At 64.6% G+C, this 55,013-nt stretch carries 56 protein-coding genes (2 of these 56 cut by a window edge); 29 read left to right on the top strand and 27 right to left on the bottom strand.

Features of this window, described 5'->3' with window-relative positions; all coding sequences use genetic code 11:
* On the bottom strand, positions 1-1,040 hold the 5' portion of the coding sequence (locus IVB12_RS12920; protein ID WP_247299356.1) for an ABC transporter ATP-binding protein/permease. It extends 715 nt beyond the left edge of the window; 1,040 of the gene's 1,755 nt are visible here — the first part of the coding sequence; the start codon lies at positions 1,038-1,040; the stop codon falls past the left edge of the window.
* Between the two features lie 313 nt (positions 1,041-1,353).
* Here IVB12_RS12920 and IVB12_RS12925 point away from each other — a divergent pair, with 313 nt between their 5' ends.
* Entirely contained in the window at positions 1,354-3,018 is a 1,665-nt protein-coding gene (locus IVB12_RS12925) for an L-lactate permease (RefSeq protein WP_247299357.1), read from the top strand.
* Between the two features lie 140 nt (positions 3,019-3,158).
* Complete coding sequence (locus IVB12_RS12930; protein WP_247299358.1) at positions 3,159-3,557, top strand: META domain-containing protein; 399 nt, start codon at positions 3,159-3,161, stop codon at positions 3,555-3,557.
* A gap of 111 nt (positions 3,558-3,668) precedes the next feature.
* Here the strand turns inward: IVB12_RS12930 and IVB12_RS12935 are convergent, their stop codons facing one another.
* From IVB12_RS12935 to IVB12_RS12945, 3 genes are all read right to left on the bottom strand, one after another.
* Positions 3,669-4,880, bottom strand: coding sequence for a hypothetical protein (locus IVB12_RS12935; protein WP_247299359.1), 1,212 nt, complete (start codon positions 4,878-4,880; stop codon positions 3,669-3,671).
* A gap of 143 nt (positions 4,881-5,023) precedes the next feature.
* On the bottom strand, positions 5,024-6,655 hold the full coding sequence (gene groL / locus IVB12_RS12940) for a chaperonin GroEL (protein ID WP_247299360.1): 1,632 nt from the start codon (positions 6,653-6,655) through the stop codon (positions 5,024-5,026).
* Positions 6,656-6,814: 159 nt separating this feature from the next.
* A complete protein-coding gene (locus IVB12_RS12945; RefSeq protein WP_247299361.1) occupies positions 6,815-7,111 on the bottom strand; it encodes a co-chaperone GroES in 297 nt (98 codons plus the stop codon).
* Between the two features lie 316 nt (positions 7,112-7,427).
* On the opposite strand from IVB12_RS12945, the gene IVB12_RS12950 reads away from it, so the two are divergent.
* A complete protein-coding gene (locus IVB12_RS12950; protein ID WP_247299362.1) occupies positions 7,428-7,949 on the top strand; it encodes a hypothetical protein in 522 nt (173 codons plus the stop codon).
* Between the two features lie 243 nt (positions 7,950-8,192).
* Here the strand turns inward: IVB12_RS12950 and IVB12_RS12955 are convergent, their stop codons facing one another.
* A complete protein-coding gene (locus tag IVB12_RS12955) occupies positions 8,193-8,972 on the bottom strand; it encodes a protein phosphatase CheZ (RefSeq protein ID WP_247277606.1) in 780 nt (259 codons plus the stop codon).
* A gap of 311 nt (positions 8,973-9,283) precedes the next feature.
* Here IVB12_RS12955 and IVB12_RS12960 point away from each other — a divergent pair, with 311 nt between their 5' ends.
* Complete coding sequence (locus tag IVB12_RS12960) at positions 9,284-10,096, top strand: L,D-transpeptidase (protein WP_247299364.1); 813 nt, start codon at positions 9,284-9,286, stop codon at positions 10,094-10,096.
* A gap of 650 nt (positions 10,097-10,746) precedes the next feature.
* Here the strand turns inward: IVB12_RS12960 and IVB12_RS12965 are convergent.
* From IVB12_RS12965 to IVB12_RS12990, 6 genes are all read right to left on the bottom strand, one after another.
* Positions 10,747-11,559 (bottom strand): DUF2076 domain-containing protein, encoded by an 813-nt coding sequence (locus IVB12_RS12965; protein ID WP_247299366.1) that lies wholly within the window; start codon positions 11,557-11,559, stop codon positions 10,747-10,749.
* Between the two features lie 125 nt (positions 11,560-11,684).
* A complete protein-coding gene (locus tag IVB12_RS12970) occupies positions 11,685-12,530 on the bottom strand; it encodes a ChbG/HpnK family deacetylase (protein ID WP_247299367.1) in 846 nt (281 codons plus the stop codon).
* Positions 12,527-13,573 (bottom strand): glycosyltransferase family 2 protein, encoded by a 1,047-nt coding sequence (locus IVB12_RS12975; RefSeq protein WP_247277602.1) that lies wholly within the window; start codon positions 13,571-13,573, stop codon positions 12,527-12,529. The genes IVB12_RS12970 and IVB12_RS12975 overlap by 4 nt, the downstream gene beginning before the upstream one ends.
* A gap of 85 nt (positions 13,574-13,658) precedes the next feature.
* A complete protein-coding gene (gene hisG, locus IVB12_RS12980) occupies positions 13,659-14,636 on the bottom strand; it encodes an ATP phosphoribosyltransferase (protein WP_247299369.1) in 978 nt (325 codons plus the stop codon).
* Between the two features lie 3 nt (positions 14,637-14,639).
* The gene (locus tag IVB12_RS12985) at positions 14,640-15,791 is read right to left on the bottom strand and encodes an ATP phosphoribosyltransferase regulatory subunit (protein ID WP_247299370.1); all 1,152 of its coding nucleotides are present in this window, start codon (positions 15,789-15,791) and stop codon (positions 14,640-14,642) included.
* A 133-nt stretch (positions 15,792-15,924) separates the two neighbouring features.
* Positions 15,925-16,677: a 16S rRNA (uracil(1498)-N(3))-methyltransferase gene (locus IVB12_RS12990; protein ID WP_247299372.1), complete on the bottom strand. Its 753-nt coding sequence runs from the start codon at positions 16,675-16,677 to the stop codon at positions 15,925-15,927.
* 210 nt (positions 16,678-16,887) lie between these two features.
* On the opposite strand from IVB12_RS12990, the gene IVB12_RS12995 reads away from it, so the two are divergent.
* Complete coding sequence (locus tag IVB12_RS12995) at positions 16,888-17,550, top strand: hypothetical protein (RefSeq protein ID WP_247299374.1); 663 nt, start codon at positions 16,888-16,890, stop codon at positions 17,548-17,550.
* On the top strand, positions 17,547-18,479 hold the full coding sequence (gene ubiA / locus IVB12_RS13000; protein WP_247299376.1) for a 4-hydroxybenzoate octaprenyltransferase: 933 nt from the start codon (positions 17,547-17,549) through the stop codon (positions 18,477-18,479). Before IVB12_RS12995 ends, ubiA begins: the two co-directional genes overlap by 4 nt.
* A 7-nt stretch (positions 18,480-18,486) precedes the next feature.
* Here the strand turns inward: ubiA and IVB12_RS13005 are convergent, their stop codons facing one another.
* Positions 18,487-19,005 (bottom strand): DUF6101 family protein, encoded by a 519-nt coding sequence (locus IVB12_RS13005; RefSeq protein ID WP_247299378.1) that lies wholly within the window; start codon positions 19,003-19,005, stop codon positions 18,487-18,489.
* Between the two features lie 305 nt (positions 19,006-19,310).
* Between IVB12_RS13005 and IVB12_RS13010 the strand changes: the two genes are divergently transcribed.
* Genes IVB12_RS13010 through lpxK form a run of 6 tightly spaced genes read left to right on the top strand, consistent with a single transcriptional unit; the run spans position 19,311 to position 24,801 of the window.
* On the top strand, positions 19,311-20,678 hold the full coding sequence (locus IVB12_RS13010; RefSeq protein WP_247299510.1) for a TldD/PmbA family protein: 1,368 nt from the start codon (positions 19,311-19,313) through the stop codon (positions 20,676-20,678).
* Positions 20,665-21,483 (top strand): 3'(2'),5'-bisphosphate nucleotidase CysQ, encoded by an 819-nt coding sequence (locus tag IVB12_RS13015; RefSeq protein ID WP_247299380.1) that lies wholly within the window; start codon positions 20,665-20,667, stop codon positions 21,481-21,483. The genes IVB12_RS13010 and IVB12_RS13015 overlap by 14 nt, the downstream gene beginning before the upstream one ends.
* A 59-nt stretch (positions 21,484-21,542) precedes the next feature.
* Complete coding sequence (locus IVB12_RS13020; protein ID WP_027575891.1) at positions 21,543-21,785, top strand: DUF4170 domain-containing protein; 243 nt, start codon at positions 21,543-21,545, stop codon at positions 21,783-21,785.
* Complete coding sequence (locus tag IVB12_RS13025) at positions 21,782-22,495, top strand: lysophospholipid acyltransferase family protein (protein ID WP_247277594.1); 714 nt, start codon at positions 21,782-21,784, stop codon at positions 22,493-22,495. The genes IVB12_RS13020 and IVB12_RS13025 overlap by 4 nt, the downstream gene beginning before the upstream one ends.
* Entirely contained in the window at positions 22,488-23,792 is a 1,305-nt protein-coding gene (locus tag IVB12_RS13030; RefSeq protein WP_247299382.1) for a 3-deoxy-D-manno-octulosonic acid transferase, read from the top strand. Before IVB12_RS13025 ends, IVB12_RS13030 begins: the two co-directional genes overlap by 8 nt.
* Positions 23,785-24,801 carry a tetraacyldisaccharide 4'-kinase gene (lpxK, locus tag IVB12_RS13035; protein ID WP_247299384.1) on the top strand — a complete coding sequence of 339 codons (1,017 nt, stop codon included), beginning with the start codon at positions 23,785-23,787 and terminating at the stop codon, positions 24,799-24,801. The genes IVB12_RS13030 and lpxK overlap by 8 nt, the downstream gene beginning before the upstream one ends.
* A gap of 220 nt (positions 24,802-25,021) precedes the next feature.
* On the opposite strand, the gene IVB12_RS13040 is transcribed toward lpxK, so the two are convergent.
* The 4 genes from IVB12_RS13040 to IVB12_RS13055 all read right to left on the bottom strand — a co-directional run bounded on the left by IVB12_RS13040 (position 25,022) and on the right by IVB12_RS13055 (position 27,878).
* Positions 25,022-25,207 carry a hypothetical protein gene (locus IVB12_RS13040; RefSeq protein ID WP_247299386.1) on the bottom strand — a complete coding sequence of 62 codons (186 nt, stop codon included), beginning with the start codon at positions 25,205-25,207 and terminating at the stop codon, positions 25,022-25,024.
* Positions 25,208-25,651: 444 nt separating this feature from the next.
* The gene (locus tag IVB12_RS13045; RefSeq protein WP_247299388.1) at positions 25,652-26,029 is read right to left on the bottom strand and encodes a TadE/TadG family type IV pilus assembly protein; all 378 of its coding nucleotides are present in this window, start codon (positions 26,027-26,029) and stop codon (positions 25,652-25,654) included.
* On the bottom strand, positions 26,026-26,529 hold the full coding sequence (locus IVB12_RS13050; RefSeq protein ID WP_247299390.1) for a TadE/TadG family type IV pilus assembly protein: 504 nt from the start codon (positions 26,527-26,529) through the stop codon (positions 26,026-26,028). The genes IVB12_RS13045 and IVB12_RS13050 overlap by 4 nt, the downstream gene beginning before the upstream one ends.
* 11 nt (positions 26,530-26,540) lie before the next feature.
* Entirely contained in the window at positions 26,541-27,878 is a 1,338-nt protein-coding gene (locus IVB12_RS13055; protein WP_256467111.1) for a TadE/TadG family type IV pilus assembly protein, read from the bottom strand.
* On the opposite strand from IVB12_RS13055, the gene IVB12_RS13060 reads away from it, so the two are divergent.
* A complete protein-coding gene (locus tag IVB12_RS13060) occupies positions 27,877-28,359 on the top strand; it encodes a hypothetical protein (protein ID WP_247299394.1) in 483 nt (160 codons plus the stop codon). The genes IVB12_RS13055 and IVB12_RS13060 overlap by 2 nt on opposite strands.
* A 16-nt stretch (positions 28,360-28,375) precedes the next feature.
* On the opposite strand, the gene IVB12_RS13065 is transcribed toward IVB12_RS13060, so the two are convergent.
* The gene (locus IVB12_RS13065) at positions 28,376-28,603 is read right to left on the bottom strand and encodes a DUF2093 domain-containing protein (RefSeq protein ID WP_247299395.1); all 228 of its coding nucleotides are present in this window, start codon (positions 28,601-28,603) and stop codon (positions 28,376-28,378) included.
* A 176-nt stretch (positions 28,604-28,779) separates the two neighbouring features.
* Between IVB12_RS13065 and IVB12_RS13070 the strand changes: the two genes are divergently transcribed.
* From IVB12_RS13070 to IVB12_RS13080, 3 genes are read left to right on the top strand one after another with little or no spacing between them, the layout of a single operon-like run.
* Entirely contained in the window at positions 28,780-29,604 is an 825-nt protein-coding gene (locus tag IVB12_RS13070) for a dienelactone hydrolase family protein (RefSeq protein ID WP_247299397.1), read from the top strand.
* 44 nt (positions 29,605-29,648) lie between these two features.
* Complete coding sequence (locus IVB12_RS13075) at positions 29,649-29,867, top strand: hypothetical protein (protein WP_247299399.1); 219 nt, start codon at positions 29,649-29,651, stop codon at positions 29,865-29,867.
* 12 nt (positions 29,868-29,879) lie between these two features.
* On the top strand, positions 29,880-30,029 hold the full coding sequence (locus IVB12_RS13080; protein ID WP_247299401.1) for a hypothetical protein: 150 nt from the start codon (positions 29,880-29,882) through the stop codon (positions 30,027-30,029).
* 226 nt (positions 30,030-30,255) lie between these two features.
* Here the strand turns inward: IVB12_RS13080 and xseA are convergent, their stop codons facing one another.
* A complete protein-coding gene (xseA, locus tag IVB12_RS13085) occupies positions 30,256-31,878 on the bottom strand; it encodes an exodeoxyribonuclease VII large subunit (RefSeq protein WP_247299403.1) in 1,623 nt (540 codons plus the stop codon).
* Between the two features lie 138 nt (positions 31,879-32,016).
* On the opposite strand from xseA, the gene IVB12_RS13090 reads away from it, so the two are divergent.
* From IVB12_RS13090 to IVB12_RS13130, 9 genes are all read left to right on the top strand, one after another.
* On the top strand, positions 32,017-33,027 hold the full coding sequence (locus IVB12_RS13090; RefSeq protein ID WP_247299405.1) for an alpha/beta hydrolase: 1,011 nt from the start codon (positions 32,017-32,019) through the stop codon (positions 33,025-33,027).
* The gene (locus IVB12_RS13095; protein WP_247299407.1) at positions 33,024-33,578 is read left to right on the top strand and encodes an alkaline shock response membrane anchor protein AmaP; all 555 of its coding nucleotides are present in this window, start codon (positions 33,024-33,026) and stop codon (positions 33,576-33,578) included. The genes IVB12_RS13090 and IVB12_RS13095 overlap by 4 nt, the downstream gene beginning before the upstream one ends.
* Positions 33,579-33,580: 2 nt before the next feature.
* Positions 33,581-33,880, top strand: a complete 300-nt coding sequence (locus IVB12_RS13100; RefSeq protein WP_247299409.1) for a transcriptional regulator — start codon at positions 33,581-33,583, stop codon at positions 33,878-33,880.
* Positions 33,881-34,004: 124 nt separating this feature from the next.
* Positions 34,005-34,649, top strand: a complete 645-nt coding sequence (locus tag IVB12_RS13105; RefSeq protein WP_247299411.1) for an ATP-binding protein — start codon at positions 34,005-34,007, stop codon at positions 34,647-34,649.
* 221 nt (positions 34,650-34,870) lie between these two features.
* Entirely contained in the window at positions 34,871-36,046 is a 1,176-nt protein-coding gene (locus IVB12_RS13110) for a hypothetical protein (RefSeq protein ID WP_247299413.1), read from the top strand.
* The gene (locus IVB12_RS13115) at positions 36,043-36,549 is read left to right on the top strand and encodes a hypothetical protein (protein ID WP_247299415.1); all 507 of its coding nucleotides are present in this window, start codon (positions 36,043-36,045) and stop codon (positions 36,547-36,549) included. Before IVB12_RS13110 ends, IVB12_RS13115 begins: the two co-directional genes overlap by 4 nt.
* A gap of 3 nt (positions 36,550-36,552) precedes the next feature.
* Entirely contained in the window at positions 36,553-37,065 is a 513-nt protein-coding gene (locus IVB12_RS13120) for a hypothetical protein (RefSeq protein WP_247299417.1), read from the top strand.
* 313 nt (positions 37,066-37,378) lie between these two features.
* On the top strand, positions 37,379-38,662 hold the full coding sequence (purD, locus tag IVB12_RS13125; protein WP_247299419.1) for a phosphoribosylamine--glycine ligase: 1,284 nt from the start codon (positions 37,379-37,381) through the stop codon (positions 38,660-38,662).
* Between the two features lie 224 nt (positions 38,663-38,886).
* Positions 38,887-39,792, top strand: coding sequence for an alpha/beta hydrolase (locus tag IVB12_RS13130; protein ID WP_247299421.1), 906 nt, complete (start codon positions 38,887-38,889; stop codon positions 39,790-39,792).
* Here IVB12_RS13130 and IVB12_RS13135 read toward each other — a convergent pair.
* Positions 39,789-40,247: a nucleoside deaminase gene (locus IVB12_RS13135; RefSeq protein WP_247299423.1), complete on the bottom strand. Its 459-nt coding sequence runs from the start codon at positions 40,245-40,247 to the stop codon at positions 39,789-39,791. The two genes, IVB12_RS13130 and IVB12_RS13135, sit on opposite strands and share 4 nt — an antisense overlap.
* Positions 40,248-40,365: 118 nt before the next feature.
* Here IVB12_RS13135 and IVB12_RS13140 point away from each other — a divergent pair, with 118 nt between their 5' ends.
* Both IVB12_RS13140 and rsmD read left to right on the top strand, forming a co-directional pair.
* The gene (locus IVB12_RS13140) at positions 40,366-42,411 is read left to right on the top strand and encodes a pseudouridine synthase (RefSeq protein WP_247299425.1); all 2,046 of its coding nucleotides are present in this window, start codon (positions 40,366-40,368) and stop codon (positions 42,409-42,411) included.
* Positions 42,412-42,969 carry a 16S rRNA (guanine(966)-N(2))-methyltransferase RsmD gene (gene rsmD, locus IVB12_RS13145; RefSeq protein WP_247299427.1) on the top strand — a complete coding sequence of 186 codons (558 nt, stop codon included), beginning with the start codon at positions 42,412-42,414 and terminating at the stop codon, positions 42,967-42,969.
* Between the two features lies 1 nt (position 42,970).
* Here rsmD and mutL read toward each other — a convergent pair whose 3' ends face one another.
* Positions 42,971-44,782 carry a DNA mismatch repair endonuclease MutL gene (gene mutL / locus IVB12_RS13150; protein WP_247299429.1) on the bottom strand — a complete coding sequence of 604 codons (1,812 nt, stop codon included), beginning with the start codon at positions 44,780-44,782 and terminating at the stop codon, positions 42,971-42,973.
* Positions 44,783-45,098: 316 nt separating this feature from the next.
* Here mutL and IVB12_RS13155 point away from each other — a divergent pair, with 316 nt between their 5' ends.
* Positions 45,099-45,407 carry a hypothetical protein gene (locus IVB12_RS13155; RefSeq protein ID WP_247299431.1) on the top strand — a complete coding sequence of 103 codons (309 nt, stop codon included), beginning with the start codon at positions 45,099-45,101 and terminating at the stop codon, positions 45,405-45,407.
* A 163-nt stretch (positions 45,408-45,570) separates the two neighbouring features.
* Here the strand turns inward: IVB12_RS13155 and arfB are convergent, their stop codons facing one another.
* From arfB to IVB12_RS13190, 7 genes are all read right to left on the bottom strand, one after another.
* Positions 45,571-45,987, bottom strand: coding sequence for an alternative ribosome rescue aminoacyl-tRNA hydrolase ArfB (gene arfB / locus IVB12_RS13160; protein WP_247277573.1), 417 nt, complete (start codon positions 45,985-45,987; stop codon positions 45,571-45,573).
* A gap of 119 nt (positions 45,988-46,106) precedes the next feature.
* Positions 46,107-47,576 (bottom strand): pitrilysin family protein, encoded by a 1,470-nt coding sequence (locus IVB12_RS13165; RefSeq protein ID WP_247299433.1) that lies wholly within the window; start codon positions 47,574-47,576, stop codon positions 46,107-46,109.
* A complete protein-coding gene (locus IVB12_RS13170; RefSeq protein ID WP_247299435.1) occupies positions 47,495-48,889 on the bottom strand; it encodes a pitrilysin family protein in 1,395 nt (464 codons plus the stop codon). The genes IVB12_RS13165 and IVB12_RS13170 overlap by 82 nt, the downstream gene beginning before the upstream one ends.
* Positions 48,890-49,091: 202 nt before the next feature.
* A complete protein-coding gene (locus IVB12_RS13175) occupies positions 49,092-49,814 on the bottom strand; it encodes a hypothetical protein (protein WP_247299512.1) in 723 nt (240 codons plus the stop codon).
* Positions 49,815-49,908: 94 nt separating this feature from the next.
* Entirely contained in the window at positions 49,909-50,403 is a 495-nt protein-coding gene (lspA, locus tag IVB12_RS13180; protein ID WP_247299437.1) for a signal peptidase II, read from the bottom strand.
* Positions 50,404-50,412: 9 nt separating this feature from the next.
* Positions 50,413-53,421 carry an isoleucine--tRNA ligase gene (ileS, locus tag IVB12_RS13185; RefSeq protein ID WP_247299439.1) on the bottom strand — a complete coding sequence of 1,003 codons (3,009 nt, stop codon included), beginning with the start codon at positions 53,419-53,421 and terminating at the stop codon, positions 50,413-50,415.
* Positions 53,422-53,621: 200 nt separating this feature from the next.
* A complete protein-coding gene (locus IVB12_RS13190) occupies positions 53,622-54,593 on the bottom strand; it encodes a bifunctional riboflavin kinase/FAD synthetase (RefSeq protein WP_247299441.1) in 972 nt (323 codons plus the stop codon).
* Between the two features lie 230 nt (positions 54,594-54,823).
* Between IVB12_RS13190 and IVB12_RS13195 the strand changes: the two genes are divergently transcribed.
* Positions 54,824-55,013, top strand: partial view of a response regulator gene (locus tag IVB12_RS13195; RefSeq protein ID WP_008567674.1) — the beginning only. It continues 206 nt past the right edge of the window; 190 of the gene's 396 nt are visible here — the first part of the coding sequence; its start codon is at positions 54,824-54,826; its stop codon lies off the right edge, out of view.

Here is a 55,013-nt window from a genome sequence, read left to right on the forward strand (position 1 = left end):
TTGACCGACATCTCGAAACCGTCGAGACGGGCAATCACCGAGCGCCATTCCGCGAGCGAGCGATAGGCTGTGACGAAAAAAGAGAGCGCATCTTGCACGCTGCTGAACGCCGAGCCAGTTTGCATCATGTCGCCGAGCTGAATTCTCTTGGCGAAGTAAGCCGGAGCAACGACCACATAGGGAAAGATCACTGCAGCCTGGCTGTAGCTTGCCGTGAAGGCGGTCAGGCGCTTGGTCCGGCTCATGATCGCGTACCAGTTGCCGATGACGAAACCAAAGCGCTGCAGCAAATTCCCTCGCTCCGCGCTCTCACCTTTCAAAAGTGCGATCTGCTCGGAATTTTCGCGCACGCGGATCAGGTTGAAGCGGAAGTCGGCCTCAAAGCGCTGCTGCTCGAAATTGAGGTTGATCAGCGGGCCACCGATCCAGTGCGTCAGCGCCGTACCCAGGATCGCGTAGACCAGCGCACACCAGACCAGAAAACCGGGGACGATGATGTCTGTGCCGTAAATGTGCAGCGGCGCCTTGTCCGACAGACCCCAGAGGATGACGACGAACGAGGCCAGCGTCACGATCGACGACAGCAGGCCGAGCCCGAGGGTCAAGGTCTGCTCGACGAAATTCTTGACGTCCTCGGTGATGCGCTGATCCGGGTTGTCGGCGGGGTCGCCCTTGAGCTGGATGCGGTAATGCGTCGAGCCGCTCAGCCATTCGCCGAGATAATGCTGCGTCAGCCACCGTCGCCAGCGAATCTGGAGCCACTGGTTCAGGTAGAGCTTGTAGACCGCCAGTGCGACGAAGGTGAAAGCAAGGCCGAGAAAGATCCAAATCTCTCTGACGAACCGGTCCAATTCATATCCCTGGACCGCACTGAAGAATCGGTTCTGCCACTGACTGACGAGAACATTGATCGCCACCAGCGCCAGCTCCATGGCGATGACGGCGGCGAGCAGGCCGCGGCCGGCCCATTTGTCCTCCGATCGGAAATAGGGGCCGGCGATTCGCCAGACGATCGCGAGCGTGGCGCGGATGTTGTTCACAGAGCGGGGTCTCCTAGAGGGGATGTGCATAACGGCCCGGAGCCAAATGGCTGAGGCAATGGCGGAAACGGGCGCGCTTAGACTAAAGTCGCAAGATCTGCAATTTGCGTTGGCTTGTCGCAGCTTGCAACCCTAGCATGGGGCTCGACGGCGCAGGGCGGGGTGAACAGGGTTTCGCGAGCTTGTGAGCGGACGGGAACCGCCGCATTCGCGAGGAATTCGCGTCCAGCTCGGGGGTTATCGCTTCCAGCGTCAAGCAGGATCGGCTCTCCACGCGAGTCGCCTGCCGCAACATGCGTGGGGGAGGAAGACCATGTGGAATCAAATCTATGATCCGCTGCACAGCCCGGTGCTGTCGACGATCGCGGCAGCGGTGCCCGTCGTCACGCTGCTGGTCCTGATCGCGAGCGGGCGCGTCCAGGCCCACATCGCCGCAATCATCGCCGTGATCGTGACCAACCTGATCACGATTTTCGTCTTTACCATGCCCGCGAACATGTCGATCCGCGCCTCCGTGCTGGGCATCGTCACAGGGTTCTTCCCCATCGGCTGGATCGTCCTCAACGTCATCTTCCTCTACCAGGTGACGGTGACCACCGGGCGCTTCGAGCTCTTGAAGCGCGCGGTCGGCGGCGTCACCGAAGATCGGCGGCTGCAATTGTTGCTGATCGCGTTCTCGTTCGGCGCATTCTTCGAGGGCGCTTCGGGCTTCGGCACGCCGGTCGCGATCACGGGTGCGGTGCTGATCGGCCTCGGCTTCTCGCCGCTCGCGGCTTCCGGCCTGTCGCTGATCGCCAACACCGCACCGGTCGCCTATGGCGCGCTGGGCACGCCGATCCAGGGCCTTGCCTCCGTCACCGGGCTCGATCCCTATACCTTGGGTGCGATGGTCGGCCGGCAATTGCCGTTCTTCTCCCTGATCGTGCCGTTCTGGGTGGTGTGGGCGTTCGCGGGCTGGAGGGGCATGAAGGACGTCTGGCCGGCGATCCTCGTCACGGGCGTGTCGTTCGCGATCCCGCAATTCGTCATCTCCAATTACATCAATCCCTGGATCGTCGACATCGGGGCCTCGCTGATCTCGATGGGCGCGCTGATCCTGTTCCTGAAGGTGTGGCAGCCGAAGCAGCTCTGGTTATCGCCGGCGCTGCGCGGCCGCGACGAATCGGCCTCGACGATGGCGGCGGCAAAGCCGCTCGACAAGACGCCACTCACGCAGGGCGAGCTGTTTAATGCGTTGCTGCCGTGGATCATCGTCTGCATCGTGATGCTGGTCTGGGGCAGCGGCGCCTTCAAGGGCTGGGCGAACTCGATCTTCACCTGGAACTATCCCGTGCCCGAGCTGCACCAGATGATCAACAAGATGCCGCCGGTCGCGCCAGGGCCGACCAAGGAAAGCGCGGTGTTCGCCTTCACCTATCTGTCCTTCACCGGCACGGGCATGCTGATCGCGGCGATCATCTCCGGCTTCCTGATGGGCGTCGGTCCCGGCCGGCTCCTGACCGAATACGGCCGCACCATCCGGCTGTGCGCGATCTCGCTGATCACGATCTCGGCGATGCTCGCGATCGGGACGCTGACCCGGCTATCCGGTGTCGACGCGACGCTCGGTCTCGCCTTCGCGGCAACCGGCGTGCTCTATCCCTTCTTCGGCACGCTGCTCGGCTGGCTGGGCGTCGCACTGACGGGATCGGACACCGCCTCCAACGTGCTGTTCGGAAACCTGCAGAAGATCACCTCCGAGCAGCTCGGCCTGTCGCCGGTCCTGATGGCCGCGGCGAACTCCTCCGGCGGCGTGATGGGCAAGATGATCGACGCGCAGTCCATCGTGGTCGCCTCCACTGCGACCAACTGGTACGGCCACGAGGGCACCATCCTGCGCTTCGTGTTCTGGCACTCGATCGTGCTCGCCTGCCTCGTCGGTGTGCTCGTGACGTTGCAGGCCTATGTCTGGCCGTTCACGGCCCTGGTGCTGAAGTAGCCATCGGCGCCAGGCTGCGACGCAAATCCCCGCGCGGTTCGCCTCGCGGGGATTTTTGCATCTACATCCGCCTGCGCGAACTTCTCAAGGGCGTCGCCGTCTTATAGAAGGTGCGGCAAGTCAGGTGGTCGAGAGGTCTCATGGTTTCGCTCAAACGATTGACGTGTGCGGCAGTGGCAATGTTCGCGATGTCCACGCTTGCGCGTGCCGAGGAGGGGTTCCCGTTCGGCACCGAGATGACGCTGGAAGCGCTGCCGCAGCCCGGGTCGAAGCGGATACCGAACATCGAGATCGGCGACAATGGCGAGGTCGTGCTGGAGCTCTGGTGCAAGGGCGGCAAGGGCCAGTTCTCGGTCGCCGGCAACACCGTGATCTTCGTCCCCGGCCAGATCCAGGACCGGTCCTGTCCGCCTGCGAAGGCGCAGGCCGACGACGATCTCGTGGCCGCGCTCGGCAGCGTCGAGACTTGGAAGCGCCAGGGCGAGGTGCTCACGCTGGTCGGTCCCAAGCCGCTGCGCTTTCGCGTCAACGGGAATTGAGCGTGAGGCGCGCGAAACGTGAACCCGGAATCTGCAGATTGTGGCGCGAGATTCAGGGGCGCGATTGCGCACCATGGTTCGACGCTGGTGCGTCGCCCCGGAATGACTTCGTCACTTCCACACCGACTTGTCGGCGTCCCAGCGCTGACCCTTCAGCTCCCTGGCAAGCGCCTCGATCGAGCCGTTGTCGTCGGGCAGATCGCCTTCTTCGTCGGGGCTCGCGTCGTCGGACAGATTGAGCCTGGCGCCGGCGCTCTCATCGGCCGTGGTCGTCGCGGGGCTGCCGATCCAGAGCATCAGCTTGTCGGTCGTGCCGGGCTTGTCGGGCGAAACGAGCCCTGCGACCTCGATCGTGTCGGTGAGCTCTAGCGCCGGGTGATCCTGGTTCGGCCGCTTGAACACCAGCTTGAGCTTGCCGGTGGCGGGGTTGAAGCTCTGTGAGACCGGCTTTGCCGCGAGCGTCCTGCTCAGCACGCCCGCAACCGCGGTCGCGAGCTTGTCGCGGTTGATCTTGTCGCCGTCGCGCCAGTCGGCGGCGGGGAAGCGGATGGTGCGGTCCATCTCGGTCATGCCCGCGGTCCACCCGGCGGCGGTGACGCCGGGCATCGTCTTGAACTTTGCCAGCAGTGCGCCCGCGCGCTCCGGATCGACGGACATGTTGATGGTCTGCTCACCGGCGCGCAGGGCGTCGCAGCTGACATTGAGGCTGGCCAGCGTCACCTCGACCTCCTGGCCCTTCAGGCTCTTCAGGAAGTCGGTCGCGGCATCGAGCTTGACCTTGACCGCGATCGCCTCCGGCGAGACGTCGGTGAAATCCTTCGGCTGCGGCGTGATGCCGTCATCGGAGGTCTGGTTGTCCAGGAATTCCTTCTCGCTGAGATCGGAATTGTCGGACGAGGTGACCTCGGTCACGACCTGTCCGATCGTGATCTGACCGCGGAATTCGAACATGTCCCCGACCTGCTTGCGCAGCAGCTTGACACTGACGGGTGCCTTCGCGCCGAGGCTCTGCGTCGTGCCCGTCAGGTTCTGGCCTGCAACCTGAAGATTGACGACGAAGCGGTCCTTGCGGTCGGAATTCTTCGCCATCGGATAGCAGACGTCGAGCACGGCCGCCGTGACCGTCTTACCCTGACGCGTCTCCTTCAGGATCGCGTCGGCATTACCGTCCATCAGCCCGTCGATCGACGTGAAATAGCGCGTCTCGGTTCCACCCGGCGTCGTGGCCTTCGGTGATAGCTTCATCTGGGCGGAAGCGACCTCAGGCGAAACGGCGAGCAAGGCTGCCAAAAGGGCGGTCGAACAAACCAGGAGCGCGCGCATCGACGAAATCCTCGAGCCATCAGAATCGGCGCCACCGTAGTGGGTTTTGGCCGCCGGTTGAATCGGAAAGCGGAGGGGCAGGGTCGGCAAAAAAGAAGGCCGCCCGGAGGCGGCCTTCGCAACATTGTAAGGTGAGATGGGCGTTAGAAGCCGCCCATGCCGCCGCCGGCCGGCATGGCGGGCGGCGCTTCCTTCTTCGGCGTCTCGGCGACCATGGCCTCGGTGGTCACCAGCAGGCCGGCCACGGAGGAGGCGTCCTGCAGCGCGGTGCGGACCACCTTGGCGGGATCGATGATGCCCTTCTCGACCATGTCGACATAGGCCTCGGTCTGGGCGTCGAAGCCGAAGGTCTCGGACTTGTTCTCCAGGATATTGCCGACGACGATCGAGCCTTCCACGCCCGCGTTCTCGGAGATCTGGCGGATCGGGGCTTCGAGCGCCTTCAGCACGATGTTGATGCCGGCCTGGACGTCCGCATTGGCGTTGGAGAGGCGGCCGACCGCCTTCTTGGCGCGCAGCAGCGCAACGCCACCGCCGGGCACGATGCCTTCCTGCACCGCGGCGCGGGTGGCGTTGAGCGCGTCCTCAACGCGGTCCTTCTTCTCCTTGACCTCGATCTCAGTCGCGCCGCCGACGCGGATCACCGCGACGCCGCCGGCGAGCTTGGCGAGGCGCTCCTGGAGCTTCTCACGGTCGTAGTCCGAGGTGGTCTCCTCGATCTGAGCCTTGATCTGGCCGACGCGGGCCTCGATGTCGGGCTTCTTGCCGGCGCCGTTGACGATCGTGGTGTTCTCCTTGTCGATCACCACCTTCTTGGCGCGGCCGAGCATCTTCACCGTGACGTTTTCGAGCTTGATGCCGAGCTCCTCGGAGATCAGCTGGCCGCCGGTGAGGATCGCGATGTCCTCGAGCATGGCCTTGCGGCGGTCGCCGAAGCCCGGCGCCTTGACGGCTGCGACCTTGAGGCCGCCGCGCAGGCGGTTCACGACCAGGGTGGCCAATGCCTCGCCCTCGACGTCCTCGGCGATGATGACGAGCGGCTTGCCGGACTGCACCACGGCTTCGAGCACCGGCAGCATGGCCTGCAGGCCCGAGAGCTTCTTCTCGTGCAGGAGGATGTAGGCGTCCTCGAGCTCGGCGGTCATCTTCTCGGCATTGGTGACGAAGTAGGGGCTGAGATAGCCGCGGTCGAACTTCATGCCCTCGACGATGTCGACTTCGGTGTCGAGCGACTTGTTCTCCTCGACGGTGATGACGCCCTCGTTGCCGACCTTCTGCATCGCCTGGGCGATCATCTTGCCGATGGCGGCATCGCCGTTGGCCGAGATGGTGCCGACCTGGGCAACCTCGGAGGAGGCGGCGACCGGCTTGGCGCGCTTTTCGATGTCCTTGACTACCGCGGCAACCGCGATGTCGATGCCGCGCTTGAGGTCCATCGGGTTCATGCCGGCGGCAACCGCCTTGGCGCCTTCGCGCACGATGGCCTGGGCCAGCACGGTTGCGGTGGTGGTGCCGTCACCGGCGAGGTCGTTGGTCTTGGAGGCGACCTCACGCACCATCTGGGCGCCCATGTTCTCGAACTTGTCCTCGAGCTCGATCTCCTTGGCGACGGTGACGCCGTCCTTGGTGATGCGGGGTGCGCCAAAACTCTTCTCGATGACGACGTTGCGGCCCTTCGGGCCGAGCGTCACCTTGACGGCGTTGGCGAGAATGTCGACGCCGCGCAGCATGCGATCGCGCGCGTCTCCGGAAAACTTGACGTCTTTGGCAGCCATATCTGCAGTCTCTCGTGTTTGGTGTTGTGTCTGCCGCGCTTCCCTTCGTCATTACCGGGCTCGACCCGGCAATCCATCTTCAAGCGAAGAATGATGGATGCCCGGGTCAGGCCCGGGCATGACAGTAGGGATATTCAGCGGCCGTTCAGGCGGTTGGTCTTAGGCCAGCACGCCCATGATGTCCGACTCCTTCATGATCAGGAGCTCTTCGTTCTCGATCTTGACCTCGGTGCCCGACCACTTGCCGAACAGCACGCGGTCGCCGACCTTGAGGTCGATCGGGATCAGCTTGCCGGTCTCGTCGCGGCCGCCGGGTCCGACGGCGACGATTTCGCCCTGGGAGGGCTTTTCCTTGGCAGTGTCGGGAATGATGATGCCGCCCTTGGTCTTTTCCTCGGCGTCGATACGTTTAACCACGACACGGTCATGCAGCGGACGAAATTTGGATTTAGCCATGACGTTTCCCTTTGGAGGCTCGCTTCGGAAGTAGTGGAAGTGGGTTGGGGCGGCGCTTCCGCCCACCCTCTTGCCGAGGAGCGGACGGCGCGCTTAGCAATCGGGCTTTCCGAGTGCTAATAGTGCGCCCGGAAATATGGCTTGGCCGCGATCCTGTCAAGCAAAGGTGGTTAAGCGATTGGTGAGGCGGATATAGGATGGTGGCATTGGAAACTCGTTCGGGGCGCCGGCGTATCAAACGACGGCATTGCTCCGGCAGCGGTTTTGCGCTTGGCTGCGGCAGGGGTGCGGCCATGGTCTTGTTCGGGGGAATGCCATGATCAATTCAGCTCGCGCGCGCACGGTTGCCAATCTGGCCGCCGCGACTTGCCTGGCGCTATTGCTGGGCGCCTGCGGCGGCGGCATGAGCCTGCCGTCCTTCTCGTCGTCTTCGCCGCCGCCCGAGGCTGAGCCCGGCACCGGTCCGGAGATGCCCGCAACGATCCGTCCCGACGAGATCGTCGGCCGCTGGGGCCTCGCCTCGTTCCAGAATCCGGCCGACCGGGCCCGCACCGAGGCGGCCGCCCGGGCCCAGTGCAAGAATCCTTATGTGATCACCGCCGGCTCTTCCGGCGGCGTGATCATGCATCTGGCCGACCAGGCGACCCCGCAGGAGCTGCGGCTGAAGGGCTCCCCGAGCGGCAAGAATTACATCGGGCCGGCCGGCCCGACGCCGGGCGAGCAGGACCGCGAGATCATCTCCTTCGACGGCCGCGTGCTGATCACCCGTTTCATCGACAAGGACGCTGCCACCCGCTACGGCAACATGGTCTACGTCCGCTGCGCGCCGAGAGCGTGATTGACTTTTCCCCTTTCCCCTTGTGGGAGAGGTTGGCTCGCCGCGACAGCGGCGAGACGGGTGAGGGGTCTCTCTCCCCGAAATTCAACTTCATTTGAGTTCGCGGATACAGACCCCTCATCCGGCGCTTCGCGCCACCTTCTCCCACAAGGGGAGAAGGGAAGAAGGGCGCGCGATCGACGTCTCCAAAAACAAGAACGCCGGCCCCCAAGGCCGACGTCTCGTTCTTATCCTCGCGTCCGCTCAGTCGAACAGCGCGTCGATGTCGTCCTGCGAGGCGTGGCCGACGTCGCCGGCGAGCTTCGGGCCGTTGAGGAGCTTCTCGTCCTCGCTGCGGTTGTCGACATGCGCGGGCACATGGGCCTTGATCGCGTCGACGCCGCCCCAGATCTCCATCATCGCATTGATGTGCTGCTCGATGAACTTCATCGTGGTCATGACCTTGCTGATGCGCTGGCCGGTCAGGTCCTGGAAGTTGCAGGCTTCGAAGATCGAGATGACGCGTTCCTGGATGTCGTCGGCGAGCCGCTTCTGCTGATCGGCCGATTGCACCTTGGACATCGCGCTGGCCGCCTGGTCGATCGACTCGGCGGCTTCGAGGATTTGCTGGGTCGCCTGCTCGGTGCCGCCGACGACCGCGCCAAGCTCGCCATTGACCTTGGCCATTTCGCCGCCGTCGAAGCTCTTACCGTGCAGCGTCGCGATCTCGCGCTTGGTGCGGTCGATGGCGTCGTGGATGAGGTCGAGCTCGACCTTCAGCTTCTCGCACTGCTCGATCTGGGCCCGGTAGGTCTCGAGCATGGTGCGGGCCTCGGAGAGCTCGTGGGTGGTGGAGGCATCGATCGCCGCCATGGCGGCGCTGCCGGACAGCGGAATAGTGCCCTTCGCCATCTGTGCGCGGATCGCTCGCAACTCGGCCATGATCTCGCTGTGCATCGGGATTGCCTCTTCGGTTTCGTCAAGAATCGGCATCTCGCCACCGACGATGTCTTCGACACGGAAACGTTTGCGGTGAACAGCCATCACGATACTCCCCCACCTCACTCACGCGTCTTTGTAGGCAGAAGCGATTTAACACGAAGTTCACAGCAGGAACTGATGCGCGGCGTCGCGCCGCCGCGCAAGGACGCGATTAACCATGGCCTTGCTGCATTCACCGAAAATAAACGCTGATCGCCAAATTGCCCCGCGCTTGACGACGTGGTGAATCCAAACGCTGCTTCCGTTTACCAAACAAAACGGCTTTTGCTTTTTATTGACCACGCCGAGGGACGCGGATCAGCCGCCAGCTCTCCACGGCATGCGATCTAGACGAAACAGTACAGAGTACGTCGATGTTCAAGAAGATGTCCGTCGCGCTGCTCGGCAGCGCTTGCACCGTCATTGCGGGCGCAAACAGCGCCAGCGCCTTCGACAACAGGATGCCGAACGATCCGCCCGCAGTGCTCTATGCGCCGCAGATACCGCAGGCGCCAGTGCGCGTCGCCTCCAATTCAAACATGGGCGGCGGCTTCATCGAGTTTCTATTCGGTGACGGTCCCGGTCGTGGTCCGGCCTACGCGCCCGAGCGGCCGGTGTATCAGCAGCAGCCGGCCTATTACGACCAGCGCCGTCTGCCGCCGATGGGCGAGCCGCAGATGCAAGGCGCGCTTCCGCAAGGTGCGGTCCAGCAGGACGCGGTCGATCCGCGGCAGCGTCCGTTCGATCCGAAATTCGAGAAGCAACTCGTCGACTATAGCGGCAAGGAAAGTCCCGGCACGATCGTGGTCGATACGCCGAACAAGTTCCTCTATCTGGTCGAGGGCAATGGCAGGGCAATGCGTTACGGCATCGGTGTGGGTCGTCCCGGCTTCACCTGGTCGGGCGTGAAGTCGATCACGGCCAAGCGCGAATGGCCAGACTGGACGCCGCCGGCGGAAATGCTCGCGCGCCGCCCCGATCTGCCCCGGCACATGGAAGGCGGCCCGGAAAATCCGCTCGGCGCCCGCGCGATGTATCTGGGCTCTACGCTCTATCGCATTCACGGCTCCAACGAGCCCTGGACCATCGGCACCAACGTCTCCTCCGGCTGCATCCGCATGCGCAACGAGGACGTCATCGACCTCTATAGCCGCGTCAATGTCGGCACCAAGGTCGTGGTGATGTGAAGCGTCATGCGCTCGATGTGAGCCGACTACTCCGCGTGTCGCGCCAGCTCGCGATGCCCGGCATCGAAGGCGTTGCGTGCCGCCGGCGTACGCCTTCAGCTAGCGTCTATGCTCGCTGGCGGTGACGCGTCGACCCGAGACGATGGGCAAGCGAGCGGCGACGACGAGTTGACGAATGGGAATGCGGTGTGCGAGCGGAGCGGTTCAACCGCCGCGCCGACCGCTCCGCCTTCCTGACACGCTCGTGCAGTCCCTCCAACTCGTACAATTCGGTGATGAGATGTGTTGTCATGTCGGACAAGGTTGCAATGCGCTGCTGAAGTGGACTCATTTCTAAAACCCCAACTATAACCAGAGAGGCAGCCACGTCGGTGTGTGTGGCATGAGCAACGTGTTCTTCAAGTTGAACACCCATGTCCAAATTTGGAAATCCGGGAGTCTACGGCCGCGCGTGTCAGAAGGCGATTTCGTGTTTCATGGTGAACTCGGCGCGTCCGGCCGGTCAGCTCCGTGCAATGCAACAAGAGGCGCATTAGTCATATGTATCGATCGGATTCTCTGCGCGACCTGGCAGCGAGGGCGCTTGAGTTATCCGGCAAAAGAAAACGGCCGCCTAAAGGCGGCCGCTGCGCATCTATCGGGCGAATTGCTCACGCGTAATCGCTGCCGCCGTCGTCGCCGCCGTCGAAATCGCTGTCGTCGGCCAGATCCATGTTGTCGTCGCGATCGTCGTCGTAGCTCTGATCGCTGTTGTTGTCCCGGTCGTTCGACGCCTGGTCGAAGAAGCCCTGGCGGGAGTCGCGATTCGAGCCGATGTCATTGAGGCCCGCGTCGCGCGCGAGCGAGCCGCCCGACTGATCGCTGCCGCCCCAGGGGCTGCGGTCGCCCAAGGCGTTGGTGTCGCCAAAAGCCTGCTGATGCGGTCCGCCCATCATGCCGCGGATGCTGGAGAGCAGCAGCGAGCCGCCGACGACGCCGGCTGCAGCCGCCGCCGCCGTGCCGAGGAACGAGCCACCACCACCGCCGATAGGAGGCGCGCCATAGCCCTGACCCGGACCTTGGCCATAGGCTTGTCCGTAAGGCGGCTGACCATAACCCGGCTGGCCTTGCTGCATCGCCTGGCCGCTGTTCCAGACCGGCCGCGAATCGCGCGGCGGCACGTTCGGCACAGAACCGCGCGACGAGCCGCCGCCGAATAGCGTGTCACGCATGGTATCTAGGAAGCCGCCGGACTGCGCCTGCTCGGGCGCCTGCCCCGCTTCCAGCTCCTGGATGCGGCTGTGGGCGCGCTTCAGCGCTTCGTCCTGCAACAGCACGGTCTGGACCAGCGCGTAGATCGCACCGGGTGCCTTGCGCAAGCCGTCGGAGATCGCGGCGATCGCGTCGGGATCGCGCGGTGCATTTTCCAGTTTGGTAAGCCGGTCGAAAAGCTCGTCGACGAGCTGGCGTTCCTGCGGCGTCATGATCTGTCTCCTTCGCGCAAAACCAAGCGCGAGGCAGATGTAGGGTTCCATTGTGGCCCCAACAGTGCCGGCCGGATTAAATTTCGGTATGCGACAAGCTGCCTCGCACCGCCGTTTCGGCGATTTCACCCCAGCGTGACGCCACTGTCCGCTAGCAGACGTGGGAATGCGTCGCTGGCGAGATAAGCGTGCTCGCGTTCGCGCACATCCGTCATCGGGTCGAGGCCAACAAGGACTTCATCGACGAATCCGGGATGACACATCACGAGACCACCGTCGGGGAGGCCTTCCAGGAACTGCCGCATCAATGCGCCGAAATCGGCCGCCCGCGTGAAGTCGTAAGCGCCGGCGAAGCCTGGATTGAAGCTGAGGCCGGCGCTGCCGGCGCGGCGGCGGAATTGGGCACTGAGGATATCGAGCACCATGGCCTTTGGTGAGGCCAGCCGCCGCGCCAGCGGCAGGTTGCGGCCGCCCTGGCGTACCCAAGCGTTCGGTGCGGTCTCGCTAACGGCATCGACAAAGCCGTCGCGCACCTGCGGATAGAGCTGGACGTGCTGGTGGCCGTCGACGAAGTCGGGCGCACGCCCGAATGCTTCCATGAAAGCTGCGAGCTGCGCCTTCACCTCGTTGCGAAAGAATTCGCGGTCGAGCCGTCGCATCAGTGCGGCGCGCAGCAGCTTCGGAAAGGCCAAGAACATGTCGCCGTCGAGTGGACGGAAATGCATGGTGAGCGGCCGGAACGGTGCCGACAGCGTCACGTGGAGGCCGATCGCGCAATGCGGGCTCGATTTGGCTGCCGCCTCCAGCGCTTCGATCTCGCTGCGCGCGATCGCAGGTCCCACCATCATCACCGACGTGGCGTTGAGGCGGCCGCGTTCGATCAGGTCGCGGATGGCGCGATTGACGCCCGCGCTGATACCGTAATCGTCGGCGCAGAGCCAGATTCGCCGCAGACTCGCGGCCGCGCTCATTCGGCCGCCGTCCGCTTCGAAGCGTCGTCGGCGTTGTCGGTCTCGAAGCGCTTTTCGCTGTGCTCGGCGACGAAGTAGATCGGGCGCGCCTTTAGCTCGGAGAGGATCTTGCCGATATATTCGCCGACGATGCCGATCATGATGAGCTGCACGCCGCCGATGGTCATCAGGCCGACCACGAGCGAGGGATAGCCGGGCACCTGCTTGCCAGTCGTGAACACCTCCCAGAGGATCGAGAGGCCGAACAGGAAGGCGATCCCGGCGAGCACCACGCCGAGCAGGCTGGCGAAGCGCAAGGGAGCGACCGAGAATGAGGTCAGGCCCTCGATCGACAGGCCGAGCAGGCGTGCGGCGTTGAAGGTGGTGGCGCCATGGGCGCGCGGCGCCGGTTCGTAGTCGACGCGGATCTGGCGAAAGCCGATCCAGCTGGCCAGTCCCTTGAAGAAGCGGTTACGCTCCGGCAGCTGTCTCAGCGCTGCGACCGCCCGCGGCGAGAGCAGGCGGAAATCGCCGGCGTCCTCGGGAATCTTCTGCCGCGCGCCCCAATTGATCAGGGCGTAGAAGCCGTGCACGGCGAGCCGGCGCAGGAAGCTTTCGTTGTCGCGATGCGCCTTGGCGGTATAGACGACGTCGTAGCCGTCATCGATCCAGTGCCGCACCAGCTGCTCGACCAGGGCCGGCGGATGCTGGCCGTCGCCGTCCATGAACATGACGGCGCCGAGCCGGGCATGGTCGAGGCCGGCCATCAGCGCCGCCTCCTTGCCGAAATTGCGCGACAGCGAGACCACCTGGACGCCGATTGCGTCAGCCGGCAGGCTGCGGGCGATCGACAGCGTCGCATCCGCGCTGCCGTCGTCGACATAGACGACCTCGCAGGCCAGGCGATAGCGCTGCCGCAAGGTCTTCGCGAGTTCGCAGATCCGCTGGTGCAGGGCGGCGAGGCCCGCCGCCTCATTGTAGACGGGGACGACAATCGACAGTCCCTTCGCGGCGGCGCTGGCCGCGGTGGTCGTCATGCCGGAAACGTCAGAGCCCAGCGTCATCGTTCAAGGTTCCAAGGCGTTTAGGTCTTATCAACAGCATATGGTAGCTGCGGTTTGCTGTCGCTACGCTGAACGAAACTGAGGCTCACCGCCCCAGGAAGGCCTCGAGCTTGGCGAACAGCGGATTCTCCCGGTCGAACACGTAGTCGAGCGAAACCACCGAGACGGTCTCGGCGCCATGCTCGCGCAGGAAGCTCGCCAGCGCATAGAGCTGGCCCGGGGGACAGTGCAGCGTCAGCATGCCTGACGAGGTCGGTCCGCCAAACGGGGCCGCGACGCCGAACCGGCTGTGGGCCTCGCCGAGCAGGGCGGCGTCGCACTGCCGAAAGCGGGTGCGGACCTCGCGGTACTTGTTGGCGCGGGCTCGCGCCGCAATGTGATCGAGGATGACGCGCGCAGTCTCGCGTGCCTGCGACGACCAGTCGGCCTCTTTGGAGGCGACCAGATTGGCCTGGCTGCGCAGGATCACTCCATCGTCGAGCACCCGCAAGCCATTGGCGGCGAGCGTCGCACCGGTCGTCGTGATGTCGACGATCAGCTCGGCACTGCCCGCCCCGGGCGCGCCTTCGGTCGCGCCGGCGCTTTCGACGATGCGGTAGTCCGTGATGCCGTGGCTCTGGAAAAAGGCGCGGGTCAGATTGATGAACTTGGTCGCGACCCGCATCCGCATGTGATGTTGCTCGCGGAAGCCGGTGGTGACGTCGTCGAGGTCGGCCATGGTGCGGACGTCGATCCAGGCCTGCGGCACCGCGACGACGACATCGGCATAGCCGAAGCCGAGCCCCTCGATCAGCGACACGCGCTTGTCGGCGTCCGCGATGTTCTCGCGCACCAGATCTTCCCCGGTGACGCCGAGATGCGCAAAACCGCGGGAGAGTTGCGAGGCGATCTCGCTCGCCGAGAGATAGGCGACCTCGACATTGTCGAGACCCGCGATGGCGCCGCGATAGTCGCGGGCGCCGCCGGCCTTCGACAGCTTGAGCCCGGCGCGGGCGAAAAAGGCTTCGGTGTTTTCCTGAAGGCGGCCCTTGGAGGGAACGGCCAGAACGAATGGCGCGCTCATGACTTAAGCTCCCACCTTGCGGCCGATCTTGGCCAGCGCGTCTACCCAGACCGAGAAGCCGACCGCGGGAATTGGCTGCACGGAGCCGAGCTGGGTCATCAGCCCGTCATAGCGGCCGCCGGCGACCAGCGGCTCGGCGCCATTACCCCTGTGATGCAATTCGAACTCGAAACCGGTGTAATAGTCGAGCCCGCGGCCGAACGCGGTCGAGAAACGCGTCAGCTTCACGTCGATGCCGCGCGCAGCCATGAAGCCGACCCGGCTCTCGAACTGGTCGATCGCAGATGTGAGATCGAGCTTGGCATCCGCAGTCAGTGCACGCAGCTTTGCGACGGCATCGTCGGGATTGCCTGCGATCGACAGGAAGCGTTTGAGCACGGTGATCGCCTCGCGCGGCAATGCGCCACCCTTGAGGGTCGATTGCTCGAGGAAGCGGTCGGCAATCTCGGCCGTGGTACGGCCGCCGACATTGGTGGTGCCGGCGATCGACATCAAATCGGTGACGAAGGCGAGCGCCGCCTTGCGGTCCGAGCCGGCCAGCGCAGCGAGCACGCCCTCATATTCGCTGCGGGTCGCGGTGGCCGCGGCCGCCAGCCGCTCCAGATCCTGCTCCAGGCTGATCTTGCGGTTGAAATCCTTGACCAGGCGGCGGCGCCAGACCGGATAGAGATCGAGCGCGTCGAGCAGGGCATTGAACAGCGCGACGTCACCGGTGCGGATCTCGACGTCGCCGACACCGAAGGCGGCAGTTGCCTCCAGGGCCAGCGCCAGCATCTCGGCATCCGCCGCAGCGCGGTCCTGACGGCCGAAGGACTCGATGCCGGCCTGGAGAAACTCGCTGGTCTGGCCGCTGCGGTATCGAAACACCGGGCCGAGATAGCTGAACCCGGCCGCTTGGCCGGCACGGCCAGAGGCAAGGTAATCGCGCGCCACCGGAATGGTCAGGTCCGGGCGCAGACAGAGCTCCTCGCCCGAAAGGTCCGTGGTCAGGTACAGGCTCTTGCGGATGTCTTCGCCCGAGAGGTCGAGGAACGGCTCGGCCGGTTGCAGGATGGCGGGCTCGGCCCTGACATAGCCCGCCTGCGCGAACGACAACAGCAGCGTATCCGCCCAGGCGGCGGAGCCGGCAGCATTTGAGGTGGCGGTCGCGGTCATAATAGGGGTCCATCGTCCCGGTGGAACCGGGCAGGCAAGGGAAGGGACGGGAATTGCCGCAGCCCTTAGCATGGCCCGAAAGCGGTTTCGACCTCCAAAGGATCAATCGCTTAACGGGTGGGCAATTCCCGGCTCAAGTGGACTTGCCCCAATCGCCCAGCACCGCCTGCACCAGCGTCAGCGCAGCCACCGCGGCGGTGTCGGCCCGCATGATCCGCGGGCCGAGCGCCAACCGCAGGATTCTCGGCTGCCGCAGCAGCAGCGCCCGTTCCTCCTCGGCAAAGCCCCCTTCCGGGCCGATCAGCACGTCGATACCTTTGCCGGCCTCGCGCGCGTTCTGCAGGCTCTGAACGGGGTTTGCGACCGCGGCCGCCTCATCGCAGAAGATCAGCAACCGGCCTGCGGCGCGCTGGCTGAGATACCGCTCCAGCGGCACCGGCTCGGCCACCGAGGCGATGCTGAGGATACCGCATTGCTCGGCCGCCTCGACGACGTTGGCGCGCATTCGCTCGGTGTTGACCCGGGAGGCCTGGGTGAACCGGGTCAGGACCGGCTGAAGCGTGGCGGCGCCCATCTCGATGGCCTTCTGGACCATGTAATCCAGCCGGGCATGCTTGAGCGGGGCGAACACGTAGGCCACGTCAGGCAGCCCGTCCTGGGGCCGGGTCTGCTGAAGGATCACGAGGCCATCCGGGCGTTTGCGGCCTTCGATGGCAGCCTGCCACTCGCCGTCCCGGCCGTTGAACGCCAAAACCTCGGCCCCGGCGGCCAGCCGGAGCACGTTGCCCAGATAATTGCTCTGGTCGCGGTCGAGCGGCACCCTGGCGTCTTGGGCGAGGGGGGCGTCCACGAACAGGCGAGGGGCGCGAAAATCGTGGGAAGGCATAGTTCAAAGATCCAATTTGCCGCTGTTCTTAACCGAAGCCAGTATTTTTGGGGGTAAATATCGCCGAATTGGTGCGTCTCCGCGCCGCGCTCTTGCCCTATTCAGCGGGTTGTTAAGCGCCGGCGGGAATCGTAAAAACGCGAACACGCTGGTTGCGCTTCGATTGGAAGAAGCCGAACCCCGTAAGCTCCTGCCGGAGAGACTGCCTTCATGATCCGTCATCTGATGGTTCCGATCACTGCCGCCATGGTCGCCATGGGTGCTGCGGGCGCTAATGCGCAAAGCGCGTTCCCGGCACCGCTGCCAAACCAGGCCGCCACCAGCTCCGCCTTTCCGCCCGTGAACGGCTCGGCACCCGTTGCCTCCGTCGGCACGGCGCCGCAGTCATCCTTTCCCGTGAACGGCGCCGCGCCGATCGGCGGTGCCGGCGCTTTCAGCGCAGCTCCGCCGACGCAAGGCGGTCCGGGCGAGGACTGCATGAAGGCCTTCATTCCGCTCCGCGAGGAGGCCGAGAAGCGCGGCAAGCTGATCAAGGCCGCGAGCGACCGTCATGCGCCGCCGGACGAGGCCTGCAAGCTGATCGGCAATTTCAGCCAGGCTGAGCTGAAGATGATCAAGTACATCGAGTCCCACGCTGCGAAATGCGGAATCCCGCCGCAGATCGGCGAGCAGATGAAGACCGGCCACAAGAACACCGAGGCCATGCAGAAGAAGGTCTGCATGGTCGCGCAGCAGATGCAGCAGCAGCAGGCGCGCCCGGCCGGCCCATCGCTGAGCGAGGTGCTCGGTTCGGGCTCGGCGCCCGAAGCCAATGCCGGCAAGAAGGGCGGCAGCACCTTCGATACGCTCAACGGCAACGTCCTGACCCGATGAGCGATACATCCGCCCGCGTTGCCGACTCTACAGGCAACTGGGTCGATACGCTCGCGCCGCGATGGACGCGGCCTTATTTGCGCTTGTCCCGCTTCGACCGTCCGATCGGCTCCTGGCTGCTGTTGATGCCGTGCTGGTGGTCGGCGGCGCTCGCCGCCGGCATGGCGCACGAGATCCGCGGCCTGCCGCTCACCATCGTGCTGTTCTTCATCGGCGCCTTCGTGATGCGCGGAGCCGGCTGCACCTGGAACGACATCACCGACCGCGACCTCGATGAAAAGGTCGAGCGCACCCGCTCGCGGCCATTGCCGTCAGGGCAGGTGACCACGAAGCAGGCGCTGGTCTTCATGGTCGCACAGGCGCTGATCGGTCTCGTGGTGCTGTTGCAGTTCAACCGCTTCGCGGTCCTGACCGGCATCGCCTCGCTCTTGATCGTCGCGATCTACCCCTTCATGAAGCGCATCACCTGGTGGCCGCAGATCGTGCTCGGGCTGGCCTTCTCCTGGGGCGCGCTGATGGGATTTGCCGTCACCTTCGGACGCATCGACGTCACCGCACTCGTGCTCTATGCCGGCGCGATTTCATGGGTGATCGGCTATGACACGATCTACGCGCATCAGGACGCGGAGGACGACGCGCTGATCGGCATCAAATCCACCGCGCGCCTGTTCGGCGCGCATACGCACCAGGCGCTGATCCTGTTCTATGGCTTTGCGGTGATGCTGATCGGCGTCGCGCTGGCTTCAGGTGATGCGGGCTGGCCGGCCTGGCTCGGCCTTGCGGCCTTCGCCGTTCATCTGGCGTGGCAGATCGTGCGGCTGAGGATCCACGACCCCGAACTGTGCCTGCGCCTGTTCAAGTCGAACCGCGATGCGGGGCTGTTGCTATTTGCAGGATTACTCGCCGACGCTGCAATACGGGCGGCGTAGTTGCCACTCAATCCCTTGCAATGATCTCGCGTTCGCCCTGATGAACGGTGAGTTCGCGCGCGATGCCGGTGCGCCGGCGCATCAAGAATTTCGGGCGGCGGGCGCGGATCGCATTGGCGCGGCGGCGGCGCGGCGCGGGTTTGCGTGCGCCTTCGTCGAGCTGCGGAAGCGCGAAGATCTCGCTCCAGATCGCCCAGGCTTGCGCGATCTCGTCGGCATCGGCGCCGACCAGCAGCGGAATGGAGAGCGAGGGATCGCGATGCACGAGCACGAGGGTCTGCACCTCGTCACTGCCGCGCAGCGCGACGCCGGTGAAGTCGCTGACACGGACGTTGATGGCCATCTGCATGCCGCGAACGGCACGGCGCAGCACGACACGCTCGCGATGAAGCTCGATCTGCCGGACATGTCCGTCGGCGCGCGGATCGTGCGCATCGAAGCGGACGGGAAGGGAAAGAGGGTCGAGCCGCAAGGAGCGGCTCGACCCGGCGGGAGCGACCCCGCATGTTGCTGTTTGACGCCTCACGGCTTTAGTTCTCCCCGCCGGGATTATGTTCCCGGTCGATGCGAGGACCTTAGCGCGCGCCTTTCCGAAACCGCTTAAAAAGGCTGGTTAACCCACCGTCACTGCTGCTCATGATTGACAAGACCTTGGCGCGCATGATTGACGAGACGTTGCGCGAGAGCTGCGAATCTGAGCTTTTGGCGGGCTGAAAATGCTTGAAGTCCGCGCCATCAGGGCACATCTGTGGGTTCCGGTCCCGAGCCCGCCCCAACAGGATTTCGTTCGTGAACTCTTCACCATCCGCAAGCTCGACGCTTTCGACCCAAATGTCGTCGCAGGCCCATCGCGACCTGTTCGATCAGTCCGCGCTCTCCGATCTCGCGCAGCGGCTGGTCGAGGCCGCCAAGCGCGCCGGCGCTGATGCAGCCGATGCCGTCGCAGTGCGCGGCGTCTCGCAGGGCGTCGAGGTGCGCGACGGCCGCGTCGAGGAATCCGAGCGGTCCGAGGGCGACGATGTCGGCCTGCGCGTGCTGGTCGGCCAGCGCCAGGCGGTGGTCTCGACCAATGACGTCAGCGGCGATGCCGTGACCAAGCTCGCCGAACGCGCGGTGGCGATGGCGCGTGTTGCGCCCGACGACAAATATGTCGGCCTCGCCGATCCCGCGCTGCTCGCGCGCGACTTCCCCGATCTCGACCTGCTCGATCCCAACCTGCCCACGACATCTGAGCTCGAGCGCCGCGCTCTTGCGGCCGAAGCTGCGGCGCTCGGCGTGAAGGGGGTGACCAAATCCGGCGGCGCCTCGGCTTCCGCCGGCATCGGCGGCATGGTGCTCGTCACCTCTACCGGCTTCCACGGCTCTTACCTGCGCTCCAGCCAAGGCATTTCCGCCACCGCCATATCGGGCGAGGGCACCAGCATGGAGCGCGACTACGACTTCACCTCGGCGCCACACGGCGCCGATTTGTTGTCGCCGGAAACCGTCGGCCGGTCCGCCGGCGAGCGCACGGTGGCGCGCTACAATCCGCGCAAGGTCGAGACCTGCAAGGTGCCCGTCGTGTTCGATCCGCGCGTTGCGGGCTCCCTGGTCGGCCATCTCGTCGGCGCCATTAACGGCGCCTCGATCGCGCGCAAGACCAGCTTCTTGAAGGACAAGCTCGGCCAGCAGCTGTTCGCGAAGAACATTCGCATCGTCGACGATCCCTTGCGCAAGCGCGGCCTGCGCTCGCAGACGTTTGACGCCGAAGGCGTCGCGGTGAAGAAGATCGCGCTGGTCGACGAGGGCGTGCTGACGACCTGGCTGCTCGACTGCGCCACCGCGCGCGAGCTTGGCCTCACCACCACCGGCCACGCCCATCGCGGCGTCTCCTCCTCGCCGTCGCCCGGGCCGTACAACCTGCATCTCGAGCCCGGCACGCCGACGCCGGCCGAGCTGATCGCCGACATCAGCCAAGGCTTCTACGTCACCGACCTGATCGGCTCCGGCGTCAACGGCGTCACCGGCGATTACAGCCGCGGCGCCTCCGGCTTCTGGATCGAGAACGGCGAGATCACCTATCCCGTCAGCGAGGTGACGATCGCCGGGCATCTGTTCGAGATCTTCAAGTCGATGCAGCCGGCGAACAATCTCGAATTCCGCTACGGCATCAATGCGCCGACGGTGCGCATCGAGGGTTTGACGCTTGGCGGACGCTGACGCGCAATCCCCCGATGCGACCATCCTGACACGCGATGCGGCGCTGCTGAAGGACGCGGTGCGGGACGCAGGCGCGCTGGCGCAATCGATGTTCCGCACCGAGCTGAAGAAGTGGATCAAGGGGGCATCCTCGCCGGTGTCGGAAGCCGACATCGCGGTCAACGATCTGCTCGAAACGCGCTTGCGCGCTGCGACGCCCGACTATGGCTGGCTGTCCGAGGAAAGCGCCGACGATGCGGCACGGCTGTCGCGGCGACTGACCTGGATCGTCGATCCCATCGACGGCACGCGCAATTATCTGGGCGGTCATGACGATTGGTGCGTCAGCGTCGCGCTGGTCGAGGATGCCTCACCGGTGCTTGCCGCGGTGTTCGCTCCGGCGCGCGATGAATTCTTCTTCGCGGTCCGCGGCCAGGGTACAACGCTGAACGGCGAGCCGGTGCGGGCGACGTCCGGGTCCGAGCTCGACTTCGCGCGCGTCGCCGGCCCGAAGCCGCTGGTCGAGCGGCTCAATGCCACGGGCGGCGAGATCAAGCTGCATCCGCGAATCGGCTCGCTCGCGCTGCGTCTGTGCCGGGTCGCCGATGGCGCGCTGGATGCGGCTTTTGCGGGCGGCAACAGCCAAGATTGGGACCTTGCGGCGGCCGATTTGATCGTGCAGGAAGCGGGTGGTAAGATGAGTGACCTCTCCGGAGAACCCATCCTCTATAACCGCCGGGAAGTGGCGCACGGGGTGCTGGTGGCAGCGGGACGCGATCGTCATGCGGGCATTGTCGCGCATTTTCGAAACCGCCCCTTGCCCTGAGCGCTTCGTCGTGCTTGTCGAACACTGCTTTGCCGGGCAGCCCGTTAGGAAGAGAACCCATGCCAGATAGTGCCCCGCAACAACTGCTTCATCTCGTTATCGGTGGCGAGCTCGTCGATCTCGAGCACAACACTTTCAAGAACCTCGACGATGTCGACATCGTCGGCCTCTATCCGAACTACGCCACCGCGCACGCGGCCTGGCGAGCCAAGGCGCAGAGCACGGTCGACAACGCCCAGATGCGCTATTTCATCGTCCATCTCCACCGCCTGCTCGACCCCAATCAAGAACCGGCGCGTTGAAAAAACTGCTTCGCAATACGCTGCGAAGCAGCTTTATTCAGCGTGCCGTCGGGGTCCTGGCGGCTGAATATCTGCGTCTGGTCTGGCGAACCAACAAGTTCAGGTTCGATCCGCCTGACGTCTATGACCGCGTCGAGCCGCAGATCCCGGCGATCTTCGCCTTCTGGCACGGCCAGCATTTCCTCACCCCCTTCATCAAGAACAAGGATTGGTACCGGGCCAAGGTGCTGATCTCCCGTCATCGCGACGGCGAGTTCAATGCGATCGCCGCCGAGCGGCTCGGCATCGGCACCATCCGTGGTTCCGGCGATCACGGCGGCGCCTTCCACCGCAAGGGCGGGGTCGGCGCCTTCAAGGAAATGGTGCGGACGCTCCAGGACGGTTGTAATGTCGCGCTGACCGCCGATGTCCCCAAACGCTCGCGCGTGGCCGGGCTCGGCATCATCATGCTGGCACGGGAATCGGGGCGGCCGATCATGCCTTTCGCGATGGCGACCAGCCGCTTCATACGGCTCAAGAACTGGGACCGCACCACCATCAATTTGCCATTCGGACGAGGCGCATTGGTCGGCATCAAGGAAATCCACGTTCCACCGGATGCCGACGCCGCAACCATGGAAGCGCTTCGGCTGGAGCTGGAGGAGACGTTGAACGAGGCGACCCGCCGCGCCTATGCGCAACTCGGGCGCCCGGGACCGGAAGATGCCTGACCCGCTGCCGATGACGCTGCGAATGTATCAGCGCCTGGCCTCCGGCCTGGTGCCGCTCGCGCCCGCGCTGATCAAGCGGCGATTGAAGCAGGGCAAGGAGGATCCCGCGCGCGTCGGCGAGCGTCGGGGCTTGTCGCGGGACGTGCGGCCACATGGCCCGCTGGTCTGGATCCACGGCGCCAGCGTCGGCGAGGTTCTGGCTGCGGCAGCGCTGATCGAGCGGCTGCGCGATCTCAATCTGCGCATCCTGCTCACCTCCGGCACCGTCACCTCGGCGGCCGTGGTGGCGAAGCGCTTCCCGCCCGACGTCATCCATCAATACGTGCCGTATGATTCCCCGCGCTACGTCGCGCGCTTCCTCGATCATTGGAAGCCGTCGCTGGCGCTGTTCATCGAATCCGATTTGTGGCCCAACCTGATCCTCGCCTGCGCGGCGCGCCGGGTGCCGATGGTGCTGATCAACGGGCGGATGTCGCCGCGCTCGTTTCCGCGCTGGCGGCGCATGCACGGCACCATCTCGGCGCTGCTGTCCCGGTTCGACATTTGTCTGGCACAATCAAAGACGGATGCCGAGCGCTTTGCCGCGCTCGGCGGCCGCGACGTCCTCACCACCGGCAATCTCAAGCTCGACGTCCCGGCGCCGCCGGCCGATCCCGCCAGGCTCGAGCGGCTGATGGCGATGACGCGCGGGCGGCCGATCATCGTCGCGGCCTCGACCCATCCGGGCGAAGACGAGATGCTGATCGCGGCGCACCGCAGCCTCGCCGGCTTCTTCCCGCAGCTCCTGACCGTGATCGTGCCGCGCCATCCGGACCGCGGCTCCTCGATCGCGGGTCTGATCACCGCCTCGGGCCTCAAGCCGGCATTGCGCTCGCGCGAGGAGCTGCCGGCGGCGACGACCGACCTCTATGTCGCCGACACCATGGGCGAGCTCGGCCTGTTCTATCGCCTTTCGCCGATCGTCTTCATGGGCGGATCGCTGATCCATCATGGCGGCCAGAATCCGATCGAGGCGATCAAGCTCGGTGCCGCCATCATCCATGGTCCGCACGTCTTCAATTTCGCCGATGTCTACGAGACGCTCGACGGGCGCGGCGGGGCGCGCCAGGTCGACACGCAGGAAGCGCTGGTCAAGCAGCTCGGCCAATTGCTGGCCGATCCCACCGCGCGCGACAAGATGCAGCGCGCAGGCGAGGGCGTGGTCGAGCAGCTCGGCGGCGCGCTCGATCGCACCATGGCGGCACTCGAGCCCTACCTGTTGCAACTGCGGATCGAGATGGGAGCCGCCAATGCGTGAGCCGGCCTTCTGGTACCGGCCACGCTCCCCGCAGTCGCATGTCCTCAGTCCTCTGGGTGCGCTCTACGGCGCGGCCACTGCGCGTCGCATGGCGCGCCAGGGCTTTGATGCCGGCATTCCCGTGATCTGCGTCGGCAACTACCATGTTGGCGGTGCCGGCAAGACGCCGACCGTACTGGCGTTGACCAAGCTACTGCGCGAGCTCGGTGAGACCCCGGTGGTGCTCAGCCGCGGCTATGGCGGACGCCTGAAAGGTCCGATTATGGTCGACTGCGCGCGTCACACCGCGTCCGACGTCGGCGACGAGCCGCTGATGCTGGCGCGCGAAGTCCCCGTCGCGGTCGCGCGCGATCGCCTCGAGGGCGTCGCGCTGGCGAAGTCGCAAGGCGCCACAATGATCCTGATGGACGACGGCTTCCAGAACCCGCGTCTGCACAAGGACGCCTCGCTGATCGTGATCGACAGCGAGCGCGGCCTCGGCAACGGCAAGGTGTTTCCCGCCGGTCCCCTGCGCGCGCCACTGCAGGCGCAGCTCGCGCGCACCGATGCGCTGGTCCTGATCGGCGATGGCCGTGCCGCGAACGATGTCGCGGCCGAGCTTGCCAAGCGCGACAAGCCGGAGCTGCGCGCACGGCTGAAGCCGCATGCGGCTTCGCTCGCGCAGCTCCTTGGCAAGCGGGTTTTCGCCTTCGCCGGCATCGGCGATCCCGAGCGCTTCTTCCGCGGCTTGCGCGCCAGCGGCATCGACGTCGCACGCACGCGCCGGTTCGACGATCACCACATGTTCTCGGATGACGAGCTCGCCGCACTCGCGGTGCAGGCCCGGCGCGAGCAGCTCACGCTGGTGACCACGGAAAAGGATCTCGCGCGTCTGCGCGGCCGTGAGGGCGTGCCAGAGGGCATCGTGGCGTTCGCCGTGCAACTTGAGTTCGACGATCCGGCAAAGGCGCAGGAAGTGATCAGCGACCATCTGTACAGGGCGCGCGAGCGGCGGTTCAGCACGCGTTGATCTCGCACGTTAGGCCAGAGTCTCTGCCATAGCGCCAAAAGCGAAGTGTCGCGGCAGTCATGCTCACCACGCCCCGACGGCCATTAACCCGACAATCGTCAGGCATGAGGCGCAGGCTACCATGACAGTATAGCATTCGGGTGTATTCATTGCGTCCTCCCAAACTGTTGCCAAGGGCTTGGTCGCTGCACGCGGGAGAGATCGCCGGTCCTCGGCCGCTTCAATTCGGCGCGCCGCAACCGGTCTTGGGCTGCGCGTCCGTCCTCTCATCGTCACCCTGATCCGCAGGATGGTAGTGCGCTTCGAGCGCTTCAGAGCGTTCGGCTGAGATCAGAAGCTGCTTCCGCATTTCAGCGAGGCGGGCGCGGCAATATTCACGATAGAGCAGGTCCAATATGGTGGGCATGATTCAGCCCCATCATCTGACTTTGATTTACAGATATTCCACCGCGAATTTTCGAGGTGATCGTAGCCCGCCGGATGACTCTTCGATATGAGCCCGTTCACAGACTGCGCCAGTTCCAAAGCTCGATCGCCGCTTGGCTGACTTGATTGTCTGCGCGATAAAAGCAGCAGGGCTAATTACCTAACACGCAATATAGCAGCCTTTTGTTTCACCAAGACTTCGTCAAACAACTTAAGAGCGCCTATTTGCGACAAAGAATCCAACTACAGCGTGAAATGACGAACCACGGAGTGCAAGTAATCTTTGATGCAACGCGGATCGGAACGGCGGAAATCATTTCGGCTGCCAGAGTCGCGGTTCAGGTGCGCGTGCACATCGTCTCCATCCCAAGTCGCGCGAGAAGCTGCGCCCGTGTTGCAGGATGGCCGCGCTCTCCCAACGACCTCAACTCGGAAAGCATGCCCGGGCGGTCAGCGTCACTGGAGAGAGGTTGAGAATCTGCGGAAACGTGAATGCATAAGTCGCGCTGACCTCGTTGCCGCATGCTGACGCAGAAAAGGTGAATGTCTCCGCAGGGAGCGTGAGGCCGAACGCCTGCTGCGCAGCGTAGCTGGTGATGGCGCTGCTGCTTGGGCAGAGCGTGCTGTTGACGGTTGCGCAACGCGCCGCCATTTCGCTCCCATGCTGGATTCCCAGTTGAGTCCAGAACAGCAGCCCGCATTCGATGATCCCAAATATGAACAGGAAGAACGCCGGAGCGGTCAGCGCAAATTCCAGTGCCGATGCGCCTCGATTGTCTTGCCATAGTGCCGCGAGTTTCACTGCAGCCTCGCAGTGGATTGCGCGCTGTAAGTGTATGTGGCCGCCACGATCTGGTAGTCGATGATGGTATAGTACGTCGCTCGCGCCGAGACCGTCGCATACGTTCCAGCCTGCGCGCCGCCGGTGCAAACCGTCCCGCAGGTGACAGTGCTGACACCTGCACTCGTTGGGCATCCGCAAAATTGGACCGGCGGAGGTGAGGCAGTGATGTCCGTGGCGCTGGTGGCACTTCTTACGGCGTTCGAAATGCCGCTCGCGTCAAAGCCGCGCGCAATTGCGTATTGCGCTCCCGCTTGTGCGGCGTTTTCGACCTGCATCTTGCGATACAGTGCAAGCCCGATGTCCGTTACGGAAACGACCATCAGGGACAGCACCGGGATCAAGATGCCGAATTCGGCGGCCGCGACGCCGCGTTTGTCGCCGACAGCAGCGCGCACGTGCCCTGTTAGAGAATCAAGCAACCGACGCCGGCGCCTGGATGAGACGCTCTGAATTTGCATTGACCCAAACCTCATTCGATGAGCTGTGCGGTTTGCGAACCTATCGTCGCGGTGCCGAGCGCGGTGCAATTGACCTGGAGGTTCGACGTGCCGCTGAACGTCAGCGTGTCCGCGATGATCTTGGTGCAGGATGTGCTCGTGCCGTTGCCGCCGCTGAAGCTGAGATTAGCCTTTGGCAGATAGATGGCGCCGCCGAAGTTCTGTGTGCTGCCACCGGTGAGATTGAAAGCAGTCCCGGCCGGCATATTGCGGTCGCCGTACATGACGATGCCTTTCGTGGGGCCGCTGGTCGGTGCCGTCAGGTTGATGGTCGCGTTGCTGCCGATCGAAGCTGTGCCCCAGTCGCTTCCCGAGCCCGTAAACACCAGGGTCACGCCGCTGCCCGCGATGGTGGCGTTTCCAGCGACACTCAAGTTGGCCCCGTCCAGATAATAGATGCCTGGACTTAGATTCAGGACTGCGCCTGCATTGACCGTAATGCTGCCCATGTAGCAGCCAGGGTCGAGCGAGTTTGTTTTTCCATTGGCGTTGACCGTAATCTTGGCGTTGGTGCAACTCGGCCTCGCCGGGGGAGACACGTTGGCGTAGGGATCGGCGACGGGCGATATGTGCGTCTTGATACCGTTGGTCGCCGTGATGCTGCTCGCGCCGGAGACGTCGCCAACCACTCCGACCTGATTTGCAGCGACGGAGGCGCTGCCGGCAACGTTGAGCGAGGGACTTGCACTCGAGTTGCTGTAAAGGTTGCACTTGATTAGATTGAGCTGGTTGCCGCCGCTGACGTTGACGGCGGGACTTGCGCTCGAGTTGAGCGCAAGGACGCAGCCTGTCCCGGAATTTGGCAGGGCGACGGAGCGTGCGGTTATGAGCACAGGATCCGAGCCGAACAAGGCTGATAGCAGCCGCTGTTGCGGCTGACTCACGATGACTTCGATGGCCTGCGAATTCGAAGCATGATTGCCTGTCTTCGGTGGCTGGTTCACGGTGACCGTGACGTTATTCGACCCGTTCGCGTAACCGTAGTTTGCCGTCACCGCCTTGGCTTCGGACAAGGGGTCGGTGCCCGCACTCGCCGCTGTCGCAGCGCTGACCGCGCCCGAATCAGCCGCGCTCTGCATATTCTTGTGTTTGTAGTACCACCAGCCGACTTCCGTGCCGAGGCCCGCGGTGCCGACCAGGACCGGCATCAGCAGCGCCGAAATGAGCACATAGCTGCCCGACTGATCTCGGGCGAATCGTCGAAGCAGGCTAATCGTTCGTCCGCGCCGACGAGCATGACCTGCTGGGCATAATCCTGCTGGGCATAATGGTGCATCGAACGAACGGCTGCAAAGTCTCCGAGGCTCCATGCGCTTCCTGCCCGCCTGCCACTTTTCCCGGCACAATGTGGTGCAGACCGACTTAAATGGGGCCCAACGGGAGCGAGACAATTTTAGACATCAGCTGACATTCAGCCGACATTCATGGCCGTGCGCCTATCGATATAGCTCCGATCAGGAGAATTCGATGAAATTGCGGTCCGCGATCTTTGTCGCCAGCCTCGTATGTCTGCCGGTTTTGCCCGCCCTTGCTCAGACCTCCTCGCCGCCGCCTGCCGCCGCTCCGGCAAATCCGACAAGTGCGGTGCCGGTTCCCGCGACCAAGCGCGTCACGTGCCTCGCCACGGCGCAAAACCTGAAGGGACAGGATAAACGCGACCAGATGCAGCTCTGCATGGCGCAGGCGCGGCTCGACTGCCTCAAGCAGGCCGTTGATCAGAAGATCGTCGGCGCGGCCCGCAAGGCTTTCGTCAAGACGTGCGTGGGCGCGGATGGCCGGGACCAACAATAGACCTGCGGGCGGGGCCTTAGGCCTGCGGCTTCGGCACGCCGGGGAAATGCCGCTGGAGCACGGCAGCAGGCGTGGCGTAGGCTTCTTGCAGGTCCACACTCCAGTACTTCAGTTCGTCGAGCGGGATGCGTACGTCGGTGATGGCGCAACGCACATAGGTGCCCGGCGAGATCACGCGGAAATCGCCGTCGAGATATTGCACCTGCGCTTCGCCATGGCCCGAGGGGCCGAACTTGTTCAGCACGGTCGAAAGTCTCCGTGGAAGGCCCCTCCGTGGAAAACCTTGGAGGGCACAATGTGTCGGGCTGGATGTAGCATAGATAGGGTGGCTTGTCCGCCCGGTAAACCCACCGGTTTGTGATGTTTTGGCGCCGTTTCCGCGTGATAGTGCTTGGACGAAGGATCTTGACGCAGGGTCCGATGCGCCTTCGACTGACCGCCCTGTTCCTGACGCTCCTGATGTCGGCCGCGTACGCCGCGCCGGTGCCGCAGCAGGTCGACATCCCGCTGTCGTCGGGCGTCCTGCATGCGCAGGTCTACAAGCCGGAGGGCGAGGGGCCTTTTCCGGCCGTGATCGCGCTGCACGGCTGCGGCGGGCTCAGTGGCCATTCCGATTCCGTCCTGCCGCGCTATCGCGACTGGGCGGAGCGGCTGCTGCGGGCCGGCAATGCGGTGCTGCTGCCTGACAGCTACGGCTCGCGCGAGCTCGGGCCGCAATGTCGCGTCAAGGAGATGCACGTCAAGGCGCGCCGTGAACGCGTCACCGACATCGCGGCGTCACGCGCCTGGCTGATGAAGCAGAACTGGGTGGCGCGCGACCGCGTCAGCCTGATCGGCTGGGCCAACGGCGCCAGCGCGCTGCTCTGGGCGGTGCGGCCGCAGAGTGCGGCGCGCGATTTGGGCCCGGATTTCCGTGCCGCGGTCGCCTTCTATCCCGATTGCCGGATCTCCGCCGGCCTCGGCTGGAGCACGCGGGTGCCGACCCTGGTGCTGATCGGCGCCAATGACGACGTCTCGTCGCCGCCGGCCTGCCGCCAGATGGTGGATGGCGCGCGCGGCCGCAGCGCGCTTGCGCGCATCGTGGTCTATCCCGGCGCTTATCACGATTTCGACCGCGCCAACACGCCACTGCACGCAGCCGCCGGCGGCACCGACGTCGCCGCGCCCGAGCATGGCCATCTCGGCACCGATATGCAGGCCCGCGCGGAATCGCAGAAGGACGTCGCGGAATGGCTGGCGCGGTGATCGCGGCGCCGTAGCCCGAATGAGCGAAGCGACATCCGGGGAGAATGAGCGAAGCGACATCCGGGGAGGTCGGTCCCGCAAGCGCGGCGCTCATGCGGGCCACAAATCTGGAAGCGGGGCCGCCCGAGGAACAACATCAGGCGGACAGCCCCGCATCGACCACCGCCCTGCACGCCATGATGGCCGACCGGGAATCTACGGATCGCGCGCGCCGCCGGTTTTCAGCATATGCCATGCCATCATTCGACCACGATGTCGATTAAACGCGTGTCATAATGCGCAGCCGTATCGTCCTGTTCGCCTCCGCCCTGATCGTCTTCACCGTCGCGATCTTCCTGTTTGAAGCCCACGCCGGCGCGCCACAGCTCGCGCCGGAACATTGCGGCTTCTGGACCACGATCGACGCGGGATTGTCGTGTAGGTGAGAGCCGGCCACGGCGCCGTTGTCGGAGAGACACTCAGTGTTTCCCCGCCTTCGCCGGGACGACGGGGAGTGTGTGGGCAGATGCGTCACACACTCGCTGTCATCGCCCGGCTTGACCGGGCGATCCAGTACTCCGAGACGATTGTGATCTTCTGAGGATCCGCGGCGTACTGGATTCGCCGCTTTCGCGGGGAATGACAGTGTGGGTGAAGCGGCGTAGTCCCAACTCAGAATAAGCTACCCTGATCCACCGGCTTGGCCACGCGCTTCGGCGCGGGTTTTGCGTCTTGCGTAGCCGGCTTTGGCTGCGACGATACGCGCTTCGCCGCAGGCGCCGGGCGGTCCGCATCCGCGGTCGCGGCCACGCGGCCATCGGCAAATTCGATCTCGAGCCGCGCATTCGGCCCGACGCTGTCGGCCGCATGCAGGGGATGGCCGGCTTCATCGCGCACCAATGCAAAGCCGCGCGCGAGCACGCTGCGGTAGGACAGCGCGGAGAGCAGCTTGCCGCTGTTCGCGACACGCGCATCGAGCCGCTGCAGCAGGGTGACGAGCGCGCGTTGCGCGCGCTCGGACAGCCGATGCGTGCGCTCGCGCTGGCGCAGAATCGCGCTGCGTTGGGCCTGCGCGTTGGAGAGCTTTGAGGCGCGCAGGCGAACCTCGAGCCCGGCAAAGCGGTCGCGCCGCCGCCGCAGCAGCGAGCGCGCGGAGAGGCCGAGCCGCTCGCCGCAAACAGTGAGGCGGTGATCGGCCTGCGCGATCTGGCCGTGCAGCACCCGCAGCGTCAGCTTGGCGCTGGCGGCGGTAAACCTGCGGAAATGCGCGTGCGTGTTGGCCTTGAGGCTACGGGGCAGGGACGCGCCCGCCGAGTCCAGCCGCTGCCGCGGGATCGCGAGCAGGTCGCCGGCCGCCGGCAAGGCGCGCGCGGCCGCGCGCAGCTCGTTGCGGCGGTTTTCATGGCCGCGCTGCCAGCAGGCGCGGGTGCGGCGGGCGAGATCGGCGACCTCGACGAACAAGTCGCTGCGCACCGGCACCGCCATCTCGGCCGCCGCCGTCGGCGTCGGCGCGCGCTTGTCGGCGACGAAATCGATCAGCGTGATGTCGGTCTCGTGCCCGACCGCGGAGATCAGCGGAATCATGCTGTCGGCCGCCGCGCGCACCACGATCTCCTCGTTGAAGGACCAGAGATCCTCCAGCGAGCCGCCGCCGCGCGCGACGATCAGGACATCGGGTCGTGGAATCCTGCCGCCGGGGGCAATCGCGTTGAAGCCGCGGATCGCGGCCGCGACCTGCTCGGCCGAGCCTTCGCCCTGCACCTTGACGGGCCACACCAGCACGCGGCGGGGAAAGCGATCCTCCAGCCGATGCAGGATGTCGCGGATGACCGCGCCGGTCGGCGACGTCACGACGCCGATCACCTCCGGCAGCCAGGGCAGCAGCTGCTTGCGCGCCTCGTCGAACAAGCCTTCGGCGGCGAGCTTCTTCTTGCGCTCCTCCATCAGCGCCATCAGCGCGCCGATGCCGGCCGGCTCCAGCGCCTCGATGACGATCTGGTATTTGGAAGAGCCCGGATAGGTGGTGAGCTTGCCGGTGGCGATGACCTCGAGCCCTTCCTGGGGCTTGAACCGCATGCGGCTGTGCACGCCCTTCCAGATCACCGCCTCGATCTTGGCGCTCTCGTCCTTGAGCGCGAAATAGCAATGACCGGAGGAGTGCGCTCCGCGAAAGCCGGAGATTTCGCCGCGGACCCGGACATGGCCGAAGGCGTCCTCGACCGTCCGCTTCAGGGACAGCGAGAGCTCGGAGACGGTGAATTCGGGCGCGTTGAGCAGTTGTTCCGCAGGCGGCATCTAGCAAACGATTCGGCATTTTGGGGTCAGACCCGACGTTAAGGATTTTCGCGCCGCGGCGCCAATCCGGATATTGATCAGGAGAGTACTCTGTAATATAGAGTTCTCTATTAATTGATGAGTTTCGGGAGATGAGCCATGGCGATCCGGCTGCTGCGCGGCGTTTTGACCGGCCTGAAATGGACCTTGTGTGCGGTCGGCGGCGTGGCGCTGATCCTGGGCGCCATGATCGCAACGCCGCTGGAGCGGCCGCCCGAGATGCGATCGGTCTCGGATTCAGCCAAAGGCATGGACTGGTCCACGTTGCCACCGCTCGAACGCTTTCAGGCCCGCGATGGCACCTGGATCGGTTATCGCCATTATGCGCCGAAAGGCCAGGAGACGGGCCGCGGCGCGATTTTCATCCATGGCTCCTCCGGCTCCAGCGGCACCGTCAATCACGCGCTGACCCATGCGATCGCCGCGCGCGGAGTGGAGACCTGGGCGCTGGACATCCGCGGCCATGGCGGCTCTGGCACGCGCGGCGACATCGGCTATGTCGGCCAGCTCGAGGACGACCTCGTCGACTTCGTCGCTCATGTCCGCAGGAACGCGCCTGATCTGCCGCTCACCCTGATCGGCCATTCCGCCGGCGCCGGCTTTTCGCTGCGCGTTGCCGCGACACCGATCATGCAGGACATGTTCGTCCGCACCGTGCTGCTCGCGCCCTATCTCGGCTATGATGCGCCGACGAACAGGCCGAAGGCCGGCGGCTGGGCCAACATGGACCTCCCGCGCTTCCTCGGCCTGACCGCACTGCGTAGGCTCGGCATCGACTGCTGTGCGCAGCTTCCGGTGCTCGCCTTCGCGGTGCCGGCGAATTCGGCGAAGTATCTCACCTCGACCTATTCCGACCGCCTGATGCGCAATTTCGCGACGCGCGGCTATCGCATCGATCTTCCCGCGACGACGCGTCCGATCACGATCATCGGCGGCGCCGAGGACGAGATGATGATCTCGGACAAATATGCGGAAGCCGTGCAGGCCATCAAGCCGTCCGTCGACGTCAAGATCATCGACGGCGTCAACCACATGGGCATCGTCACCAATCCAAAGGCCGTCTCCGCGATCGCCGAAGATGTGGCGACGCGCGGGGCAGGGCAGTCATGATCGACAGCAAGGAGGCGTCCGCGGCGCTGGCCGATATCGACGACATCGTCCGGCGCGTGAAGCAATCGCAGCTCTATGACCTCGCGAGCATCGCTGCCGTGTGGTGGGGCGTGTTGGTCTTTGCAGGGAATGTCGTGACCTGGCTCTGGCCGGTCTACGCAGTCTATGCCTGGGTTGCCGTAGACGTCATGGGCGTCGGCGGTCTGGTTGCGCTTCGCTTGTTCAATCCACCACATCACCCGCATGGTGCCGCCTTCGGCATCAGGCTGCTGCTGGTGTTCGTGCTGTTCTTCGGCTTCGGTTATCTCTGCACCAACGTGATCGGCCATTTCGGGCCACGCCAGTTGGGTGCGTTCTGGCCGCTCTACTTCATGCTGTTCTACGCGCTCGCGGGTCTCTGGTTCGGTTACGCCTTCGTTGCGATTGGTCTCGGCATTTCGGCGCTAACGTTGATCGGCTTCTTCTACATCGGTGAGGCGTTCCCGCTCTGGATGGCGTTCGTCAACGGCGGCGGCCTGATCCTCGGCGGCCTCTGGATGCGGCGGAGCTAGAATTGGCCGAGCTCGACGACATCATCCATCAGCCGCTGCGGCTGAAGATCATGGCGGCGCTGAACGCGCTGCCGCAGTCGACCGGCCTGGAATTCACGCGGCTGAAGAAGCTCACCGGCGCCACCGACGGCAATCTCGGCGCACATATCGAGACCCTCGCCAAGGCCGGTTACGTCTCGGTGGACAAGGCCTTCGTCGGCAAGAAGCCGCAGACGACGGTAACGGCCACGGCTGCGGGGCGGGGGGCGTTTGCGCGGCATGTGGCGACACTGCAGGAGATCATCGCGGGGAAACAGGTGTAGCTTTCTGCGATGCAGATCATAGTGCCCTCTCTCTTGCGGGAGTGTCGGGCGACCCGAGTCAAGGACGAACGTACAACCCCTCGCTTTTCAGTGCTCTCCGAGGTAGTAAGAGATAGGGGGTACCATGCAGGAAGAAGTAAAGGTCGAAGTAAGGCCTGATTTTCTCGCGCGGCAGGCGAAAGCGCAGCCTATGCAGGCGCTCGCGGAGCTGATTTGGAATTCTCTCGATGCTGACGCGACATCTGTCAGCATTGAGTTCGAGTCAGACGGTATCGGCGGCATCTCTAAAATCGTTGTTGCGGACAATGGAGACGGCATTCCGCGCGATGAGGCTCCGCAGGTCTTCAAAAACCTTGGAGGATCTTGGAAGCAACTACGGCTGACCACACCCCGCCTGAATCGCATGCTCCACGGACGCGAGGGGCGCGGCCGGTTCAAAGCGTTTGCCCTCGGCGGGGTGGTCGATTGGAAGATCATTTATGCGAGAGATGGCACTCCGTTCCGCTATGATGTCGCCGTGCTGGAGCAACAGATTGAGCGGGCCCGTGTTGGGGAGGAAGCACCGGCTCCCGGCGCTGCCACGGGAGTAACGGTGGTGATATCCGAACTGAAAAGGCAGTTCAGTTCGTTACAGCCGGAAAACGCCGTTCAAGAGCTTTCTGAGATATTCGCTATCTATCTCAAGGATATCGCAACGTTACGATCACGATCGCAGGCGAGCGAATCGACCCGGATCGGGCAATCGCAGGTACATGGAACTTCGAATTAGCGCCCATCGCGGACGATGATGGAGAACAGCACTCTGTCGATCTCGAAATAATCGAATGGCGCGGACAAACCCGCCGAACCCTTTATCTGTGCAACGAGCAGGGCTTCCCGTTATCGCAAGTAGAGACGCGCTTCCATGTAGGGGACTTCCATTTTTCTGCTTACCTGAAATCCAGCTTTATCAGCGAGCTGCATCAAGACGGACGGCTTGATCTCGCGGAAATGGTCCCGGCTCTGGTTGCCTCAATCGAGGAAGCGCGAGCAAAGGTCAAAGAGGTCTTCCGAAATCGCGGGGCTGAGCGGGCTCGGATCGTCGTTGACGAATGGAAGGAAAAGAAGGTCTATCCCTACGAAGGTGACCCGGTGACTCCCGTTGAGAAGGCCGAGCGCCAGATTTTCGACATCGTCGCCGTTACTGTTCAAGATGCCTCGCCAGAATTCTGCGAGACGGCCTCAAAGCAAACCGCCCTACACCTGAGGCTGTTGCGCCATGCCATCGAGCGCAGTCCGGCCGAGCTGCAGCTTATTCTCGATCAAGTTCTGAAATTACCCAAGCGAAAGCAGAAAGAGCTGGCTGAACTGCTTAACGAGACCACGCTCGCCGGAATCATTAGTGCGGCTACCCTTGTCGCTGATCGATTGAAGTTCCTCGAAGCCCTGCGGTTTATCCTGTTCGACTACGAGGCTCGCCAGAAGCTGCGCGAGCGTTCGCAGCTTCATAAGATCTTAGAGCAAAATACGTGGATTTTCGGAGAGGAGTATAATCTCTGGGCCAGCGACAAGGACCTTACTACGGTGCTGAAAGTGCATCGGGATAAGCTCGATTCCGATCTCGTCATCGACGACCCGGTCAAAGTGATCAACAAAGCGCGCGGCATAGTCGATCTCATGCTCTCGCGCGCACAACGCCGACATCGTGCGGACGACCTTGAACATCTGGTGATCGAGCTTAAGGCCCCAAAAGTCACTATCAATGCGGAACACCTGAATCAAATCGAGGGTTGCGCCCTAGCCGTGGAGGAAGACCCTCGGTTCAACCGGGTTGAAGGGTTGCGTTGGCATTTCTGGATCATTTCTGATGCCTACAACAAGCAAGTCGAGGCCCGCATACGGGGCGGGCCCGATCCTCAGCGCCGTCTGATCCAGCGGACTGACAGGGTGAAGGTCGGCGTGAAGACTTGGGGCGAAATCCTCGAAGAGAACAACGCTCGACTTCAGTTCGTCAAAGAGAAGCTCGAACATAAGGTCGATGATGGCCAAGCGCTCGCGTTTTTGCAGGAGCGGCATCGCGAGTTGCTTGAAGGCGTGCTGATCAACGCCGACGAGCAGATAGAAACGACCGACGGTGCGGTTTTAGAGCGCCCGTCTGAGATGGACAAGCTGGACACCTCCGAATGAGCGCACCTCAGGAAGATGACGAAGCCGGTATTGAATTGTTCGTGGCTCACTTTGACGCGAGGGATCGCGCGCTAACGGTCCACGAGGCAGGCCACGCCATCGTTGCGAGTGTTCTCGGCGCACATGTCGTATTCGTGGAGATCGATTTGACGACCGGCAATGGCAGGTCGCACTCGCAAAACTTCGTCGAGCAGGTCAACAACCTTGCGGTTTGTGTTGCCGGCTGCAGAGCCGAGCATGCTTTCGACGCGAGATCGTCCCGAGGGACAAAGATCAGTGACTTCAGGAAGATGCGGAGACTGCTATTGGAGCTGCCTGAAGCCAAGAGACGCTCCGCGCGCGCGGAAGGCTACCGGCTTGCCGAGGAGATCCTAAGAGAGCACGCAGCCAAGGTGCAACGACTCGCTGCCGAACTGATGGTCCGACGATGGGAAGACGGGACGGATACGGTCCGCATCGACGGCGACGAATTGATGGCGCTGCTCGACGGTTCCGGGACTTGAGCAATGACAGATTCAGTTGGCGTGGCCGTGCTAGGATTGGGACTGTTTTTGTTAGTTGTGATGGTATTGGGTCTACTTATCGCGCGTCGAAGCCCGTCCACCCGCAAAAGTCCCCTCAAACTAGAACCGAATCCGCCCACTCCGGAAGAGATCGCGGACTCGCTCGTAGAATTCGAGCGCTTCTGTGAGGCCAGCAGGATCGAAGCTGCCGGGGTTGCCGAGAATCGACGATGGCTCCGACCGATTGGCTTCGTCACGAGGTTACTTACTTACGCCGCGCTGTTTCTTCTGCTGTATATCTGGGCACCGAAGGATATCTCGAACACGCCGCTGGCGACCCTCACGCTGTCGGATATTGCTGGGACCGTTTGTTTCGCTGCGATCGGCATCGTGCTGACCCGCGCCCTTTTCAATCCGAGCGATGACGACCAGACCAAAGACGTTTGGGGTTGGCTAGGCGTCGCGCTTTTGGGCGTCGCCGTTATCGCCGCGCTTTACGTCTTCAAGGCTCGCTGACTCGCGCCGGGCCACCATAGGCGCGTTCGGCTCCGGCTGGGCTTCGCCTAGCGACCTGCCGTTAGCGAACCGACGCGCTATTTCCCGCGAGTATCAGCGGAATCTACTATTTTCTAAACTGCCGATACGCTCCGACGTGGACCGACTGATGTTGCTGGGCTATTTCCTTTGTCGGCTCTCCCACAAGGGGGGAAGGGAAGAGGAGCTTCGCCGCGCCCCGGAATGACGTGGGGTCCGGAGCCCAGCCCCCTTGAGCCCCACCCCGATTCGTGCGACCTCCGCCCTCAGCAAAACCCCTCATTCTGAGCCTTCGATGCACATTCTCCTGCTCGGTTCCGGCGGCCGCGAACATGCTCTGGCGTGGAAGATCGCAGCCTCTCCCCTGGTGACCAAATTCTGGTGCGCGCCCGGCAATGCCGGCATCGCAAAGGAGGCGGAGTGCGTGGCGCTCGATGTCGCCGACCATGCCGCGGTGATCGACTTCTGCAAGACGAACGCGGTCGAGCTCGTGGTGATCGGCCCGGAGACGCCGCTGGCGGCCGGCATCGTCGACGATCTCAGCGCCGCCGGCATCAAGGCGTTCGGCCCGAGCAAGGCGGCGGCCCAGCTCGAAAGCTCCAAAGGGTTCACCAAGGCGCTGTGCACCGAGTTCGGCATTCCGACCGGCGCCTACAAGCGATTCACCAAGGCCGATGATGCGCGCGCCTATGTGCAGAGCCAGGGCGCGCCGATCGTGGTCAAGGCCGACGGCCTTGCCGCCGGCAAGGGCGTCGTGGTCGCCAAGACCGTGCGCGAGGCCGAGGACGCCATCGCCATGATGTTCGAGGGCGCCTTCGGCGAGGCCGGCACGGAGGTCGTGATCGAGGAGTTTTTGCCCGGCCGCGAGATCAGCTTCTTCGCGCTGTGCGACGGCGAGACGGCTATACCGCTGGCCTCGGCCCAGGACCACAAGCGCGTGTTCGACCATGACGTCGGCCCGAACACCGGCGGCATGGGTGCCTATTCGCCCACGCCGCTGGTCACGCCCGCCATCCACGACGCGATCATGGCGAAGATCATCCTGCCGACGGTCTCGGGCATGAAGCAGCGCGGCACGCCGTTCCGCGGCGTGCTCTATGCCGGCATCATGCTGACGACGCAGGGGCCCAAACTGTTCGAGTTCAACGTCCGCTTCGGCGATCCCGAGTGCCAGGTCTTGATGCTGCGCATGATGAGCGACATCGTGCCGGCCTTCCTTGCGGCCTGCGACGGACAGCTGAAGAATTTCGACCTGCGCTGGCATCCGGAATCCGCGCTCACGGTTGTGATTGCGGCGAAGGGCTATCCGGGCGACTACCAGAAGGGCACGCGCATCCGTGGGCTCGATGACGCCGCCAAAGTCGACACCGTCGAGATCTTCCACGCCGGCACCGTGGCGAAGGATGACGCGATCCTCGCCAATGGCGGCCGCGTGCTCAATGTCTGCGCGCTAGGCAAGACCGTGACCGAGGCGCAAGGCCGTGCCTATCAGGCCGTCGACCGTATCGACTGGCCGGAAGGCTTCTGCCGCCGCGACATCGGCTGGCAGGCGGTGGAAGCGGAGAAGGCCAAGAATTAGCAAGACTTAGCTCGTCGTTCCGGACGGCGCGCAAAAAGCGCCGATCGGCATCTCGAGGCTTTGGTGCCACCGCGCCGCCACATCGGCAATCCAGATATGTGTAATCAGCGGTTGGGGTTAGCTGCCCCGCCGATAATACCGCTACTGTGCATGGGGTTGTTTTCGACATTTTACGTTGTCGGCGCCCCCCCCCCCCCGGGACTGACCAATAAGGATGCAAGAAGATGTCCGATCTCGCCGATCTCTATCCGGGCTTTGCTGCCGAATGGGTCGATACCTCCTTCGGCCGCATCTTCGCCCTCGTCGGCGGCAGCGGGCCGCCGCTTCTGCTCCTGCATGGCTTCTCCGAGACCCATGTGATGTGGCACCGCGTCGCGCCGCAGCTGGCCGACAGGTTCACGCTGATCGTTGCCGACCTGCCGGGCTATGGCTGGTCCGACATGCCCGCCAGCGATGCACTGCATATTCCCTACAGCAAGCGCGCCATGGCTAAAGCTATGGTCGAGGTGATGGAGCGCCTCGGCCATGTCCATTTCGCGCTCGCCGGCCACGACCGCGGCGGCCGCGTCGCCTACCGCCTCGCGCTCGACCATCCCGGCCGGCTGTCGCGCCTGGCCGTGCTCGATATCCTGCCGACCTATAATTACTGGGAGCGAATGAACCGCGCCTACGCGCTGAAGATCTACCACTGGACCTTCCTGGCGCAGCCCTATCCGCTGCCCGAGACCCTGATCGCGAGCAATGGCGAGTTCTTCCTGCGCTTCAAGATGGCGAGCCAGACCAAGTCGAAGACGTTGGAGGCGATCGACGAGCGCGCGCTCGAGCACTACCTCGCCCCGTTCCGCGATCCCGCCCGGGTGCATGCGATGTGCGAAGACTATCGCGCCGGCGCCTATTTCGACTACGACCTCGACAAGGCTGATTTCGAGGCCGGCAAGAAGATCACCATTCCCATGCTGGCGCTGTGGGGCAATGCCGGCATCGCCCAGGCCGCCGCCACCCCGCTCGACACCTGGACGCAATGGGCCACGAATGTCGCGGGCATGCCGGTGGATTCCGGCCACTTCCTCACCGAGGAGAACCCGGACGCCACCGCGAGGGCGTTGCGCGAGTTCTTCCTCGCGGATTAGCGCCGCTCGCGAAAGAACTCCCGCAGCAGCCGCGCCGCCTCGCTCTCGCCGACGCCGGAATAGACGTCCGGCGCGTGATGGCAGGTCGGGGAAGCAAAGAACCGCACGCCGGACTCGACCGCGCCGCCCTTCGGGTCGGCGGCGCCGTAATAGAGCCGTCTCACCCTTGCAAAGGAGATCGCGCCCGCACACATGGTGCAGGGCTCCAGCGTCACGTAAAGGTCGCAGTCGACGAGGCGCTCGCTGCCGATCTTCTTCGCCGCCTCGCGCAGCGCAATGATCTCGGCATGGGCCGTCGGGTCATAATCGGTCAGCGTCCGATTGGCGGCGGTGGCGATGACCTCGTAATTGCGGACCACGACGCATCCGATCGGAACTTCGCCCGATTTTCCGGCATTTTCGGCCGTCTTGAGCGCCAAATCCATGAAAGAAGGGGCTTTCATGCCTCGTATCATCGCCAGAAACCTGCTACTAGCTCCGCCTTCAGCAAGAGTGGATACCGATTTTGCCTGAGCATGCGGCTCGGAACGAGCGCGCACAATGCTTTCTGGCTACCCCTGAGTGAGATTATTCATGCCTCGCGACAGCGACAAAGACAACGATTCCCGCGGCCGGCGTGATCGTGGCCCTTCCAAGGGCCGTACCGGCAAGCCCCGGGGACCGGACAAGAAATTCGCCAAGCGCGGCTTCGAGGGCAAGGGCGACCGCGACAGCCGTCCGCCTCGCGAGGGGCGTGAGGGCCGCCCGCTTCGCCGCCGCGAGGAGGGCGATGCGCCGCGCCGCGATTTCAGCGACCGTCCGCGCTTCAAGCGCGACGACCGCGGCACAGAGGGCCGCGGCGAGCGCAGCTTCAAGCCGCGTGGCGACCGTCCGTTTTCCGATCGCCCCTCGCGCGATGGCGAGAAGCGGTCGTCTGGGCCGCGCGGTGATCGCCCGTCCTATGGACGTGACGACCGTCCGCCGCGCGGCCGTGATCGCGACGATTCCCGCCCGGCCGGCCGGACCGGCGAGAAGAAATTTGGAGACAAGCGCCCCTACGCACCGCGCGGCGATCGTCCGGAACGCAAGTTCGAGGGCGAGCGGAAGTTTTCGCGGGGCGGACCCGAGCGCGACCGCGGCGATCGCGGCGATTCAAAGCCGTGGCAGAAGCGCGACGATCGTCCGCACGGCGATCGCCCGCGCAAGGATTTCGGCAAAAACTTCGGCGGCCGCGATCGCGGCGAAGAGAAGCCGTGGCAGAAGCGTGACGACCGCCGCGAAGGCGGCCGCGGGGATGACCGTCCGCGGTTCTCGCGATCGCGTGACGATCGTGCATCGGGCGGCGATCGTCCATTTCGTGAGCGGCCCAAATTCGACCGGCCACGCGAGGATCGCGCAAAGTTCGACCGGCCCCGCCGTGAGAGCGAGGGCGAACGTGGCGGGCGCGGTGGTGACCGCCAGAAATTCGCTCGTCCGCGCGAGCGCTCCGAGGGCCGCTCCGACTGGCACGAGCACCCGCGCAATGAAGGTCATTCCCGTGATCGTCCGCGCCGCGCGAACGAGGACGACAGCAGGATCTTTGAGAAGCGCCCCGCCTTTGGCGGCCGCGGTGCCTATCGCGAGCGCGATCGCGACTTCGAGGGGCGGCCGCGCCGTGAAGACGCGCCGAAGCCGAAGAAGGCCGGCGAGCGCATCGCAAAAGTGCTGGCGCGCGCGGGCCTCGCTTCGCGCCGCGACGCCGAGGAGATGGTCACGCAGGGCCGCGTCACGGTCAACGGGCGGGTGATCAATTCGCCCGCGCTCGACGTGACGCAGAACGACGTGGTCGCGGTCGACGGCAAGCCGTTGCCACCGCGCGAGCGGACGCGGCTGTTCCTCTACCACAAGCCGCGCGGGTTGATGACGACGCACGACGACCCCGAGGGGCGCCCGACCGTGTTCGACAATTTGCCCGAAGGTCTGCCGCGCCTGATCAGCGTCGGCCGGCTCGACTTCAATACCGAGGGCCTGTTGCTGCTGACCAATGACGGTGGCCTCGCGCGTACGCTTGAGCTGCCCGACACCGGCTGGCTGCGCCGCTACCGTGTCCGCGCCCATGGCGACGTCACCCAGGCCCAGCTCGACGAGCTCAAGCACGGTATCGAGATCGAGGGCGTCAAATACGGTCCGATCGAAGCGACGTTGGAGCGCGACCAAGGCGCCAATGTCTGGCTGGTGTTCGCGATCCGCGAGGGCAAGAACCGCGAGGTGCGCAACGTCTGCGCCCATCTCGGCCTCGAGGTGAACCGGCTGATCCGCGTCTCCTACGGCCCATTCCAGCTCGGCGAGATTCCCGAGGGCCAAGTCGAGGAGATCAAGTCGCGCGTGCTGCGCGACCAGCTCGGCGACAAGGTGATCGAGAAGTCGGGCGCCGAGTTCGACGTGCCCGCGAAATCCGCTACGCGCGACGACGACGCCCCGAAGAAGCCGATGAACCGCGCCGTGATCAACGACCGCAAGGGCCGCCGCGTGCTGGTGCAGCGTACTGGCAGCGAGGAGGCGCGCGAGCGCAACGAGTTGGAAGCAAGCGGCTATGGCCCGCCGCGCCGTCCCAAGCGCGGCTATCACGGCAAGCGCGATTTGAAGCCGCAGGAGGACTAGTTGCGCGTCGTCGGCGGTCGCTTGAAGGGGCGCAATCTCGCCTCACCGTCCTCGCGCGACATCCGCCCCACGGCGGACCGCCTGCGCGAGTCCGTGTTCAACATCCTCGTGCACGCCTATGACGATCCGATTGAGGACGCGCGTGTGCTCGATCTCTTCGCCGGCACTGGCGCGCTCGGCATCGAGGCGTCGTCGCGCGGCGCGAAGTTCACGCTGTTCGTCGACACTGGCGCCGAGGCCCGCGCGCTGCTCCGTAATAACGTCGAAGCGCTCGGCCTGGGTGGCGTGACAAAAGTCTATCGCCGCGATGCGACCGATCTGGGTCCCGCGCATCCCGTCGAGCCCTTCTCGCTGGTGTTCCTCGATCCACCCTATGGCAAGGGTTTTGCGGAGAAAGCGCTGGCGAGCTTGCGCGATGGCGGCTGGCTCACGCCGGGCGCGCTGCTCGTGGTGGAGGAGGCGAAGGCCGCGCAGTTCGTGACGCCTGAGGGTTACGAAGAATTGGAGCGGCGCGCGTACGACGACACGGAGTTCGTGTTTTTGAAGCGCAAGACGTAGGTCACCTTCGCCCGAACAGCTTCTCGACATCCGACAGCTTCAGCTCGACATAGGTCGGACGGCCGTGATTGCACTGACCGGAGTTCGGGGTGTCCTCCATCTCGCGGAGTAGGGCGTTCATCTCCTCCGGCCGCAGCCGGCGGCCGGCGCGGACCGAGCCGTGGCAGGCCATGGTGGCGGCGACATGCATCAGGCGACGCTCCAGCGGCAATGCCTCGTCCCACTCGGCCATGTGCTCGGCGAGATCGCGGAGCAGCCCGCCTGCATCGGTCTTGCCCAGCAGCGACGGCGTCTCGCGCACCGCGACCGCGCCGGGGCCGAAAGATTCGATGGCGAGACCGAACGACGCCAGCTCCTCGTTCCGATCGAGCAGGCGCTCAACCGTGGCCTCATCCATCTCGACGATCTCGGGGATCAACAGGATCTGCCGCTGCACGCCATTCGCCGAAAGCGAAGCCTTCAGCCGCTCATAGACGATGCGCTCGTGCGCGGCATGCTGGTCGACGATGATGAGGCCATCGCGGGTTTGCGAGACGATGTAGGTCTCGTGGATCTGGGTGCGCGCGGCGCCGAGCGGGCGGTCGACGAGATCGCTGACGGGGTGCGCCTCGATCCGCACGTCCGCACTGGGTGCACCGACATCGAATGCGGCTTGCGCGCGCTCGGCGAAAGCCGAAGCCGCTGAACCTTCGAAGGACCGGATCGACGCGGCTGGAGCGGATGGCGAGGCTCGCCAGTCCCAGCTTGCCGGGCGCGGCGTGAAAGCGGGCCGGAACGAAGAGAGCGCGCTCTCGCCGCCATTGGCGGCGGTGCGCCGGCCCTCCCGCGCAAGCCCTTCCTTCAACCCATGCACGATCAGTGCGCGCACCAGCCCGGCGTTACGGAAGCGGACCTCGGTCTTGGCTGGATGCACGTTGGCGTCGACCTCTCGCGGATCGAGCGTGACGAACAGCGCCACTACGGGATGGCGGTCGCGGGGCAGGTAGTCGGAATAGGCCGCGCGCACCGCGCCGAGGATCAGCTTGTCGCGAACCGGACGGCCGTTGACGAACAGATATTGCCCGAGCGCGTTGGCTTTCGTCAGTGCGGGCGCCGCGGCATAGCCGGCGACGACGACGTCCTCGCGCTCGGCATGAACCTCGACGGCATGGCTGCGAAACTCCGCGCCCAGAATATCGCCGAGCCGCGTCAATCGTCCCGCCGCGCCGGGCAGCGCCGCTGCCCAGGTCACCGGCGCGCGCTCCTCGCCCGCGAGCGTGAAGGCGATATCGGGCCGGGCCATCGCCAGCCGCCGCACCACCTCGCGAATCGCCTCGGCCTCGGTGCGGTCGGTCTTCAGGAATTTCAGCCGTGCTGGCGTCGCATAAAAGAGATCGTCGACCTCGACCCGCGTGCCATGCGCGAGCGCCGCCGGCATGATCTCGGACTTCTCGCCGCCCTCGACGGTGAGCGCCCAGGCGTGCGGCTCGCTGGCGTGCCGGGTGGTGATGGAAAGACGCGCGACCGACCCGATCGAGGGCAGCGCCTCGCCGCGGAACCCCAGCGTGCGGATCTGCAGCAGATCCTCGTCGTCGAGCTTGGAGGTGGCGTGGCGCTCGACTGCGAGGGCGAGATCCTTTGCGGTCATGCCGCCGCCGTCGTCGGTGATGCCGATCCGCCGCCGCCCGCCGCCGTCAGTGAAAACGTCGATGCGGCTGGCGCCGGCATCGATCGCGTTCTCGACGAGCTCCTTGACCACGCTCGCCGGGCGCTCGACCACCTCGCCGGCGGCGATGCGGTTAACGATCTGTTCGGGAAGTTGGCGGACGGGCATGGGTTCACTCGGCGAATGTCCCAGTCTAACGCCGCCTCGCAACAAATGCATGGGGAAGGTCGCGCTTCCCACATACCAGATGTGGGAAATCCAGCGCTTCTGGCAGTCCCGATGAATGCGGCGTGCGTGCACGAGCCGCCGCATATGAGGAGCACAATTCCGCGAAACCGCCGCGAAATCCCTAAACGATCAACACACCACGCGGCTTGCATCACGACCGCGCCGTTCGAACTCTCTTCGCGATGAACCGGTTCGGTGCAGGCGAGCGGCGCAGGAAGCAGCCGAACCGTCATCGCGAAAAATCCAGGAGAAATGGATGAAATTGGTGAAGACCTCCGTGATCGCATGCGCTCTCTCGGCCCTGATTGCGACGCCCGTTCTTGCGCAAGGTACGTCATCTGGCGCCAGGCCGGGCGGCACCGTGCAAAGCAAACCCATGCAGGGCGGCGCGTCAGGAAGCGAGGATGAGGACCTCGGCGCACAGCAGGGAGCCGCGGGCGAGAAGGTCGGCATGAAGTCGACCAAAGGCACCAAGGGCGCCGCCGGAACCACGGGCAGCGCGACGCACAAGGGCACGGCCGACGATTCCGTTTCGGGCGGTGCCGCGACCGGCAAGCGCTACTGACGCTAGCGCATGATCAGCAAAAGTGTGCAGCGGGTTTCCGCAAAGATCATGCTCAAACAAAGACCTAAAGCGCGATGACGATTCACCCTGATCTCATCGCGATTTGGTCTGCGAAACGGCAAACCTTCGGTCGCTTGGCGGCCGGAGGTTTTTCGACAATCAGTCAATCGTCGAAACCGCGCCCGCGCTTCGCCTTAACGTCGCTGCGGCGCTTCTTGCCCTCGAGCCGGCGCTGCTTGGACGCGAAGGTCGGCCGTGTCGCCCGCCGCGGGATCGGGCGGACCATCGCCTCGCGCAGCATCTCGGTGAGCCGGTCGATGGCATCCTGCCGGTTGCGCTCTTGGGTGCGGAAGCGCTGGGCGTGGATCACGATCACGCCGTCCTTGGTCATGCGCTGTCCGGCGATGCGGGCAAGCCGGATGGCGGCATCCTCCGGCAGGGTCAGTTTGCGCGTGTCGAAGCGCAGTTGCGCCGAGGTCGCGACCTTGTTGACGTTCTGCCCGCCGGGCCCGGAGGCGCGGACAAAGCCGATCTCGATGTCGTCCTCGTCGATGACGAGATCGCGGGATATCCGCAGCATGATGGCACCATTCGTAATGTCCGGACATATCGCGGACGTCCAGGTTCGGCAATGGTGCATCTGGAAACGCAAATGGCCGGGACGAGCCCGGCCCATTCAGGAGACTTTTTACCCGACCGTCAGTTCGACTTGGTCGCAGGTGCTGCCGCCGGTTGTGCGGCAGCCTGCGGCGCGCGGCCGACGACGACGGTCAGAAGCCCCTGGCCCCACAGGCGCTTGGCGGCCGCCTTGGCGTCGTCCAGCGTCACGGCATCGACGATGGCGTTGCGCTTCTCGATATAGTCGATCGGCAGCTTGTCCTGCTGATACTGCAACAGCGCTTGCGCCAGCTTGGAGGACGTGTCGAGTGCCAGCATCTGCGAGCCCTTGAGGTAGGACTTGGCTTCGTCGAGCTCCTTCTGCGTCGGGCCCTCGTCGGCGATGCGGCGGACTTCCTTCTCGATGGCGTCGATGGTGTCGCCCGCGCGGTCGGCGCGCGTGCCGGTATTGCCGATGAAGAGCGCCGAATGCTCCATCCAGAGCAGCGATTCGTACACGGAATAGGCCAGCCCGCGCTTCTCGCGGACCTCGCGATAGAGCCGGGAGGACAATCCACCACCGCCGAGGATGTGGTTGACGACATAGGCTGCCATGAAGTTGGGATCGCTGCGCTTCAGCCCGGGGCCGCCGAAGGTGATCACGGTCTGCGGCACGTCGAGGGTCACGAAAGCGCGCTGCGGCGGCTTTGCGGCCTCGACGTCCGCGACCGGCGTGAGGTTGGCCTTGGCGGGGAGGGCGCCAAAGGTGTGGTCGAGCAGCTTGCCGAGCGTGGCCGGATCGACGTCGCCGACGACCGCGATCTTCAACCCATCCTTGGCAAGCACGCGGCCGACATAATCCTTCATGTCGGCGACCGTGATGGTCGGCAAGCTGTCGAGGTTGCCGTTGCTCTGCCGGCCGTAGGGATGGCCGCCGAAGGCGACCTCCAGGAACTTGCGGCTCGCCAGCGATGTCGGATTGGTGGTCTCGCGGCGCAGCCCCGAGACGACCTGCGAGCGGATGCGCTCGACGTCGGCCGCATCGAAATGCGGCGAGGTCAGTGCCATCCTGAGCAGGTCGAAAGCCTCATCCTTGTTGTCGCGCAGCATGCGCAGACTACCACGGAGGGTATCCCGGGTGGCGTTGAACGAGAGCTCGATGGCGCGGCGGTCGAGCCGTTCATGGAACGTCTTGGAGTCGAGATCGCCGGAGCCTTCGTCGAGGAGGTCGCCAACCATGTTGGCGACGCCCGACTTGTCTGGGGGGTCCTGGGCCGAGCCGCCGGCGAAGGAATATTCCATGGCGATCAGCGGCACGGTTGCGTCCTGCACGAACCAGGCTTCGATGCCGCCCGGAGAGATCAGGTGCTGGATCTTTGCGGCTGCATAGGACGGCGAGACCGCAGCCAGTGCGAGGGCCGCGCCGGTAACGAAGGACAGCGCGAAATGTCTTGTTCGCAGGAAGCGCCTTGCGCGAAGAAGGGAATAGGTCACGAACGCTTCTCCTCGCGCTTGGCGGTGGCGGTGTCCTTGATCAGATAGCCCGTCACCGAGCGCTTCTTCTCGAGCCATTTCTGCGCAACGGCGCGAACCTGCTCGGCCGTGACCGCGCGGATGCGGTCGGGCCAGCTCCTGATGTCCTCGATCGACAGGCCCGTGGTCAGCGCGCCGCCATACCAGCGCGCCAGCACCGCCTGGTTGTCCTGGGCGTAGATCGCTTCCGCGATAAGCTGGGTCTTGACCCGCTCCAGATCCTCGGCGCGGATCGGGTTCTGCGCGACATTAGCGATGACGCCATCGACCGCCTGCTCGACCTCGGCGAAGCTGACACCGGGTTTCGGCGCGGCCGAGATCGCGAACTGGGTCGGGTCGAGCGAGATGCTCGAATAGCTGGCGTTGGCGGAGACCGCGAGCGGCTTGTCGACGACGAGGGCGCGGTAGAGATAGGAATTGCTGCCGCTGCCCATCAGCTGCGCGAGCACGTCGAGGGCCGCGCTCTCGCCGGCCGCAGCGGTCGTCGCCGAGGGCACCAGGTAATAGCGCCGCATATTCGGCTGCTCGACGCGCGGGTCGGCCAGCGTGACGGTGCGCGGGGCGGCCGGCTCCGGCTCCTGCGGACGAACGCGCCGCGCCGGGATGGCGGCCTGGGCCGGGATGGAGCCGAAATTGCGCTCGACCAACGGGCGGACATCGGCGGCATCGACGTCGCCGGCGATCACCAGGATGGCGTTGTTTGGCGCGTAGAAGCGGCGGTAGAAGGCGAGCGCATCCTCGCGATCGAGCTTCTCGATCTCCTGATGCCAGCCGATCACCGGCCGGCCGTAGGGATGATTGAGATAGAGCGCGGCCATGATCTGCTCGTTCAGCCGCGCGTCCGGATTGTTGGCGACGCGCATGTTGTACTCTTCGAGCACGACGTCGCGCTCGGGCAGCACGTTCTCGTCCTTGAGGATGAGGCCGGTCATGCGGTCGGCCTCGAACTCCATCATGGTCGGCAGCTGCTCGCGCGGAACGCGCTGGTAGTAGTTGGTGTAGTCGACCGAGGTCGAGGCGTTCTCGTTGCCGCCGACGCGGAGCACGGTCTGGGAGAATTCGCCGACGGGATGCTTCGAGGTGCCCTTGAACATCAGGTGCTCGAGGAAGTGTGCGAGGCCGGATTTGCCCGGAGTCTCGTCGGCCGAGCCGACCTTGTACCAGATCATCTCCGTGACCACGGGCGTGCGGTGATCCGGGATCACCACGACCTGCATGCCGTTGCTGAGCGTGAAGCTGGCGGGCGGGGCCGATGTTACCGTGGTCTGGGCGAGGGACGCGCCGGCCGTCAGGACACTCGTCGAAAGCAGCGCGGCAAGGAGGCAGGCAGCCGATCGGTAAGAGAACATCATGATCCTTATGACAGGCCGAGGTCCGGATCTCCGGCTCGGAGGCACGGCATCGTACACCGTGCGGCTGAGGCTTCGCGTCACGAAGCAGAGAACTCAACGCGTAGGCAAGTTACTGATCGGCAATTCAGGAACCGTGTCCGGCGTGCACGAGTCGCCGGCGCAGGGTTCGCTTCTGTCAGGACGTCGCGGCGCGACGGGAACGCTATTGTTCCTTGTCCTTGCCCGACATGATGTCGAAATAGGTCCGCCGCGACTTGTCCGGTCCGGAGCCATAGGCGTAGTTCGGCGACGGCGTCTGATAACCCGGCGGAGGCTCGACCAGCGATTGGCGCGGCGGCTCGCTGGTGAATGCCTTCTCTTCCGAGCTGTTGCCCTTGAACATGCCCCAGAGACCGCCGGAATAGCCGAGCTCGGCCGGCATTAGCGACGGGTTGCCGTTGGTGCCCGGCTGAATCGGATCGTTGCTGGTGCGGGGGGCTGCGGCGACCTGGCCGGCCTTCATCTCGGCGGGCGACAGCGGCTGAGCGGCTTGCCAGCTCTCCTGCGCCTTGTTGGCCTTCTTCCGCGCGGCAATGGCTTCCTTGCGGCGTTTCTCGTCGGGGTCCTTCGGCCAGTTCGGCGCATTCTTGGCCTGGGTTGCGGCGGGCGGCGGCAGGTCGAGCTTGGGCGGCACGACCAGCGGCGAACGCTCGCGGTACTCGATGCCGGGCTTCTCCATGCTCTTGGCGCCGATGCCGGACATCAGATTGTCGATGAGCTTCTCTTCGAAAGTCATGTCGTCGTCCTCGTCGTCGTCACCGGCGCGGGCGGCGCCGGACGACATGACGAGACCGATGCCAAGCGCGACTGCGGACAATTTCAATGCCCGCCAGATGCCCCGTTGGGGGTCTCGAACCATCGAACCGCTGGTCTTCGAGCTGCGCATCACCATACCTGTTCCATATTGTGGCAGATTGCCGCTCGCACGCGGCTTGACCCTCGCAAAAGCGGGTTCCACCCGCCGGTCGTATCGGCCGGGATCAGGGCGCTTTTGCGGCGGGTACCCCCAGGAAGGAATCATACAATAGCGCCGCCACCCCAGCAACGATGGCCACGTCGGCGAGGTTAAACACGTACCAATTATAGATATTTCCGCCAATCTCGATGTGAAACAGGGCGAAATCCACCACCGCGCCATAGGCCAGGCGGTCAATGCCGTTGCCGATGGCGCCCCCGATGATCAGGCCGAGCGCAATCGTGGCAAGGAGGGTGTGGGAGCGGGCCATCCAGATCGCCAGCGCGACCACCGCAATACCTTTGACGGCCATCAGCGCGAACTGCGCCGCCTGGCTGTCGTTCTGGAGCCAGCCGAAGCTGATGCCGATGTTCCAGGCCAGCACCAAATCGAAGAACGGCGTCACCCGCACCGCGCCGCGGCGGGCGAGGTCGAACACGTTCAGCAGCCAAAGCTTAGAGGCCTGGTCGAGGACGAGTGTGACCAGGGCGGAGATGATCCCGGCGCGCAGCGGGGTCATGGCTGACGGTCAGACCGCCACCCCCAGCGCCTTCCATTCACGCAACGCCTTGGCGTCGCGCGGGGTGACGTCGGGGTATTCGGGGTCTTCGCCCACCGTCGGCGAGATCTTCCAGGAGCGGGCGCACTTGGTGCCGACCGCCTTCTCGACGACGACTGCGACGCCCGGCACGGCATCGAGACGGAACGCGGAAGCCGGCGCCTCGCCCTCGCGCACCTCGTAGTTCGAGGTGATGCAGACTTCGGCGAGATCGACATCGAACAACGTCGCCAGCATGGCCCGGTCGGCGACATAGATCACCGGCGAGGCCTCGAGCGAGGAGCCGATGTTCTTGGCGGCGCGTTCGAGCTCGAGTGCGCCGGTGACGACGCGGCGCACGTTGCGGATCGTCTCCCACTTGGCGGCGAGCTTGTCGTCGCGGAGCTTCTCGAGGCCATCAGGAAACAGCGTCAGGTGCACCGAAGGCTCGGCGTTCGGCCGGTACATGCGCCAAGCTTCCTCGGCGGTGAAGCTCAGGATCGGCGCCAGCCATTTCAGGATCGAGGCACACAACAGGTCGATGGTCGTCAGCGCCGCCTTGCGCGTCAGCGAGGACGGTGGGTCGCAATAGAGCGTGTCCTTGCGGATGTCGAAATAGAACGCTGACAGCTCGCTGTTGAGGAACGCGGACAGGATAGCGACCACGGTCTTGTAGTCGAACTCCCGATAGGCCTTGCCGATCGCGGCGGCGCGCACCGCGAGCTCGTGCAGCATCAAGCGCTCGAGTTCCGGCATCTCGGCGGGCTCGATTGCGTCGGTCGGCTTGTAGTGATGCAGCGTACCCAGCATCCAGCGCACGGTGTTACGCAGCTTGCGATAGGTCTCGACGGTGTTCTTCAGGATCTCGGGGCCGATGCGCTGGTCGTCGGTGTAGTCGCAGGATGCAACCCAGAGTCTCAGGATGTCGGCGCCGGATTCCTTGATGACGGCCTGCGGCTCGATGGTGTTGCCGAGCGACTTCGACATCTTGCGGCCGTCCTCGGCCTGGGTGAAGCCGTGGGTCAGCACGATGTCGTAAGGAGCCCGACCGCGCGTGCCGCAGCTCTCCAGCAACGATGAGTGGAACCAGCCACGATGCTGGTCCGAGCCTTCGAGATACATCACCGTGTCGGTGCCGCCGTCGACCTTGCGCTTGATGCCGGCAAGGCCGGGGAAATGTACAGGGTCTTCGAGCACAAAGGCGTGCGTCGAGCCTGAATCGAACCAGACGTCGAGAATGTCGTCGACCTTCTGCCAGTCCTCGTTGGCGCGGGGCCCGAGGAAGCGCTCGCGCGCTCCCTTCGCATACCAGGCGTCCGCGCCTTCGTTCTCGAAGGCTTGCCCAATGCGCGCATTGACGGCTTCGTCCTGGAGGATCTCGGCCGAGCCGTCGCCCTTCTCGCGCACGAACACGGCGATCGGCACGCCCCAGGCGCGTTGGCGCGAGATCACCCAGTCCGGGCGGGCCTCGATCATGCCGTTGATGCGGTTCTCGCCCGACGGCGGCACCCATTGCGTCACCGAGATCGCGTGCAGCGCGCGCGCGCGCAGCGTGTCGCCGGACCTGGTGTTGCCGTCAGCGGCAACATCCTTGTCCATCGCGATGAACCATTGCGGCGTGTTGCGGAAGATCACCGGCTTCTTGGAGCGCCAGGAGTGCGGGTATTGATGCTTCAGCCGACCGCGCGCGAGCAGCATGCCCCTTTCGACGAGCGCCTTGATCACGGCCTCGTTGGCGTCGCCCTTCTCGCCCTTGTCGTTGATGACGCGCTTGCCGGCAAAGCCCGGCGCATGATCGGTGTAGGCGCCGTTCTCATCGACGGTATAGGGGATCGCGGTGTTGATGCCGCGCGCATCGAGATCGCGCGCCTGCGCCGTCCATGCGTCGAAGTCCTCGCGCCCATGGCCGGGTGCCGTGTGCACGAAGCCGGTGCCGGTGTCATCCGTGACGTGGTCGCCGGGCAAGAGCGGCACGATGAAGTCGTAGCCGCCGTCGAGGCCCTTCAGCGGATGGCTACACTCGATCGCGTCCATGGTGTCGCCGGGGACGTCGCGGACCTTCTCATAGGCCGTCACGCGCGCCTGCTTAAAGACTTCTGCAGCGAGCGCATCGGCGAGGATGAGGAGATCGCCGGGCTTGGCCCAATTGTCGGCGGGCGCGTCCGTCACCTTGTACAGGCCATAGCCGATCTTCGGCGAGAATGAGATGGCGCGGTTACCCGGCAGCGTCCATGGCGTGGTGGTCCAGATCACGACGCTTGCGGAGGCGAGCGCACCGTGCGCTGGCGAGGTCACCGGAAACTTCACCCACACCGTGTCCGATGTGTAGTCCTCGTACTCCACTTCGGCTTCGGCCAGCGCGGTCTTCTCGACCACGCTCCACATCACCGGCTTGGAGCCGCGATAGAGCGTGCCGTTGGCGGCGAACTTCATCAGCTCGCGCGCGATCTGGGCTTCAGCGGGATAGCTCATCGTGGCGTAGGGATGGTCCCAGTCGCCGATCACCCCCAAGCGCTTGAATTCCTCGCGCTGCACGCCGAGCCAATGCGTGGCATAGGCGCGACATTCCTTGCGGAAGTCGATCATTGCGGCACTATCGCGGAAGTCGGGCTTCTGCTTGCCCTTCTTGCGATAGTGCTCTTCCTCGACCTTCCACTCGATCGGCAGGCCGTGGCAGTCCCAGCCCGGCACGTAGTTGGAATCGAAGCCGAGCATCTGCTGGCTCTTGGTGACGAGATCCTTCAGGATCTTGTTCAGCGCCGTGCCGATATGGATGTTGCCGTTGGCGTAGGGCGGGCCGTCATGCAGCACGAATTTGGCGCGGCCCTTCGCCCTCTCGCGCAGCTTCTCGTAGAGGCCGATCTCATACCAGCGCTTGAGGATCTCCGGCTCCCGCTGCGGCAGGCCGGCGCGCATCGGGAATTCGGTCTGCGGCAGGAACAGGGTTTTCGAATAGTCTTTGACTTCAGACTTTTGGGACTTTTGCGGCTTTTCGGACATGAGGCTGACTGGCTCGGAAGGGCGCGGGAAACGGATGGCGATAGGGAATCGCGGGGTGAGACGATACATCCCGGTCTTGCGCCGAGCCGAAGGCTCAGGCGGAAGCCGGGCCGCTAATCCCTATGATGCGCCGCGCAAACATGGGCTCTCCATAGCAGCCGGACGGGGGAAGCGCAAAGGTGGGGTGGCCCGGTTCGGGCTCAATCGATCACGCCAAGTTTCGGAAACGCATCCGGGGCGGCGGCCAACATGGCGCGGGCGCGGGCGGAATCGTCGTCCATCTGGCGGATCAGGGCCTCCAGGCTGTCGAATTTCAGCTCTTCGCGGATGAAGCCGACGAAAGCGCAGTCGAGCACCTGCCCGTAAAGATCGCCCTTGAAGTCGAACAGGAAGATTTCGAGCAGCGGCGCGCCATTGTCGAAGGTCGGACGGCGGCCGAAACTCGCCACGCCGCCGAGGCGCTCGGTGCCGCGGCCGATCCGCACGGCGTAGATGCCGTGCTTGAGGCCGCAATTGGCGTCCAGGCGGATGTTGGCGGTGGGATAGCCAAGGTCGCGGCCGCGCTTCTCGCCGTGGATCACCTCGCCGGTGATGAACCAGGGACCACCCAGCATGGTGGTGGCTTCATCGAGTTGCCCCTCGGCGAGCGCGATCCGGATCGCGCTGGAGGAGACCGGCCGCTCGTCGATATCGATATGGGGTTGCACGTCGACCTCGATGCCAAGCCGGGGCGCCTCGTTGACCAGCAGGCTCGGCGAGCCGACGCGACCCTTGCCAAAATGGAAGTCGTAGCCGACGGCAATGCCGCTGACGCCAAGGCGGCCGATCAGGTCATGGTGTATGAAATCTTGCGCGCTGGTTCCGGCGCGCGCCTTGTCGAAGGTCATGACCACGGCACCGGCAAGGCCGGTGCCGGCCAAAAGCCGCAGCTTGGCCCGCTCGTCCGTCAGGCGGAATTGCGGGGTGTTGGGGCTGAAAAACCGCCGCGGATGCGGCTCGAAGGTCAATGCCAGCGCAGGGCGGCCATGCGCCCGGCCCATTTCCAGGGCGGCCGTGATCACGGCGCGATGGCCGAGATGAACGCCGTCGAAATTGCCCATGGCGACCACTGCACCCCGCGGAATCGCGGAATCCGGCGTTGTGTCGCGGATGACAGTAAAGGGCGAGGCCATCAGGGGAATTCTCAAACCGGGGGCAGGACCGGGCCGGACCGTGGCTCGACCGACCTGACCAAGTCAAGCGGGCGGAGCGGGACATTGAACACGATTTCAGTCCACTGGTGGCATCCGCAGTTAACGGGCTGTTTAACGCCTTGATGCTACTCCTTGAGGCGTGGAACTGCCGGGCTTCGCCTTGGCAGGTCCGATCGTAATATTCCTGCGTTTGCGTTGGGGGAGTCGAGATGGCGGTTGATTTGTCGATGCCGGTTCTGGTGGTGGATGACTACAGCACCATGATCCGTATCATCAGGAATCTGCTGAAGCAGCTTGGCTTCGAGAATATCGATGATGCCAGCGACGGTTCGGCAGCGCTGAACAAGATGCGCGGCAAGAAGTACGGGCTCGTGATCTCCGACTGGAACATGGAGCCGA

Origin of the sequence: Bradyrhizobium sp. 179 (assembly GCF_023073535.1) — a bacterium.
GTDB lineage: Bacteria > Pseudomonadota > Alphaproteobacteria > Rhizobiales > Xanthobacteraceae > Bradyrhizobium.

Excerpts from the sequence above, each read along its gene's own strand:
- IVB12_RS12925 (WP_247299357.1), top strand. The coding sequence starts at position 1,354 with ATGTGGAATCAAATCTATGATCCGCTGCACAGCCCGGTGCTGTCGACG.
- IVB12_RS12930 (WP_247299358.1), top strand. The coding sequence starts at position 3,159 with ATGGTTTCGCTCAAACGATTGACGTGTGCGGCAGTGGCAATGTTCGCG.
- IVB12_RS12935 (WP_247299359.1), bottom strand. The coding sequence starts at position 4,880 with ATGCGCGCGCTCCTGGTTTGTTCGACCGCCCTTTTGGCAGCCTTGCTC.
- groL (WP_247299360.1), bottom strand. The coding sequence starts at position 6,655 with ATGGCTGCCAAAGACGTCAAGTTTTCCGGAGACGCGCGCGATCGCATG.
- IVB12_RS12945 (WP_247299361.1), bottom strand. The coding sequence starts at position 7,111 with ATGGCTAAATCCAAATTTCGTCCGCTGCATGACCGTGTCGTGGTTAAA.
- IVB12_RS12950 (WP_247299362.1), top strand. The coding sequence starts at position 7,428 with ATGATCAATTCAGCTCGCGCGCGCACGGTTGCCAATCTGGCCGCCGCG.
- IVB12_RS12955 (WP_247277606.1), bottom strand. The coding sequence starts at position 8,972 with ATGGCTGTTCACCGCAAACGTTTCCGTGTCGAAGACATCGTCGGTGGC.
- IVB12_RS12960 (WP_247299364.1), top strand. The coding sequence starts at position 9,284 with ATGTTCAAGAAGATGTCCGTCGCGCTGCTCGGCAGCGCTTGCACCGTC.
- IVB12_RS12965 (WP_247299366.1), bottom strand. The coding sequence starts at position 11,559 with ATGACGCCGCAGGAACGCCAGCTCGTCGACGAGCTTTTCGACCGGCTT.
- IVB12_RS12970 (WP_247299367.1), bottom strand. The coding sequence starts at position 12,530 with ATGAGCGCGGCCGCGAGTCTGCGGCGAATCTGGCTCTGCGCCGACGAT.
- IVB12_RS12975 (WP_247277602.1), bottom strand. The coding sequence starts at position 13,573 with ATGACGCTGGGCTCTGACGTTTCCGGCATGACGACCACCGCGGCCAGC.
- hisG (WP_247299369.1), bottom strand. The coding sequence starts at position 14,636 with ATGAGCGCGCCATTCGTTCTGGCCGTTCCCTCCAAGGGCCGCCTTCAG.
- IVB12_RS12985 (WP_247299370.1), bottom strand. The coding sequence starts at position 15,791 with ATGACCGCGACCGCCACCTCAAATGCTGCCGGCTCCGCCGCCTGGGCG.
- IVB12_RS12990 (WP_247299372.1), bottom strand. The coding sequence starts at position 16,677 with ATGCCTTCCCACGATTTTCGCGCCCCTCGCCTGTTCGTGGACGCCCCC.
- IVB12_RS12995 (WP_247299374.1), top strand. The coding sequence starts at position 16,888 with ATGATCCGTCATCTGATGGTTCCGATCACTGCCGCCATGGTCGCCATG.
- ubiA (WP_247299376.1), top strand. The coding sequence starts at position 17,547 with ATGAGCGATACATCCGCCCGCGTTGCCGACTCTACAGGCAACTGGGTC.
- IVB12_RS13010 (WP_247299510.1), top strand. The coding sequence starts at position 19,311 with ATGTCGTCGCAGGCCCATCGCGACCTGTTCGATCAGTCCGCGCTCTCC.
- IVB12_RS13020 (WP_027575891.1), top strand. The coding sequence starts at position 21,543 with ATGCCAGATAGTGCCCCGCAACAACTGCTTCATCTCGTTATCGGTGGC.
- IVB12_RS13030 (WP_247299382.1), top strand. The coding sequence starts at position 22,488 with ATGCCTGACCCGCTGCCGATGACGCTGCGAATGTATCAGCGCCTGGCC.
- lpxK (WP_247299384.1), top strand. The coding sequence starts at position 23,785 with ATGCGTGAGCCGGCCTTCTGGTACCGGCCACGCTCCCCGCAGTCGCAT.
- IVB12_RS13040 (WP_247299386.1), bottom strand. The coding sequence starts at position 25,207 with ATGCCCACCATATTGGACCTGCTCTATCGTGAATATTGCCGCGCCCGC.
- IVB12_RS13050 (WP_247299390.1), bottom strand. The coding sequence starts at position 26,529 with ATGCAAATTCAGAGCGTCTCATCCAGGCGCCGGCGTCGGTTGCTTGAT.
- IVB12_RS13060 (WP_247299394.1), top strand. The coding sequence starts at position 27,877 with ATGCGCTTCCTGCCCGCCTGCCACTTTTCCCGGCACAATGTGGTGCAG.
- IVB12_RS13055 (WP_256467111.1), bottom strand. The coding sequence starts at position 27,878 with ATGGAGCCTCGGAGACTTTGCAGCCGTTCGTTCGATGCACCATTATGC.
- IVB12_RS13070 (WP_247299397.1), top strand. The coding sequence starts at position 28,780 with ATGCGCCTTCGACTGACCGCCCTGTTCCTGACGCTCCTGATGTCGGCC.
- IVB12_RS13075 (WP_247299399.1), top strand. The coding sequence starts at position 29,649 with ATGAGCGAAGCGACATCCGGGGAGGTCGGTCCCGCAAGCGCGGCGCTC.
- IVB12_RS13080 (WP_247299401.1), top strand. The coding sequence starts at position 29,880 with ATGCGCAGCCGTATCGTCCTGTTCGCCTCCGCCCTGATCGTCTTCACC.
- xseA (WP_247299403.1), bottom strand. The coding sequence starts at position 31,878 with ATGCCGCCTGCGGAACAACTGCTCAACGCGCCCGAATTCACCGTCTCC.
- IVB12_RS13090 (WP_247299405.1), top strand. The coding sequence starts at position 32,017 with ATGGCGATCCGGCTGCTGCGCGGCGTTTTGACCGGCCTGAAATGGACC.
- IVB12_RS13095 (WP_247299407.1), top strand. The coding sequence starts at position 33,024 with ATGATCGACAGCAAGGAGGCGTCCGCGGCGCTGGCCGATATCGACGAC.
- IVB12_RS13105 (WP_247299411.1), top strand. The coding sequence starts at position 34,005 with ATGCAGGAAGAAGTAAAGGTCGAAGTAAGGCCTGATTTTCTCGCGCGG.
- IVB12_RS13110 (WP_247299413.1), top strand. The coding sequence starts at position 34,871 with ATGGTCCCGGCTCTGGTTGCCTCAATCGAGGAAGCGCGAGCAAAGGTC.
- IVB12_RS13115 (WP_247299415.1), top strand. The coding sequence starts at position 36,043 with ATGAGCGCACCTCAGGAAGATGACGAAGCCGGTATTGAATTGTTCGTG.
- IVB12_RS13120 (WP_247299417.1), top strand. The coding sequence starts at position 36,553 with ATGACAGATTCAGTTGGCGTGGCCGTGCTAGGATTGGGACTGTTTTTG.
- purD (WP_247299419.1), top strand. The coding sequence starts at position 37,379 with ATGCACATTCTCCTGCTCGGTTCCGGCGGCCGCGAACATGCTCTGGCG.
- IVB12_RS13130 (WP_247299421.1), top strand. The coding sequence starts at position 38,887 with ATGTCCGATCTCGCCGATCTCTATCCGGGCTTTGCTGCCGAATGGGTC.
- IVB12_RS13135 (WP_247299423.1), bottom strand. The coding sequence starts at position 40,247 with ATGATACGAGGCATGAAAGCCCCTTCTTTCATGGATTTGGCGCTCAAG.
- IVB12_RS13140 (WP_247299425.1), top strand. The coding sequence starts at position 40,366 with ATGCCTCGCGACAGCGACAAAGACAACGATTCCCGCGGCCGGCGTGAT.
- mutL (WP_247299429.1), bottom strand. The coding sequence starts at position 44,782 with ATGCCCGTCCGCCAACTTCCCGAACAGATCGTTAACCGCATCGCCGCC.
- IVB12_RS13155 (WP_247299431.1), top strand. The coding sequence starts at position 45,099 with ATGAAATTGGTGAAGACCTCCGTGATCGCATGCGCTCTCTCGGCCCTG.
- arfB (WP_247277573.1), bottom strand. The coding sequence starts at position 45,987 with ATGCTGCGGATATCCCGCGATCTCGTCATCGACGAGGACGACATCGAG.
- IVB12_RS13165 (WP_247299433.1), bottom strand. The coding sequence starts at position 47,576 with ATGGCTCGAGAAGAAGCGCTCGGTGACGGGCTATCTGATCAAGGACAC.
- IVB12_RS13170 (WP_247299435.1), bottom strand. The coding sequence starts at position 48,889 with ATGATGTTCTCTTACCGATCGGCTGCCTGCCTCCTTGCCGCGCTGCTT.
- IVB12_RS13175 (WP_247299512.1), bottom strand. The coding sequence starts at position 49,814 with ATGCGCAGCTCGAAGACCAGCGGTTCGATGGTTCGAGACCCCCAACGG.
- lspA (WP_247299437.1), bottom strand. The coding sequence starts at position 50,403 with ATGACCCCGCTGCGCGCCGGGATCATCTCCGCCCTGGTCACACTCGTC.
- ileS (WP_247299439.1), bottom strand. The coding sequence starts at position 53,421 with ATGTCCGAAAAGCCGCAAAAGTCCCAAAAGTCTGAAGTCAAAGACTAT.
- IVB12_RS13190 (WP_247299441.1), bottom strand. The coding sequence starts at position 54,593 with ATGGCCTCGCCCTTTACTGTCATCCGCGACACAACGCCGGATTCCGCG.